Annotated in this window: 46 protein-coding genes and 1 pseudogene; 14 read left to right on the top strand and 33 right to left on the bottom strand. The window is 70.9% G+C overall.

What is annotated here, in order from left to right; translation table 11 throughout:
• Positions 1-1,460: 1,460 nt before the first annotated feature.
• Together fliK and LW587_RS16520 are read left to right on the top strand one after the other, a co-directional pair.
• Positions 1,461-2,096, top strand: a complete 636-nt coding sequence (gene fliK, locus LW587_RS16525; RefSeq protein ID WP_232630690.1) for a flagellar hook-length control protein FliK — start codon at positions 1,461-1,463, stop codon at positions 2,094-2,096.
• Positions 2,050-2,706, top strand: coding sequence for a transglycosylase SLT domain-containing protein (locus tag LW587_RS16520; RefSeq protein ID WP_232630689.1), 657 nt, complete (start codon positions 2,050-2,052; stop codon positions 2,704-2,706). The genes fliK and LW587_RS16520 overlap by 47 nt, the downstream gene beginning before the upstream one ends.
• A gap of 12 nt (positions 2,707-2,718) precedes the next feature.
• Here the strand turns inward: LW587_RS16520 and LW587_RS16515 are convergent, their stop codons facing one another.
• From LW587_RS16515 to motA, 8 genes are all read right to left on the bottom strand, one after another.
• Positions 2,719-3,411 carry a response regulator transcription factor gene (locus tag LW587_RS16515; protein ID WP_232630688.1) on the bottom strand — a complete coding sequence of 231 codons (693 nt, stop codon included), beginning with the start codon at positions 3,409-3,411 and terminating at the stop codon, positions 2,719-2,721.
• A 264-nt stretch (positions 3,412-3,675) separates the two neighbouring features.
• Positions 3,676-4,122 carry a hypothetical protein gene (locus LW587_RS16510; RefSeq protein WP_232630687.1) on the bottom strand — a complete coding sequence of 149 codons (447 nt, stop codon included), beginning with the start codon at positions 4,120-4,122 and terminating at the stop codon, positions 3,676-3,678.
• A complete protein-coding gene (gene flhB, locus LW587_RS16505) occupies positions 4,119-5,183 on the bottom strand; it encodes a flagellar biosynthesis protein FlhB (protein WP_232630686.1) in 1,065 nt (354 codons plus the stop codon). Before flhB ends, LW587_RS16510 begins: the two co-directional genes overlap by 4 nt.
• A 94-nt stretch (positions 5,184-5,277) precedes the next feature.
• Entirely contained in the window at positions 5,278-6,351 is a 1,074-nt protein-coding gene (locus LW587_RS16500) for a flagellar motor switch protein FliG (RefSeq protein WP_232630685.1), read from the bottom strand.
• Positions 6,352-6,462: 111 nt separating this feature from the next.
• Positions 6,463-6,786, bottom strand: a complete 324-nt coding sequence (gene fliN / locus LW587_RS16495; protein ID WP_232630684.1) for a flagellar motor switch protein FliN — start codon at positions 6,784-6,786, stop codon at positions 6,463-6,465.
• 638 nt (positions 6,787-7,424) lie between these two features.
• Positions 7,425-7,721 (bottom strand): hypothetical protein, encoded by a 297-nt coding sequence (locus LW587_RS16490; RefSeq protein WP_232630683.1) that lies wholly within the window; start codon positions 7,719-7,721, stop codon positions 7,425-7,427.
• Positions 7,705-8,685 carry a flagellar motor switch protein FliM gene (locus tag LW587_RS16485; RefSeq protein ID WP_232630682.1) on the bottom strand — a complete coding sequence of 327 codons (981 nt, stop codon included), beginning with the start codon at positions 8,683-8,685 and terminating at the stop codon, positions 7,705-7,707. The genes LW587_RS16490 and LW587_RS16485 overlap by 17 nt, the downstream gene beginning before the upstream one ends.
• Before the next feature lie 13 nt (positions 8,686-8,698).
• Entirely contained in the window at positions 8,699-9,568 is an 870-nt protein-coding gene (gene motA, locus LW587_RS16480; RefSeq protein ID WP_232630681.1) for a flagellar motor stator protein MotA, read from the bottom strand.
• A 182-nt stretch (positions 9,569-9,750) separates the two neighbouring features.
• On the opposite strand from motA, the gene hslV reads away from it, so the two are divergent.
• From hslV to LW587_RS16465, 3 genes are all read left to right on the top strand, one after another.
• A complete protein-coding gene (hslV, locus tag LW587_RS16475) occupies positions 9,751-10,281 on the top strand; it encodes an ATP-dependent protease subunit HslV (RefSeq protein WP_232630691.1) in 531 nt (176 codons plus the stop codon).
• Between the two features lie 242 nt (positions 10,282-10,523).
• Positions 10,524-11,837 carry an ATP-dependent protease ATPase subunit HslU gene (gene hslU / locus LW587_RS16470; RefSeq protein WP_232630680.1) on the top strand — a complete coding sequence of 438 codons (1,314 nt, stop codon included), beginning with the start codon at positions 10,524-10,526 and terminating at the stop codon, positions 11,835-11,837.
• 4 nt (positions 11,838-11,841) lie between these two features.
• Positions 11,842-12,708 carry an EamA family transporter gene (locus LW587_RS16465; RefSeq protein ID WP_232630679.1) on the top strand — a complete coding sequence of 289 codons (867 nt, stop codon included), beginning with the start codon at positions 11,842-11,844 and terminating at the stop codon, positions 12,706-12,708.
• Positions 12,709-12,717: 9 nt separating this feature from the next.
• Here the strand turns inward: LW587_RS16465 and LW587_RS16460 are convergent, their stop codons facing one another.
• Positions 12,718-13,164 (bottom strand): DMT family transporter, encoded by a 447-nt coding sequence (locus tag LW587_RS16460; protein ID WP_232630678.1) that lies wholly within the window; start codon positions 13,162-13,164, stop codon positions 12,718-12,720.
• Positions 13,165-13,324: 160 nt separating this feature from the next.
• Positions 13,325-13,786 (bottom strand): hypothetical protein, encoded by a 462-nt coding sequence (locus LW587_RS16455; protein ID WP_232630677.1) that lies wholly within the window; start codon positions 13,784-13,786, stop codon positions 13,325-13,327.
• A 366-nt stretch (positions 13,787-14,152) separates the two neighbouring features.
• On the opposite strand from LW587_RS16455, the gene LW587_RS16450 reads away from it, so the two are divergent.
• From LW587_RS16450 to LW587_RS16425, 6 genes are all read left to right on the top strand, one after another.
• On the top strand, positions 14,153-14,545 hold the full coding sequence (locus LW587_RS16450; protein ID WP_232630676.1) for a hypothetical protein: 393 nt from the start codon (positions 14,153-14,155) through the stop codon (positions 14,543-14,545).
• 67 nt (positions 14,546-14,612) lie between these two features.
• Positions 14,613-15,473 carry a transglutaminase-like domain-containing protein gene (locus tag LW587_RS16445; protein WP_232630675.1) on the top strand — a complete coding sequence of 287 codons (861 nt, stop codon included), beginning with the start codon at positions 14,613-14,615 and terminating at the stop codon, positions 15,471-15,473.
• Between the two features lie 70 nt (positions 15,474-15,543).
• Positions 15,544-16,926, top strand: coding sequence for an ethanolamine ammonia-lyase subunit EutB (locus tag LW587_RS16440; RefSeq protein ID WP_232630674.1), 1,383 nt, complete (start codon positions 15,544-15,546; stop codon positions 16,924-16,926).
• Positions 16,923-17,708 carry an ethanolamine ammonia-lyase subunit EutC gene (eutC, locus tag LW587_RS16435; RefSeq protein WP_232630673.1) on the top strand — a complete coding sequence of 262 codons (786 nt, stop codon included), beginning with the start codon at positions 16,923-16,925 and terminating at the stop codon, positions 17,706-17,708. The genes LW587_RS16440 and eutC overlap by 4 nt, the downstream gene beginning before the upstream one ends.
• A 271-nt stretch (positions 17,709-17,979) precedes the next feature.
• Positions 17,980-19,710: a dihydroxy-acid dehydratase gene (gene ilvD, locus LW587_RS16430; protein ID WP_232630672.1), complete on the top strand. Its 1,731-nt coding sequence runs from the start codon at positions 17,980-17,982 to the stop codon at positions 19,708-19,710.
• A complete protein-coding gene (locus LW587_RS16425; RefSeq protein ID WP_232630671.1) occupies positions 19,697-20,587 on the top strand; it encodes a tetratricopeptide repeat protein in 891 nt (296 codons plus the stop codon). The genes ilvD (LW587_RS16430) and LW587_RS16425 overlap by 14 nt, the downstream gene beginning before the upstream one ends.
• Before the next feature lie 4 nt (positions 20,588-20,591).
• Here LW587_RS16425 and LW587_RS16420 read toward each other — a convergent pair whose 3' ends face one another.
• The 4 genes from LW587_RS16420 to LW587_RS16405 all read right to left on the bottom strand — a co-directional run bounded on the left by LW587_RS16420 (position 20,592) and on the right by LW587_RS16405 (position 23,178).
• Positions 20,592-21,485 carry a dihydrodipicolinate synthase family protein gene (locus LW587_RS16420; protein WP_232630670.1) on the bottom strand — a complete coding sequence of 298 codons (894 nt, stop codon included), beginning with the start codon at positions 21,483-21,485 and terminating at the stop codon, positions 20,592-20,594.
• Positions 21,486-21,587: 102 nt separating this feature from the next.
• Entirely contained in the window at positions 21,588-22,217 is a 630-nt protein-coding gene (locus tag LW587_RS16415; RefSeq protein WP_232630669.1) for a DsbE family thiol:disulfide interchange protein, read from the bottom strand.
• Positions 22,214-22,366: a heme exporter protein CcmD gene (ccmD, locus tag LW587_RS16410; protein ID WP_232630668.1), complete on the bottom strand. Its 153-nt coding sequence runs from the start codon at positions 22,364-22,366 to the stop codon at positions 22,214-22,216. The genes LW587_RS16415 and ccmD overlap by 4 nt, the downstream gene beginning before the upstream one ends.
• A gap of 11 nt (positions 22,367-22,377) precedes the next feature.
• On the bottom strand, positions 22,378-23,178 hold the full coding sequence (locus LW587_RS16405) for a heme ABC transporter permease (protein WP_232630667.1): 801 nt from the start codon (positions 23,176-23,178) through the stop codon (positions 22,378-22,380).
• Between the two features lie 290 nt (positions 23,179-23,468).
• Between LW587_RS16405 and LW587_RS16400 the strand changes: the two genes are divergently transcribed.
• Complete coding sequence (locus LW587_RS16400) at positions 23,469-24,308, top strand: transglutaminase-like domain-containing protein (protein WP_232630666.1); 840 nt, start codon at positions 23,469-23,471, stop codon at positions 24,306-24,308.
• A gap of 84 nt (positions 24,309-24,392) precedes the next feature.
• On the opposite strand, the gene ilvD (LW587_RS16395) is transcribed toward LW587_RS16400, so the two are convergent.
• Positions 24,393-26,228: a dihydroxy-acid dehydratase gene (gene ilvD, locus LW587_RS16395; RefSeq protein WP_232630665.1), complete on the bottom strand. Its 1,836-nt coding sequence runs from the start codon at positions 26,226-26,228 to the stop codon at positions 24,393-24,395.
• 183 nt (positions 26,229-26,411) lie between these two features.
• Positions 26,412-27,962 carry a 2-isopropylmalate synthase gene (locus LW587_RS16390; protein WP_232630664.1) on the bottom strand — a complete coding sequence of 517 codons (1,551 nt, stop codon included), beginning with the start codon at positions 27,960-27,962 and terminating at the stop codon, positions 26,412-26,414.
• Positions 27,963-28,686: 724 nt separating this feature from the next.
• Here LW587_RS16390 and LW587_RS16385 point away from each other — a divergent pair.
• Complete coding sequence (locus LW587_RS16385; protein WP_232630663.1) at positions 28,687-28,848, top strand: hypothetical protein; 162 nt, start codon at positions 28,687-28,689, stop codon at positions 28,846-28,848.
• A 27-nt stretch (positions 28,849-28,875) separates the two neighbouring features.
• On the opposite strand, the gene LW587_RS16380 is transcribed toward LW587_RS16385, so the two are convergent.
• The 6 genes from LW587_RS16380 to flhA all read right to left on the bottom strand — a co-directional run bounded on the left by LW587_RS16380 (position 28,876) and on the right by flhA (position 33,491).
• On the bottom strand, positions 28,876-29,322 hold the full coding sequence (locus tag LW587_RS16380) for a hypothetical protein (protein WP_232630662.1): 447 nt from the start codon (positions 29,320-29,322) through the stop codon (positions 28,876-28,878).
• Positions 29,323-29,328: 6 nt separating this feature from the next.
• On the bottom strand, positions 29,329-29,658 hold the full coding sequence (locus LW587_RS16375) for a flagellar protein FlgN (RefSeq protein WP_232630661.1): 330 nt from the start codon (positions 29,656-29,658) through the stop codon (positions 29,329-29,331).
• A 6-nt stretch (positions 29,659-29,664) separates the two neighbouring features.
• Complete coding sequence (locus tag LW587_RS16370; RefSeq protein ID WP_232630660.1) at positions 29,665-30,141, bottom strand: rod-binding protein; 477 nt, start codon at positions 30,139-30,141, stop codon at positions 29,665-29,667.
• An 86-nt stretch (positions 30,142-30,227) separates the two neighbouring features.
• Complete coding sequence (locus LW587_RS16365) at positions 30,228-30,638, bottom strand: hypothetical protein (protein WP_232630659.1); 411 nt, start codon at positions 30,636-30,638, stop codon at positions 30,228-30,230.
• Positions 30,639-30,642: 4 nt separating this feature from the next.
• Positions 30,643-31,413, bottom strand: a complete 771-nt coding sequence (gene fliR, locus LW587_RS16360) for a flagellar biosynthesis protein FliR (RefSeq protein WP_232630658.1) — start codon at positions 31,411-31,413, stop codon at positions 30,643-30,645.
• Entirely contained in the window at positions 31,410-33,491 is a 2,082-nt protein-coding gene (flhA, locus tag LW587_RS16355) for a flagellar biosynthesis protein FlhA (protein WP_232630657.1), read from the bottom strand. The genes fliR and flhA overlap by 4 nt, the downstream gene beginning before the upstream one ends.
• Positions 33,492-33,917: 426 nt before the next feature.
• On the opposite strand from flhA, the gene LW587_RS16350 reads away from it, so the two are divergent.
• Positions 33,918-34,106 carry a hypothetical protein gene (locus tag LW587_RS16350; protein ID WP_232630656.1) on the top strand — a complete coding sequence of 63 codons (189 nt, stop codon included), beginning with the start codon at positions 33,918-33,920 and terminating at the stop codon, positions 34,104-34,106.
• A 364-nt stretch (positions 34,107-34,470) separates the two neighbouring features.
• Here the strand turns inward: LW587_RS16350 and LW587_RS16345 are convergent, their stop codons facing one another.
• The 11 genes and pseudogenes from LW587_RS16345 to LW587_RS16295 all read right to left on the bottom strand — a co-directional run.
• Positions 34,471-34,737, bottom strand: coding sequence for a flagellar biosynthetic protein FliQ (locus tag LW587_RS16345; RefSeq protein WP_232630655.1), 267 nt, complete (start codon positions 34,735-34,737; stop codon positions 34,471-34,473).
• Between the two features lie 9 nt (positions 34,738-34,746).
• Entirely contained in the window at positions 34,747-35,166 is a 420-nt protein-coding gene (gene flgD / locus LW587_RS16340; RefSeq protein WP_232630654.1) for a flagellar hook assembly protein FlgD, read from the bottom strand.
• Positions 35,163-35,711 (bottom strand): flagellar biosynthesis repressor FlbT, encoded by a 549-nt coding sequence (flbT, locus tag LW587_RS16335; protein WP_232630653.1) that lies wholly within the window; start codon positions 35,709-35,711, stop codon positions 35,163-35,165. Before flbT ends, flgD begins: the two co-directional genes overlap by 4 nt.
• A gap of 10 nt (positions 35,712-35,721) precedes the next feature.
• Complete coding sequence (gene flaF, locus LW587_RS16330) at positions 35,722-36,072, bottom strand: flagellar biosynthesis regulator FlaF (protein ID WP_232630652.1); 351 nt, start codon at positions 36,070-36,072, stop codon at positions 35,722-35,724.
• Between the two features lie 47 nt (positions 36,073-36,119).
• Positions 36,120-37,157 carry a flagellar hook-associated family protein gene (locus tag LW587_RS16325; RefSeq protein ID WP_232630651.1) on the bottom strand — a complete coding sequence of 346 codons (1,038 nt, stop codon included), beginning with the start codon at positions 37,155-37,157 and terminating at the stop codon, positions 36,120-36,122.
• A gap of 11 nt (positions 37,158-37,168) precedes the next feature.
• Positions 37,169-38,638 carry a flagellar hook-associated protein FlgK gene (flgK, locus tag LW587_RS16320; protein ID WP_232630650.1) on the bottom strand — a complete coding sequence of 490 codons (1,470 nt, stop codon included), beginning with the start codon at positions 38,636-38,638 and terminating at the stop codon, positions 37,169-37,171.
• A gap of 180 nt (positions 38,639-38,818) precedes the next feature.
• Positions 38,819-40,042: a flagellar hook protein FlgE gene (locus LW587_RS16315; RefSeq protein ID WP_232630649.1), complete on the bottom strand. Its 1,224-nt coding sequence runs from the start codon at positions 40,040-40,042 to the stop codon at positions 38,819-38,821.
• A gap of 91 nt (positions 40,043-40,133) precedes the next feature.
• Complete coding sequence (gene fliI, locus LW587_RS16310; protein WP_232630648.1) at positions 40,134-41,459, bottom strand: flagellar protein export ATPase FliI; 1,326 nt, start codon at positions 41,457-41,459, stop codon at positions 40,134-40,136.
• Between the two features lie 7 nt (positions 41,460-41,466).
• Positions 41,467-42,192: a flagellar basal-body rod protein FlgF gene (gene flgF, locus LW587_RS16305; protein WP_232630647.1), complete on the bottom strand. Its 726-nt coding sequence runs from the start codon at positions 42,190-42,192 to the stop codon at positions 41,467-41,469.
• A 5-nt stretch (positions 42,193-42,197) separates the two neighbouring features.
• Positions 42,198-43,460 carry a DUF1217 domain-containing protein gene (locus LW587_RS16300; RefSeq protein ID WP_232630646.1) on the bottom strand — a complete coding sequence of 421 codons (1,263 nt, stop codon included), beginning with the start codon at positions 43,458-43,460 and terminating at the stop codon, positions 42,198-42,200.
• A gap of 124 nt (positions 43,461-43,584) precedes the next feature.
• Positions 43,585-43,788 (bottom strand): annotated as a pseudogene (locus tag LW587_RS16295) (hypothetical protein); the annotation flags it as partial.

Raw genomic sequence — 43,788 nt, 5'->3', positions numbered from 1 at the left:
CACCCGCACCGGCCGATCCGGCCGCGGCGCGGGCGCCGGAGGCAGCCACAGCCCGCCTGTCTCCGGACACCGGGACGACGCCCGAGCCCGGATCGCTCCGTGCCGCCCCGTCCGTGCCGTCTCACCTCACCCAGCCGGAGGAGTTGCCCTCGTCCAGGGCCTCCGTGAAGGCTGCGACGCCTCCCGTGACGTCACCCGCACCGGCCGATCCGGCCGCGGCGCGGGCGCCGGAGGCAGCCACAGCCCGCCTGTCTCCGGACACCGGGACGGCGCCCGAGCCCGGATCGATCCGTGCCGCCCCGTCCGTGCCGTCTCACCTCGCCCATCGGGAGGGATCGGCTCCGTCCGGCGCCCCCCCGAAGACTGAGGCGCCCCCCGCGATGTTGCCCGCACTGGCAGAGCCGGCCGCAGCCTGGGCGTCGGCACCGGAGGCGGCTCTGCCTGATGCGGGCCGCGCCGCCGCGTCCGAGCCGCCGCACCTCGCCCGGCCGGAGGGGTCGTCCCCGTCCGACGCCCCGGCGAAGGCCGAGGCGCTTCCCGTGATGTCGCCCGCACCGGCGGAGCCGGCCGCGGCGCGGACGCCAGAGGCGGTTCTGCCCAAGGTGACCGCTGCCCCCACCGCTCCGGAGGCCGGAACCACGCCCGAGCCCGGATCGGACCGTGCATCACCGCCACGGCCAGTGCGCCTCGCCCCGCCGGAGGGATCGGCGCCATCCGGAATCGCCCTGAAGGCTGCGGCGGCGTCGCCCGTCGCGGCGGCAATGCCGGCGCCGACACCGGAAGCGGGACCGGGGCCTGAGCCCGGCGCGGCCGCCATGCCCGCGGTCGGACCGGCGCAGCGCCCCTCCGTCCCGGCTGATGGGTCGATCGACCCGGCCGCGCCCCGTCCCGATTCGCGCCCCGCCGCGCAGGGGCCGGAACCGGTGCGGGCCGAACCGGTGCGGGCGGACCAGGGCCATCCGCTCGATCCGGGCGCACACCGGGTGGTTCTGGGTGCCCAGGAACGGCGTGTCCAAGAGAGAACCGTCCCGGAACGGCCTGTCCAAGAGCAACCTGATCAGATCGACCCCGCTCTCTCCGGACCGGCGCAGCCCGATCCGCGGCTCGCCGGGGCCGGGACGGTCGCGGCTGTGCCAGGCGCAACGCGGGCGGCCCACGGCCGCGTCGGCCTGCCGCCGGTCGCGGCCGATGAGCCGCCAGCGGAGATGGCCGGATCGGCGCCCCTGGCGGAGGGCCAAACGGAGCCGGGACTCACGGAGGGCCCGTCGCCGATCGTCGCGCCGACCGCGTCTCAGGCCGGCTCCCCGCGAGAACCCTTCGCGGAGGCGGCACGGCCGCACCCGACACCGTCCGACGCATCCGTTCGCCGCGCGTCGCCGGGACCGGCCTCGTCGTCCGACGCGCAAGGGCCCGGGATTCCCGCGCCGGGCCGGGCCACGGACGACCGTGCTGGTACCAGCGTGGAGGCGCCGGCCGAGCCACGTCGCGCCGACGGGACGGTGATCGAGGCGCTGGCGCCGACCATTCCGGGGGCGCCGACGCTGGCGGGTCCGCTCTCTCCGGCGCGCCAGATCGCCGATGCCGTCGCCGCGCAGTTTCCGCCCGCCCCGCCGCCCGCCGCCCTCCGCAGCGGGCTGACGACCGAAGCCGGGCCGCTGAAGATCCTGACCCTCCAACTGCATCCGGCCGATCTCGGCTCGGTGCTGGTGCGGATGCGGCTTCAGGACGGGCGGCTGGAGATGAGCCTGCGCACTGCCCGCGAAGACACCGCCGAGCGCCTGCGCCGGGAGGGCGAGGCCCTCACCGGCCTCCTGCGCGAGGCGGGCTATCTGCCGGAGCGCGTCACGATCGAGTCGGGCCCGGCGGCGCAGGGCGGGGCCCAGGGCCAAAGCCAGGGCCAGAGCCCGGGCAACGGGTCCGAGCGCGGCGGGCACCCGCCCTTCGCCGCGGACGCGCAGGACAGGAACCCGGGCGGCGCGACGCCCGACCAATCGGGACGGCGCCCGACCCGCGAGGGGGCCCGGGACGCCCGCGCCGAGGAGCAGGATCATGACACGGCATCTCATGCGCGCGATCGCGGCGGCCTGTATCTCTAGCCTCGTGGCCGGGCCGGTCGCCGCCGCAACCGCGCTGCCGGCGGGCGTCGAATCGGGCCCGGCCGCCCGTCATGCCACCGCCGCGGACGGCACGGCCGGCACGCCGCGGGCGGGCTCGAACGTCTGCGAACAGCAGATGGCGCGGGCCGCCGCCCGCCACGGCGTGCCGCTCGGGATGCTCTATGCGGTCGGCCTCACCGAGAGCGGCAAGCGCGGCTCGCTCCAGCCCTACGCCATGAATATCGGCGGCCGGGCCTATTTCGGCGCCGGCCCCGCCGACGTGATCGCCCGCCTGGGCCAGGCGCAGCGCGAGGGCGTCCGGCTGGTCGATCTCGGCTGCATGCAGATCAACCATCACTACCACCGCGAGAAATTCGCGTCGCTGGAGGCGATGATCGACCCGGCCCAGAACGTCGATTACGCCACCCGCTTCCTCAAGGAATTGCGGGACCGGGAGGGGAGCTGGACGCTCGCGGTGGCGCGCTACCATGCGGGGCCGAACAACAACCCGGCGCAGAAGCTCTATGTCTGCCGCGTCATCACCAACATGGTCGCGAGCGGCTTCGGCAACTGGACGCCGGGGGCGAAGGCGTTCTGTCAGCCGGGCTGACGGCCCGGGGTCTCACCCGACATAGGTGTAGCCCATGTAGCGCTTGGCCTCGATCGGGTCGTGGCCGAGGCGTTCGGCGAGCTTCTTGCGCAGCTTGCTCACGTGGCCCTCAATCACGCTCTCCTCGACGCCGTTGCTGTAGACGCCGTAGACCACGTTGAAGACCTGGGTCTTGGTGAGCCGGCGCCCGCGGTTGCGCACGAGATATTCGAGAATGTGGCGCTCGCGCCGCGGCAGGGACAGGCTCACGCCGTCGATCTCGGGGTCGCGGCCGTCGTGGAACACCTTGAGCCGGTCCGGCGCCGGAGGGGCGGCCTCGCCCGGCGCGGCCCCCGGCATCGTGGCGTTGACACGGCGCCAGATCGCCTCGGAGCGGGCCAGGATCTCGCGGACATGGACGGGCTTGGGCAGCACGTCGTCGATGCCGGCATCGAGGAGCTGCACCGTCTGCTCCAGGGAGCGCAGGTCGGCCAACGCGATGATCGGCGCCCGGGAATGGCGGCGGATGGAGGTGACGCATTTCGGCCGGTCCTCGAAATCGCCGAGGAGGAAGCCCTGCACGGCGTCGAGGTCGCTCGGGGAGGCTGCCTCGATCCAGCTCAGGAACTCGTCCGGCAGGAGGCCGAAGGAGGAGATCCCCTCCCGCTCGAAGCTCGCCTTGTAGCCCGCGTTCACAGCTTCCCGCGGGTCGACCAGGAAATACATCGGCGCTTGTCCCTCCGATCCGGCCGGATTCGGTCCGGTCAGGCCCCGGAGGGTTCGGGCTCGTCCACGACGGCGCCGGCCCACCCGCCCCTCATCGAGACGGCGGTCCGGTCGCGTCCATCGTTCCCGAGGAGCCGGCGCGAACCCTCGATTCGCGGCCACGCCCCATCCATGTCGCGGCGCAGCACGGGAATCAATTGCGCGCGTACGGCATTCATTATTCCAAGCCGGGGCGTGTCATCCGTGCCGAGTTGGTGCGCGGGGTCAGGCGTGGCAGAGGCGCGCCCGGTCGAGGGCGTGGGCGAAGCGGTCGAGGCGAAGCGGTGCGGAATCCTCGGCGACGATGCGCTGGATCGCGACGCCCGCGAACATCTCGTCGAGAACGAGCTTGAAGAACACGGTCAGCGGCTCGGCGGCGAATTCCATGTCGAGCACGACCTGCATCGAGCGGCCGAATTCGAGGCAGACATCGGCCGCGTCCGCGTAGGTCAGGACCGAGTCCTTGAAGAAGAGTTCGGCGGAGGAGGCCACCACGTCGGCGATGTTGCCGTGATGCTGGCTGCGGATCCAGCCGATCAGCACGCCGCCATCGACGAGGCAGAGCTCGGCGATGAACTCGCGCAGGGCCGTGGCGAAGATCTCCTCGGCCGCGGCGAGGCCATCCGGCAGGCCGGGCCGTCCGAGCGAGAGGGGATTGGCCTGAAGGGTCATCGGGCTCTCGCGAACAGGAAAAACAGGATCTGGGCCACGGCGCGGTAAAATTCTGCCGGAATCGTCTGATCGACCTGCACAGCATCGTACAGCGACCTTGCGAGAGGCTTGTCCTCGATCACCGCGATGCCTTTTTCTTCGGCGATGGCGCGGATACGCAGCGCGATGAGGTCCTGCCCCTTGGCGAGGACGAGCGGCGCCGGATTCTCGGTCGGCTCGTAGCGGAGCGCCACGGCGAAGTGGGTCGGATTGGCGATCACCACGGTCGCCCGGTCGACATTGGCGAGCATCCGGTTGCGGGCGCGGTCCTGGGCGAGCGAGCGCAGCCGCGCCTTCACGGAGGGGTCGCCTTCGGTCTGCTTGTGCTCGTCCTTGATGTCCTGGTGCGACATGCGCAGCGAGCGCTGCCAGCGCAGGCGCGCCCAGACGAGGTCGCCCGCCACGATGACGATGATCGCGATGGCGATCGCCGCGACGAGGCGGATCGCGACGGACAGGATCAGTTCGGGCAGCTGGCTCGGATCGACGAACATGGCGTTCACGGCTCTTGTCCGCTCCGAGCGAAGGAGCAGGAGGGCGACGAGACTGACCGATAGGAATTTAACGATGGATTTCAGGAATTCGACTTGACCCTGGATCCCGAAGATCCGCTTGAACCCGGCCATCGGGGAGACCCGCTGCCATTTCGGGGTGATCCGGTCGCCGACGAAGCGCGGCAGATTCTGGAGCAGCGAGGCCGCGAGACTGCAGGCGCAGAGCAACACCAGGATCGGCAGCAGGAAGCGCCCCGTGGCCAGCGCCACCTGATTGAGCAGCAGCGTCGCGTCCCCGCCGGTCTCCAGGCGGAAGCCGCGGGGCTCGTCGAGGAGCGGCGACAGGCTCTGCGCCAGCTGCGCCGCCTGCCCCCGGGCGAAGAAGGCGAGCGCGATCAGGAGGCCGAGGATCGAGGCGAAGACCGGCGCCTCGCGGGAGAACGGGATGTCGCCCTTCTCGATCGCGTCGCGGACCCGCTTCTCGGTGGCGGCTTCCGTCTTGCTTTCCTTGTCGGAATCCTCCGCCACGCCTCAGCCCCGTCGGGCGAAAGGCGGCAGGAGGGAACGCCCCGGACGGGGGCCCGCCCGACACGGAATCGAGGCGCCCCCGACAAAAGCCCGCTCAGCGGATGAGCGCTTCATCCTCGCCTCCCGGATTGATCTCGATCTCGCCGCGCCCGGCCATCTCCATGGCCATGTCGGTGATGGAGCGGCGCGCCTCCATGACGTCGCGCTGCGCCGCCGGCTCGCCGCCGTTGAGTTCGTGCTCGACCATGCGGCGCACCCGGGCCGAGAGCGCGGAGAGCACGGTGCCCCGGAACTCCGCGTCGGTGCCCTTGAGCGCCAGCACCAGCCGGTCGTTGGGCACGGCGTCGAACAGGGTGGTGCGGGCGCGGGGGGCCAGCTTGACGATGTCGTCGAAGGTGAAGAGCAGGCCTTTCAGGATCTCGACCGATTTCGGGCGCGACTCGCCGAGGCTGGAGAGCACGTCGTCCATCTGATGGCGCTCCATCTTGTTGATGATGTCGGCCATCTTGGCGTGGGTGTCGGCGCCGGAATTGCGGGCGCCGTTGATCATGAAGTCCTCGTGGAGCGTCTTCTCGATGTTCTGCAGCACGTCGTCGACGATCGGCTTGAAGCTCAGCATCCGCCGCATCACCGTGTTGCGGACCGGCCCGGGCAGGTGGCCCATCACCTTGGCGGCGGTGGCGGGCTTGACCTTGGACAGGATCAGCGCCGCGGTCTGGGGATGCTCCTTGACGAGGTAGCTCGCCAGCACGCTCTCCTGGACGGTGCCGAGGCGCTCCCAGATCGAGCGGGTGGCGCTGCCGCGCACCTCGGCCAGGATGTCGGCGATCTGGTCGGCGGGCAGGAGCCCCGTGAGCAGCTTCTCGACCTCGTTGGCCGTGCCGACGAGGCTGTTGCCGGCCTTGAACTCGGTGGAGAACGATTCGACCACCGCGTCGAGCTGGTCGGAACTGACCGCGCCGAGCTGCGAGGCCGAGCGGGTGATGCGCTTCAGCTCGTCCGGCTCAAAATACTTGATGAGCCGCCCGGCCGCCGGCTTGCCCATGGCGAGCAGGAGCGCGGCGACCTGATCGGTCGGGTCGAGCCGGCGGCCGGCCAGGCGGGGTGGCGCGGGAACGGAGGCTTGCGCGGGAACGGAGGCTTGCGCCGGGACGGGGCTTGCGGACATCGCGGACCTTGCGCGCTAGCGTTCGCGGCGAAGCCGGCCGCGGACAGGCCCGGCCGTCCGGGGCAGTTCCTGGTCGCGTGCGCGCGCCGGCATCGGTCTCACCTGTCCGGGCTAGCTGTTGGCGTCGTCGGCGGAGGGGCCGACCACTTCGGTCAGCGAGACGCCGAAGCGGGAATTGTCCTCCTCGACGATCACGATCTCGCCCCGGGCGATGACGCGACCGTTGACCATCACGTCGACGGGCTCGCCGACCCGGTGGTCGAGGGGGACGACGGCGCCGCGGCCGAGCTTCATCAGGTTGGCGACCGGCATCGTGGCCGAGCCGAGCACCACCTGCATCAGGACCGGGATGCGCAGGATCGAATCGAGATTGCGGGCATCGCCGATGCGGGCGTCGGCACCGAGATCGGCTTCGGGGAAGGGGCTGCTGCTCATCGCTCGGGCTCGTGGTGTCGGCCGCGTGGGGTCCGGCTTGGCCGTGCGAGAGGTCTAGCCGGTCTGGCTGACGCGAGGCTGTCGAAGCTGAAAGTTGGCTTCCTGCCGGTTGAACTCCTCTCCGGCCTTGGAGTGCATTCCTAGCGATCAATCATCGCGGCAGGGCAATCTACGCTCTTTGACTTTTCAACCCTTTGCTATATCTTGGGTTGCAACGATCGCAGGGCGCAATCAAATCCAGATAAAACCAGGCGATCATTGCATTTCCTCAGAGCAGAAACCTATGAACAGCCATCACAATTCAGATATAACTGAATTCGATCCAAGCAATACCGACAAAAATAAAATACTCAACTCACAAGCTTGGGTCCCCTGCCGCATCTGCCGCGATATGTTTGGTCGCATACGATTTACAGTTCGTTTCTGCGGGAGTTGCGAGCGGGCATTTTGTGAGAGCGACCACGGCAGTTTTGTGGGCCGCGGCGTAGGGGTTTGCGTACGCTGCTACAATAGAAATAATATGGAACTTCAAGGCACAAAACCGAAATGACCTTTTAAAAGCAAATCGCCGATGTCAGAAAATCGCACACAAGCAACTGAGAATCGAGCCTGATTCTCGATCCGGAAATTTGGTAGTTTTACAATTTCTGATTCCGTTCAGCGATCAAGGTTGTGTGCGAAGCCTCCAGCGCCGCCAAGGTCGCCCGCGCCTCCTCGATCTTGAGGCTCAGGGCGTCCAGCACCTCGCGGCCCTCGTCCTTGAAGGCGCGCACGGCCTCGCCGGCCTGGGTCAGGGCGAGGCCCGAGGCCGCGACCGCGGCGCCGTACTCGGCCTGGGCCCGGTCGAGGCGCTTGAGCTTGAGATACATCGGCACCACGCAGGCGCTCGTGGCCACGAGGGCGAGGAGCAGGATACCGTCAACCAAGGAGCCCATCGCCGCCCTCCTTCTCCGGATTGATCGCCTCCTCCACCCGCAGGACATAGGCCCCCTGCGACTGGCCGGCCCGGCACCAGAACAGCGGCCGGTCGTTGCCCTCGAGCTTGATCCGCGTCGCGGGGGTGGCGTCGAGTTCGATCACTTGGCCCACCTTCAGCCCGGCGATCTCGCCGAGCGTCAGGTGGCGCTCCTCCAGCACGGCCCGCAGCTTCACCGCGGTCTTCTGCGCCTCGGCGGCGATCTGCTGGGCCCAGCGGGGATCGCGGGCGGCGGATTCGCCGGTCAGCACCTTGCCGAGCGCCGGGCGCAGGGGGTTCAGCACCGTCTGCGGGATGATGAGAAACATCTCGCCGCCGCGGTTCAGGGCCTGGAGCAGGAACTTGGCCTGGACCGACTTGTTGGAGCGCCGGCCGATGACGGCGAACTCCATGCGGGTCTCCATCCGCTCCAGGCGGAACGGCGTCTGCGACACGAGCCCGAAGGAGGATTCGAGCGCCTTGCCGACCTGCTCGAACACCATCTGGGCGATCCGCAGCTCGATCGCCGAGAAGCTGCGCTCCTCCTCCACCGGCGGCTCGGAGCCGTCGGCGCCGAACAGCACCTCGACCATCGTGTAGAGGAAGTCGCGGTCGAGCCCGACCAGGATGTGGCCGTCCCATTCCGGCGCGTGGAAGATGCCGACCACGGCGTTGGCGTCGTAGGCGTCGAGGAACTCGCCGAAGCGCCCGCTCTCGACCCCGCTCAGGGAGTAGAAGGTCGAGGAGGAGGCCAGATGCTTGGCCGCGTCGCTGCACGCCGTGGCGAGGCGGTCGAACACGACGTGGAGCATCGGCAGCCGGTCGAGCGACAGGCCCCCGGCCTCCAGGATGCGGGTGCGGAGGTCGGCCGCGGGTTTCGGCGCGGCGGCCGGGGTCGGCAGCGGCGCGAAGGCCGGCGCTTCGGGCGTCTGGATCTCGTCCATGGTCAGGTCCCGCTCACGCCGCCTGGGCCTGGGCGCCCGGCACGGTGGCGCTCTCGACCTCGTCGATGGTGGGGCGGTCGGCGCCCGCGATGCCCTTGCGGCCATGCTCGATCGCGACCTGGGGCAGCGCGCCGTTCATGTAGGCGATCAGGCTCTGCTTCACGATGGTGTAGACGCTGCACTGCTTCTCGCGCACGCCCTTCACCTTGATGGCGAGCGGGGCGAGCATCCCGTAGGAGGCGAACACGCCGATGAAGGTGCCGACCAGCGCCGCGCCGATGAGGCCGCCGAGAATCTGCGGCGACTGGTCGAGGGCGCCCATCGCCTTCACGATGCCGAGCACCGCCGCGACGATGCCGAGCGCGGGCAGCGCCTCCGCCACGGTGTTGATCGCGGCATAGGGCTTGAGCCGGTACTTCTTGTGCGTGCCGATCTCCTCCTCCATCAGCGCCTCGATCTCGTGCGAGCGGGCGTTGCCGATGAGGATCAGGCGGCAATAGTCGCAGATGAACAGCACCAGGTCCTGGTCCTTGGTGACGTCGGGATAGTTCTTGAAGATCTCGGAATTGGCCGGATCGTCGAAATGGGTCTCGACCTCGTTGCGCGGCTTGGTCTTCAGCTCGCGCATCAGGGCGTGGAGCAGGCCGAGCAGGGACAGGAAGTCCTTGCGCTTGGGGCCCTTGTCGGTGATCGCCTCCATGGTGGCCTTGCCGGAATCGATCACGGTCTTCATCGGGTTGGCGATCACGAAGGTGCCGCCCGCCATCCCGAAAATGATCACGAACTCCCAGGGCTGCCAGATCACGATCAGGTGCCCGCCCATGGCGACGAAGCCGCCGAGCATGCTCCCGATCGCGATGATCAGGCCGATGAAGATCCCCATGACACCGCTCCGCGCACCCGTGAGGGCCCTTGTCCGGTGCGAATAGGCGGGCAGGCTTGCGCGGGGCTTTGTCGGGCCGTCCCGCCGCCTGGCTTGGAGGCCGGGCCTCGAGGACCTAACTGAGGCCTCGACACGCGAACGCCGGAGCGCACGCCTTGCCCCACGACGACGGCCCCGCCCAGATGCATGCCACGACGATCCTGATGGTCCGGAAGGGCGGCCGGGTGGTGATCGGCGGCGACGGGCAGGTCAGCCTCGGCCAGACCATCGTCAAGGGCAATGCCCGCAAGGTCCGCCGGCTCGCGAAGGGCAGCGTGATCGGGGGCTTCGCCGGCGCGACGGCCGACGCCTTCACCCTGTTCGAGCGACTCGAGGGCAAGCTGGAGCAGTATCCCGGTCAGCTCACCCGCGCCTGCGTCGAACTCACCAAGGACTGGCGCACCGACCGCTATCTCCGCCGCCTCGAGGCCATGATGCTGGTCGCCGACCGGGAGATCAGCCTGCTGCTGTCCGGCTCCGGCGACGTGCTGGAGCCCGAGAGCGGGGTGATGGCGATCGGCTCGGGCGGCAATTACGCCCTGTCCGCCGCCCGCGCCCTGGAAGACGGCGACCTCGACGCCGAGGCGATCGTGCGCAAGGCGATGAAGATCGCGGCCGAGATCTGCGTCTACACCAACGGCAACCTCGTCATCGAGGCGCTCGACGCAGGTTGATTGTAGATTTTCACCCACCGTCATTCCGGGGCCGCGCAGCGGAACCCGGAATCCACGACGGGCCTCGACGCCATGTCCCCTCGTCGCATCACGGGTGGATTCCGGGTTCGCTTCGCGCCCCGGAATGACGGTGGCGTTTCAGGCTTTCTTGAAGCGCGCAAAAGCCCCGCGACTGGAAAGCTCCTCCCGGCGCGCATAGATCGAAACCCTCGGCGCCCATCCCGCCGCAGACGTGGAGTCCGATGACCACCTTCTCTCCCCGCGAGATCGTCTCCGAGCTCGACCGCTTCATCGTCGGCCAGGGGGACGCCAAGCGCGCCGTCGCGATCGCGCTGCGCAACCGCTGGCGCCGTCAGCAGCTGAAGGGGCCGCTGCGCGAGGAGGTGGCCCCGAAGAACATCCTGATGATCGGGCCGACCGGCTGCGGCAAGACCGAGATCGCGCGGCGCCTCGCGCGGCTCGCCAACGCGCCCTTCCTCAAAATCGAGGCGACGAAGTTCACCGAGGTCGGCTATGTCGGCCGCGACGTGGAGCAGATCGTGCGCGATCTCGTCGAGGTCGGCATCGGCCTGACCCGGGAGGAGCGCCGCAAGGCGGTGAAGGCCAAGGCGGAGGCCGCGGCCGAGGCGCGCATCCTCGACGCCCTGGTGGGCCCGACCGCGAGCCCGGCGACCCGCGAGAGCTTTCGCAAGAAGCTGCGGGCCGGCGATCTCGACGACAAGGAAGTGGAGCTCGAACTCGCCCCGAGCGGGTCGCAGGGCCTGCCGATGTTCGAGATTCCCGGCGTGCCGGGCGCCTCCATGGGCGCGATCAACCTCTCCGACATGCTCGGCAAGGCGCTGGGCGGCCAGCGGGGCAAGCCGCGCCGGATCACGGTGGCGGAGGCCCACGCGCCGCTGATCGCCGAGGAGAGCGACAAGCTCGTCGACGACGACGCGCTGACCCGCGACGCGGTCCGCGAGGTCGAGGACAACGGCATCGTCTTCCTCGACGAGATCGACAAGATCTGCGCCCGCGAGGGGCGCTCGGGCGCCGACGTGTCCCGCGAGGGCGTGCAGCGCGATCTGCTGCCGCTCATCGAGGGCACCACCGTCGCGACCAAGCACGGCCCGGTGAAGACCGACCACATCCTGTTCATCGCCTCCGGCGCCTTCCACGTCTCGAAGCCGTCGGACCTGCTGCCCGAATTGCAGGGGCGCCTTCCGATCCGGGTCGAGTTGCAGCCGCTGACCGTGGAGGATTTCAAGCAGATCCTGACCGCGACGGAAGCGAGCCTCCTGAAGCAGACCGTCGCCCTGATGGAGACCGAGGGCGTCACCCTCGACTTCACGGAGGACGCCGTCGATGCGCTCGCCCGCGTGGCGGTCGAAGTGAACGGCTCGGTGGAGAATATCGGCGCCCGCCGCCTCCAGACCGTCCTGGAGCGGGTGATCGACGAGATCTCCTTCACCGCCACCGATCGCTCCGGCGAGACGGTGCGGATCGACGCCGCCTATGTGCGCGACCGCGTCGAGGATCTCGCCGCCAATGCCGACCTGAGCCGGTTCATCCTCTGAGCCCATGCCGGCGCGTCCCGGCCCGGACGGCGGGACGCTGTGGCCCGTGGCGGCGGTCCTCGCCGCGATGGTCTCGATCCAGACCGGCGCCGCCTTCGCCAAGGGGCTGTTTCCGGCGATCGGGGCGGCGGGCGTATCCACCCTGCGGGTCGGCTTCGCCGCGCTGATCCTGCTGGCCCTCTGGCGGCCCTGGCGGCGCCGCCTGACCGGGCGCGCGATCGGCGCGGTCGCCCTCTACGGGGCGGCTCTGGGGCTGATGAACCTGCTGTTTTACCTGTCGCTGCGCACGCTGCCCCTCGGGATCGCGGTGGCGATCGAGTTCACCGGGCCGCTGGCCGTCGCCTTGTGGGGCTCGCGCCGCCCGGCCGACCTCGCCTGGATCGGGCTCGCCGTCGCCGGCCTCGCCCTGCTGCTGCCTTTGGGCGATGCCGCCTCGGTCGACCCCGCCGGCGCCGCGCTGGCGCTCGCCGCCGGGGGATGCTGGGCCCTCTACATCGTGTTCGGGCCGGCGGCGGGCCGGGCCGGCGGAGCGGGCGCCGTGGCGCTCGGCATGGCGGTGGCGGCCCTCGTCGTCGCGCCCTTCGGTATCGCCTCGGCCGGCGCCGACCTCCTCGTGCCCGCGACCCTGCTCGCGGGCCTCGCGGTCGCGCTCCTGTCGAGCGCCCTGCCCTACTCGCTGGAGATGTTCGCGCTCACCCGCATGGACCGGGCGGCCTTCGGCGTGCTGATGAGCCTGGAGCCGGCCCTCGCGGCGCTCGCCGCCGTGCCGCTGCTCGGCGAGGTGCCGAGCCCGCTCCAGGGCTTCGCGATCATCTGCGTCAGCGCCGCCTCGGTCGGCATGTCGGCGCGGCGGGCGAAGCGCACCCGGTGAGGCCGGGCGCTACCGGCGGATCAGCACCACGCCCGCGACGAGCAGCGTCACGCCCAGCAGCCGCGCCGGATCGGCGGAGCGCTGGGCGAGGCCGAGCAGGCCGAAATGGTCGAAGGTGATCGAGGCCAGCATCTGGCCCGCCACCACGAGGGCGATGAAGGTCGCCGCACCGATCTGCGGCACGAGCAGGATCGCGAGTCCGATGAAGATCGCCCCGAACAGGCCCCCGCTCCAGGCCCACCACGGAACCCGCAGGGCGAGGCCCGCCGCGGGCGGAGGATCGCGCAGCAGAAGCGCCAGCAGCGCCATGCAGGCGAGGCCGACGAGATAGCTCGCGAAGCCCGACCAGACGGCGGAGGCGAGGGCGCCGCGCAGGTTCGCGTTGAGGATCTGCTGCACCACGAGGCTGATGCCGGCGAGCACCGCGAGAACGGACGGGACGAGGAGGGCGAGCATCGGCGGACCTCTTGTTTCCGCGCGACGCCGGACCCGGGCGCCGTGCCGGCCCTGACAACCAGCGCGGCCCCCCGCCGTCAAATGGTCGGGCCGGACGGGCCGGGTCGATCCGGCCTGTCGCGATCGCGTCCGGGCGCTGATCCGCCACGGGGCCTGCCCGTCATGGCGCGACGCGCTTCGGCCCACGCACCGTCGGGCGCGGCGAGAGCGTGCCCGGACCGTTGAGGACCGTGACGAGCCGCCAGTGGATCGACCAGCCGTCCTGCACCTGGGCCTTCGTGTAGGGCAGCGCAGCCTGCGGCGGCTGACGCACGCTGTTCTCATCGGACAGACAGTATTCCCAGATTATGTAAGAGTTCGCCATGGGCCCGGTGAAGGTCTGCGACAGCTCGTAGAAGCCCGCCGGATACTGGATCCCGGCTCGCCCCGTGAACGGGCGTCGCTGCCATGCCCCGAACATGCTGATGATCGGCTGGCCATCGGCGTCGATCGCCAATCGATGGAAGTCCGGATCGACCCGGTGCAGATATTCGACGATGTCGCCGACTGTATTTCCGCCGACCTGGCTCAGTTCGACGGTGGTCTCATAGAACACACCGGCCACTTGAAACGCGACGGCCATCTCGTTCCCTTCGCGGCGACCACGGCCCGTTCGATGGTGTGATCGTGGGAGCGATCGGCACGACGCCGCGTTCCGGGCGGAGGGCTCGGAACGACAGCAACTCAAAGATGCAGTTCCATCCGGAGCACCGCAACTCGAAAGCGCTGCCGTGTCGTTCAAGTGGGCGTGATCGCGACGTCTCGGTGTTCCGGGACAACGGGCCGCGGCGCCGGGCTCTTCCTCGGTATACCCGCCGCCCCGGACCGCCCTACCCTCGTTGCAGCGGCACGGTCATCGAACCGTCGATCACCTGGCCGTCCTGCCCGGACGCCTTCGGGGTCGCCGAACAGGATCGCGCCGCCGCGCCGCCGAACCGGGAGGATACCGATGCCACGAAGGGCCTGTTTCGCCGCCGCTCTGGGCCTGCTTCTGGCGGGGCAAGGCCCTGCCTTCGCCCAGTCCCCCGAGCCGCCGCGGGCCGAGCAGGTCCTGGCGCAGGTCATGAAGGCGCGCGGCGACCTCAACGCCAATTGCAAGATCGACATCCTGCGCGAGAGCCCGCTCGGCGACCTCCCCTGCCGCACCGGCACCCGCACCGCCGTCGAGGCCTGGGACGAGGCCCTGACCGGGGCCGGCCTGCCGGGCGCGGAGCGCGACGGGATCGCCGACCGGCTCGGCCTCACCCCCGGCCCGGAGGACGACAAGGCGGGCATCTGGCGGGCCGATCCGCGCGACGTCGCCCGCCTGATCGCCACTCTGCGCCTCAAGGCGGGCGGCTGAGGCGGAGGCAGGCCTGATCCTTGCTGGTCCCACCGCGATCCACCCCCGGACACGGAGTCCCGAACGCATGCGCTTCACGCTCGGCTGCAGCCTTGCCTACGAGGTCGAGGCGCCCACGACCTTCATCTTCAACGTCGAGGTCGCCCGGCTGAAGAGCCACCGCATCATCGGCGAGACCCTGACGCTCGCGCCCGAACTTGCCCACCGGGTCTATGTCACCCCCGATCTGCGGAACCGCTACCTCGGCGTGAACGTCGCGCCCGGACCGTTCTCGCTCGAATACAACGCCGAGGTCGATCTCACGGTCGTGCGGGCCGATCCCGATACCATCCACGAGACGCCGGTCGCCGCACTGCCGCTCGACATCCTGCCGTTCCTGCTGCCGAGCCGCTTCGTCTCCTCCGATCGGCTCACGCCCTTCGCCCAGGCCGAGTTCGGGCATCTGCCCAAGGGCCACCAGCGCGTGAACGCGATCTGCAACTGGATCCACGACAACATCGCCTACCAGCGCGGCGCCAGCGACGGCGAGACGACGGCCGACGAGAGCCTCCTGAAGCGGGCGGGCGTGTGCCGGGATTTCGCCCATATCGGCACCGCGTTCTGCCGCGCGCTCGGCATCCCGGCCCGCTTCGTGAGCTGCTACGCCTACGGCCTCGTGCCGGGCGACTTCCACGCCGTGTTCGAGGCCTATCTCGACGGGCGCTGGTGGCTGTTCGACGCGACGCGACAGGCCCATCTCGACGGGCTGGTGCGCATCGGTATCGGGCGCGACGCGGCCGAGATCGCCTTCTCCACGCCCTACGGCGCGATGAAGCCGACCGGCATGGAGATCCGCATCGACCGCGCCGACGGCGGCCCGGAGCCGGCCGAGCGCACGGTCGATGCGATCTCGACCGAGGAGCCGGCCCCCCATGCGGGCGCCGCTTGAGGTCCGCGGGCCGGCACCTCGACAGGGACGATGATCCTGTCATCCTGTGATCCGAGGCAGGAGCAACCCGATGCCCTATCGCCACACCGTCGGCCCGCGCACCCACGTCTTCGGCGACCTCGCGACGTTGATGGCCAAGGCGACGCCGATCCGCTCCGGCGACTGCCTCGCGGGCATCGCCGCCGGCTCGGCCGAGGAGACCATGGCGGCTCGCTGGTGCCTCGCCGAGGTGCCGCTCAAGGAGATCCTGGCCCGGCCGCTGATCGCCTACGAGGACGACGACGTCACCCGGCTGATCCTCGACGACCACGACGACGCGGCCTTTGCCGAGATCGCCCACCTGACCGTCGGCGATTTCCGCGAGTTCCTGCTCACCGCCTCCTCGGCGACGCTCGCCCGCATCGCCCCGGGCGTCACCCCGGAGATCGCGGCGGCCGTCTGCAAGATCATGCGCAACCAGGACCTGATCCTGGTCGCCCGCAAGTGCCGGGTGGTGACCCGGTTTCGCAACACGATCGGCCTGCCCGGGACCCTCGCGGTCCGGCTCCAGCCCAACCACCCCACCGACGACCCGGCCGGCGTCACCGCCTCGATCCTCGACGGGCTGAGCTTCGGCTGCGGCGACGCGGTGATCGGCATCAACCCGGTCTCGGATTCGCTCCAGACCATGGCGGGCCTGCTGCGCCTGTTCGACGGCATCATCGCGCGCCTCGCGATCCCGACCCAGGCCTGCGTGCTCACCCACGTCACCACGACGCTCGACGCGATGAACCGGGGGCTGCCGGTCGATCTCGTGTTCCAGTCGATCGCGGGCACGCAGCGGGCCAATGCGAGCTTCGGCGTCACGCTGCCGATCCTCAAGGAGGCGCAGGAGGCGGCTTTGGCGCTGAAACGCGGGACGCTCGGCGACAACGTGATGTATTTCGAGACCGGCCAGGGCTCGGCGCTCTCGGCGGACGCCCATCACGGCATCGACCAGCAGACGCTGGAGGCGCGCGCCTACGCGGTCGCCCGCCGCTACCGGCCGTTGCTGGTCAACACGGTGGTGGGCTTCATCGGACCCGAATACCTCTACGACGGCAAGGAGATCATCCGGGCCGGCCTGGAGGACCATTTCTGCGGTAAGCTGATGGGCGTGCCGCTCGGCGTCGACGTCTGCTACACCAACCACGCCGAGGCCGATCAGGACGACATGGACACCCTGCTCACGCTCCTCGGCGCGGCCGGCTGCACCTACGTGATGGGCATCCCCGGTGCCGACGACGTGATGCTGAACTACCAGTCCACCTCGTTCCACGACCAACTCTACATCCGCGAGGTCCTGGGCCTGAAGCGGGCGCCGGAATTCGCGGAATGGCTCGCCCGCATCGGGCTCACCGACGCCGCCGGCACGCTGCTGCCCGGCGGCGCGGCCGCCCGCCTCCTCACCGCCGCGCCGGATCTCGCCGCGTGAGTGGGCCGGACGACGACCTGTGGCGCCGGCTCGCGGCCCTGACGCCGGCCCGGATCGGGCTGGGCCGGGCGGGCGCCGGCCTGCCGACCCGCGAGGTGCTGAAGTTCGGCCTCGCCCACGCCCAGGCCCGCGACGCCGTGCACACGCCGATGGATGCGGCGGCCGTCGCCGCGGCGATCGAGGAACTCGGCCTGTCCACCGTCGCGGTGACCTCGGCGGCGGAGGATCGCGCGACCTATCTGCGCCGCCCCGATCGCGGGCGCCGCCTCTCGCCCGAGAGCCGGAAGGCCCTCGACGCAGCGGCGGAGGCGCCCGTGGACCTCGCCCTCGTCGTCGCCGACGGCTTGTCCGCCCGGGCGGTCCACGAGGGCGCGGCGGCGATGCTCGCCGCGTTCAAGCCCCACGCGGACAAGGCCGGCTGGCGCCTCGCGCCCGTGGTGGTCGCGACGCAGGCGCGCGTGGCGCTCGGCGACGAGGCCGGGCAAGCCCTGAAGGCCCGCGCCGTGGCGGTCCTGATCGGCGAGCGGCCGGGCCTGTCCTCCCCCGACAGCCTCGGCCTCTACGTCACCTTCGACCCACGGCCCGGGCGCTCGGATGCGGAGCGAAACTGCATCTCGAACGTGCGTCCCGCCGGCCTCTCGCACGATCTGGCGGCGTTCAAGCTCGGCTGGCTCCTGACCCAGGCCTTCGCGCGCGGGCTGACCGGGGTCGGCCTCAAGGACGAGAGCGACCAGCTGATCGAGGCGGCGGAAACGCCCGAATCCCTGGCGCCGCCCGTCTGACCGCTTCGCCGGGGCGGGCTTCGGCCGCCGCGCAAGCGTGGCTGTTGCGGACCCGACACACCGCGAAAGCAACCTGACTTTGCCTTGAGCTGTGCCTCCGAGCGCCGCAATCCCACCATAAACCGGGACGACTTCCGGGGTCGCGGTAAATGCTGTCGCTCCAACGCTTTACCGCGGAGTTTCGAGGGTGTCGAAGGACGCTTTCCGGTGAGGCCGCGCCCCCGCGGCCGCGCGGGCTCGGATGCGTAAGGGAACGGGGCCGAGATCAGCGATGGACGCGCGTCAGACCGACAAGTCGAAGCTGCCGAGCCGGCACGTGACGGAGGGGCCCGAACGGGCGCCGCACCGTTCGTATCTCTACGCCATGGGCCTGACCACCGAGCAGATCCACCAGCCGCTCGTCGGCGTGGCCTCCTGCTGGAACGAGGCCGCGCCCTGCAACATCTCGCTGATGCGCCAGGCCCAGGCCGTGAAGAAGGGCGTCGCCGCCGCCAGGGGCACGCCGCGCGAGTTCTGCACCATCACGGTCACCGACGGCATCGCCATGGGCCACGGCGGCATGCGCGCCTCGCTGCCCTCCCGCGAGGTCATCGCCGACTCGGTCGAGCTGACGATCCGCGGCCATTCCTACGACGCGCTCGTGGGGCTCGCCGGCTGCGACAAGTCGCTTCCCGGCATGATGATGGCCATGGTGCGCCTCAACGTGCCGTCGATCTTCATCTATGGCGGCTCGATCCTGCCCGGCTCCTTCCGCGGCCGGCCGGTCACCGTGCAGGACCTGTTCGAGGCGGTCGGCAAGGTCGCCGTCGGCGACATGAGCCTCGACGATCTCGACGAGCTGGAGCGGGTCGCCTGCCCCTCGGCCGGCGCCTGCGGCGCGCAGTTCACCGCCAACACCATGGCGACCGTCTCGGAAGCCATCGGCCTCGCTTTGCCCTACTCCGCCGGCGCGCCCGCCCCTTACGAGATCCGCGACCAGTTCTGCGCCGCGGCCGGCGAGAAGGTGATGGAGCTGATCGCCAAGAACATCCGCCCGCGCGACATCGTCACCCGCAAGGCGCTCGAGAACGCCGCCGCGACGGTGGCGGCGTCCGGCGGCTCGACCAACGCGGCGCTCCACCTGCCGGCGATCGCGCATGAATGCGGCATCGAATTCACGCTGTTCGACGTGGCCGAGATCTTCCGCAAGACGCCCTACATCGCCGATCTGAAGCCCGGCGGGCGCTACGTCGCCAAGGACATGTTCGAGGTCGGCGGCATCCCGCTCCTGATGAAGACGCTGCTCGACCACGGCCACCTGCACGGCGATTGCCTCACCGTGACCGGCCGCACGATCGCCGAGAACCTCGCCAAGGTGGCCTGGAACCCCGATCAGGACGTGGTGCGCCCGGCCGACAACCCGATCACCGTCACCGGCGGCGTGGTCGGCCTCAGGGGCAACCTCGCCCCCGAGGGCGCCATCGTGAAGGTCGCCGGCATCCCGGCCGAGAAGCAGGTCTTCACCGGCCCGGCCCGTGTCTTCGACGGCGAGGAAGCCTGTTTCGAGGCCGTGCAGAACCGCACTTACAAGCCGGGTGAGGTTCTGGTCATCCGCTACGAGGGCCCGAAGGGGGGCCCCGGCATGCGCGAGATGCTCTCGACCACGGCCGCCCTCTACGGCCAGGGCATGGGCGACAAGGTCGCCCTGATCACCGACGGGCGCTTCTCCGGCGCGACCCGCGGCTTCTGCGTCGGCCATGTCGGCCCCGAGGCCGCGATCGGCGGGCCGATCGGCCTCCTGCGCGACGGCGACCTGATCACCCTCGACGCCATCAAGGGCACCCTCGACGTGGCGCTCTCGGACGCGGAGCTGGCGCAGCGCCGGGCCGAATGGACGCCGCGGAGCCACGCCGCGACCTCCGGCTACCTCTGGAAATATGCGCAGACCGTCGGGCCTGCGGTGAACGGCGCCGTCACCCATCCGGGCGGCGCGGCGGAGACGCAGACCTATGCCGACATCTAGGACTGTCCCCCTCCGGCCCGTGAGGCCGGCGGCCGGGGCCGATCCGGGTCGGTTCCGCGCGGGTCTCCTCGCCGGATTCCTCGGCTTCGCGCTCATGCTCGCGGCCAACGAGCCGACGACGGCGCTCGACGCGACCGCCCGCACGCCGGTGCCGGACAAGGCGTTCCGCTCGGGCCGCGACGCGCTCCGCTCGGGTGTGCGCGACTACAATGCGGGCGACAAGCAGGGCGCCGTGCGGGCGCTGGAATACGCTGCCAACCAGGGACAGACCCTGGCGCTGTGGAAGCTCGGCCGCATGTACGCCGCCGGCGACGGGGTGCCTCAGGACGATCTCAAGGCGTTCGAGTATTTCTCGCGGATCGCCGACGACAACACCGACGACGCCTCCGACACGCCGAATTCCGGCGTGGTGGCGAGCGCCTTCAACGCGCTCGGCGCCTATTTCCTCGACGGGATCAAGGGCACCTACGTGCGCTCGAACCCCGAGCGCGCCTACGACATGTTCAACTACGCGGCGTCCTATTTCGGCGACCCCAACGCGCAGTACAACCTCGCCCGGCTCTACCTCGACGGCACCGGCGTCGAGCAGGATCCGCGCAAGGCCGCGCGCTGGTTCAACCTCGCCGCCGAGAAGGGCCACCGCCCGGCCCAGGCGCTGCTCGGCGACCTGCTCGTCAACGGCACCGGCATGCCGCGCCAGACCGTGAAGGGCCTCACATGGCTGGCGCTCGCCCGGGCGGGCGCCCAGGGCGGACCGGACGCCTGGATCGTCGATCTCTACGAGAAGGCCTGGTCCTCGGCGAGCGAGGCCGACCGGACCGACGCGATGGCGCAGGCGCAGTCGCTCTCGACGGGCTCGACCCGGCGCCGGCGCTGAAGGGTCAGGCGGGTTCGAGCGCCGCCAGCACCGCGGCGACCTCCCGCCGGACCGGCTCCGCCAGGGGCTGGATCGGCAGCGGCAGCGCAGGGCGGCAAACGCCCAGGATCTCGGCCGCCGCGTACATCACCCGCAGGCTCGAATGGGCGCGGAACAGAGCCCAGAGCGGTTCGAGCCGGGCGTTCAGGGCACGGGCCGTGGCGGCGTCACCCGCCTGCGCCGCCCGGGCGAGGGCGAGGCAGGGCTGCGGAAACAGGCCCGCGGCGACGCCGTACCACGCCGTGCCCCCGGCCAGCAGCGCCTCGGCGGCGTGCCAATCCCCGCTATAGCCGATCGAGAACCCCTCCGGCACCGCGGCCCGCAGGCCTGCGTGATGGGCAGCGACCGCCCCCGCCGCGGGGGCCGGGCTCTTCAGCGCCACGAGGCCGGGCACCCGAGCGAGGCGCCCGACCAGCGCCGGCGTGACGCGGAAATGGGTGGTGGCCGGGTTGTCGTAGAAGCAGAGCGGCAGGCCGCTCTCCCGCGCGACCGTGGCGACATGCGCGAACACCTCGTCCTCGGTGAGCGGCGTGTACGAGACCGGCGCGAGCAGGCCCGCCGCCGCGCCCGCATCGCGCGCGTCACGGGCCAAAGCCACCGCCGCGTCGGTGCGTAACGCCCCGACGCCGACGAGGAGCGGCACGCGGCCCCCGACCGCGTCGAGGGCGGCATCGAGCGCCCGGCGGCGCTCCCCCTTCGTCAGGTAGGCATAGGTCCCGGTGCTGCCCAGGAGCCCGACCGAGTCGACGCCCGCGGCGGCGAGCGGCGCCACCAGCCGCCGCAGCGCCCCGGTATCGACGACGCCCTCGGGCGAGGCGGGGGTGATCGGGAAGGCGGAGAGGCCGGAAAACAGGGTCATCGCCGCGCCAGGATGGGCGGGGCCGCAGGCGCGGTCAATCGCCCCCTCGGAACCGGCCGATCTCCGGCGCCCAAGGCGAGACGGGTCCCTTCGTCCGACCGGTCAGTTCGTGGCGGGCGCGGCCCGGCCCACGGCGCGGATGCGCTCCAGCACGCTGGCGTAGTTCTCGGGGGTGACGATGCCGACGAGCTTGTCGCGGATGGTGCCGTCGGGGCCGATGATGAAGGTCTCGGGCACGCCGTAGACCCCGAGGTCGATCCCGGTGCGGCCCGACGGGTCGGCGCCGACCGCCGCGAAGGGCAGCCCGTGGCGCTCCAGCCAGCGCCGCCCGGCATCGCCCGGGTCCTTGTAGTCGATGCCCACCAGCCGGATGCCGGGCTCCTGGGCCAGCCGCATCAGCATCGGGTGCTCGATCTGGCAGGGGGCGCACCACGAGGCGAAGATGTTGAGGACCGTCACCTGCCCCTTCAGGTCGGCGCTGGACAGGCCCGGCACCGGCCGGCCCTGGGCCTGGAGACCCGGCACGGGCCCCAGGGCGAAGGCCGGCACCGGCTTGCCGATCAGGGCGGACGGAAGCGCCTGCGGATCGGCACCCGAGCGCAGGCGCACGAGGAAGACGAGCGCCAGCACCGCGAAGACGACGACCGGCAGCAGGACGAGGAGCGAGCGCCGGGGCCGCTCGGGGGGCGGCTCGGGGATCGTCTTCGCTTCAACCGTCTTGGGCGCGCTCACGACCTGTCTCCCCCCTCGCCCTGGAGTTCGGCGAGGGCCCTCGCCTGGGCCCGTCCGTCCCGCCAGCCGTTGAGGATCAGGGCCCCGAGCACGAGGGCGGCGAAGCCGTAGGAGCCCGCGATGAAGGCGGTGTAGGGTCCAAATTCCATGGTCATCCCGCTCAGATCGCCTGCCCCATGGGCAGCGGCGCCGCCGCCCGGGCGACGGGGCCCTGCGCCCCCGCATCCAGCCGCTCGGCCTGCCGGATCAGCAGGGCCCGCACCCGGCGTCGGCGAATCTCGGTCCGCATCGCCTGGAGGTGGAGGGTCACGCCGAGCAGCGTCATCGCCAGGATCATCTCGAGGAGCGGGTAGAGCATGGAGGAATGCAGCGACGGCCCGCCCATGCGCAGGATCGAGGCCGGCTGATGCAGGGTCGACCACCAGTTCACCGAGAACTTGATGATCGGCAGGTTCACGGCGCCGACCAGCGTCAGGATGCTGACGGCCCGCGCCGCCCGGCTCGGATCCTCGATGGTGCGCCACAGGGCGATGATGCCGCAATAGATCAGGAACAGCACCAGCATCGAGGTCAGCCGCGCATCCCAGACCCAGTAGGTGCCCCACATCGGCTTGCCCCAGAGCGAGCCGGTGACGAGGCAGATCAGGGTGAAGGCGGCGCCGATCGGCGCGGCGGCGCGCTGCGACACGTCGGCGAGCGGATGGCGCCAGACCAGCGAGCCGATCGCCGACAGGGTCATCGCGGCGTAGAAGCCCATGCCGAGCACGGCCGCCGGCACGTGCACGTACATGATCCGCACGGTGTCGCCCTGCTGGTAGTCGGGCGGGACCACGAAGAAGGTCAGATACAGCCCGAGCGCCAGAAGCGCGGCCGAGAGGCCGGCGAGCCATGGCAGCGCCGCGCCCGACCAGCGCAGGAAATGGCCCGGTTGGGCGAGGCGGTTCCAGAGGGCGGTCCACATGGGCTCATCCTTACCGCTTGCTGCGCCGCACCAGCAATGCGCCTCTCGCGCGCGGCTGTTCGAGCGACGGTTGGACGCTCCGGATCGGGCGTTGGAGGGTAAGCGGCTGGACGGCTGGGCCAGGCCGAGCGTCATCATGCGCAACATTTGTGCAGTGCCGAGCGGGAACGTCTCGAAGTCAGGACGCTTACTGGCTGAATTCCTCGCGGGACCGGATCCCCGGCCCGCCGGCACACCCTCGGCCGCCTGCGCGACCGACATTCTTGCCGCGACCATTGCAAGGCACGGACATGCTCATCCGCACGGGTTACGACATCACCTTCGAGACCGTCGCCCCGACCCCGATGTCCCTGCTCCTGAGCGTCCACCCGTCCCGGCAGCGGGATCTGCGCAGCCCGGAGAGCCTCGCGACCGACCCGCAGGTGTCCCAGCGCCAGTCCCTGGATGCCTTCGGCAACGTCTGCACCCGCATCCTGGCGCCCGCCGGCCGCATCACCCTGTCGGCGGACTTCCTCGTGGAGGATTCCGGCCTGCCCGATCCCGTGGCGCCGGACGCCCGCCAGATGCCGGTGCACGAACTGCCGGACGCGGTGATGCCGTTCCTCCTGGCGAGCCGCTACTGCGACACCGACCGGCTCGGCGACACGGCCTGGCAGTTGTTCGGCCAGACGCCGGAGGGCTGGGCGCGGGTACAGGCGATCGTCGACTTCGTCCACGCCCGCATCCGCTTCGACTACCAGAAGGCCGATGCCACCCGCACGGCCCATGACGGCTACACCCAGCAGGTCGGGGTGTGCCGCGACTTCGCCCACCTTGCCATCGCGTTCTGCCGCTGCATGAACATCCCGGCGCGCTACTGCACGGGCTATCTCGGCGATATCGGCGTGCCCGCCGTGCCCGACCCGATGGATTTCTCGGCGTGGTTCGAGGTCTATCTCGACGGGCGCTGGTACACCTTCGACGCGCGCCACAACACGCCCCGCATCGGCCGCATCGTCATGGCCCGGGGCCGCGACGCCACCGATTGTGCCCTCTCGACGAGTTTCGGCGCGGCGCGGCTCGTCCGGTTCGAGGTGCACACCGATGCGGTGACGGAGGCGGATACCGCGCGGCTCGGCCGGGCGGCGTAGAACGCCGCGCGGTCGATCCGCGAGGCGGATGCGCATCCCCTCGCCCCGTCGGCGGGGAGAGGGGAAGGGTCTGCCCCCAGCGGCTTACTCGTCCAGCCGCCGCACGGCTCCCTTGGCCGCGGAGGTCGCCAGCATCGCGTAGGCGCGCAGCGCCGTGCTGACCTTGCGCTTGCGCGGGCTCGCCGGGCGCCAGCCCTCGGCATCGCGGGTGGCCCGGCGCTCGGCCAGGACCGCGTCGTCCACGGCCAGATGAATGCGGCGGTTCGGGATGTCGATCTCGATGGGATCGCCCTGTTCCACGAGGCCGATCAGCCCACCCTCGGCGGCCTCCGGCGAGACGTGGCCGATCGACAGGCCCGAGGAGCCGCCGGAGAAGCGCCCGTCGGTGACCAGCGCGCAGGCTTTGCCGAGGCCCTTCGATTTCAGATAGCTCGTCGGATAGAGCATCTCCTGCATGCCGGGGCCGCCGCGGGGGCCCTCGTAGCGGATCAGCACCACCTCCCCGGCCTTGACCCGCCCGTTGAGGATGCCGTCGACCGCCGCGTCCTGGCTCTCGAACACGTGGGCGGTTCCGGTGAAGGTGAGGATCGAGGCATCGACCCCGGCGGTCTTCACGATGCAGCCCTCCTCCGCGAGGTTGCCGTAGAGCACGGCGAGGCCCCCATCCCGGGAATAGGCGTGCGCGGCGTCGCGGATGACGCCGCCCGCGCGGTCGAGGTCGAGTTCGTCCCATCGCGAACTCTGGCTGAAGGCGACCTGGGTCGGCACGCCGCCCGGCGCGGCGCGGAAGAACGTCTGCACGGTCTCGCTGCGCGTCCGCATCACATCCCAGCGGTCGAGGGCCGCCCCGAGCGTCCCGGCCTCGACATGGCCGACGCCGCGGTCGATCAGCCCGGCCCGGTCGAGCTCGCCGAGGATCGCCATGATCCCGCCGGCCCGGTGCACGTCCTCCATGTGGACGTCGGCGACCGCCGGGGCGACCTTGCACAGCACCGGCACCCGGCGCGAGAGCCGGTCGATATCGGCCATGGTGAAGGGCACCTCGCCCTCATGCGCGGCGGCGAGGAGATGCAGCACCGTGTTGGTCGAGCCGCCCATGGCGATGTCGAGGGTCATCGCGTTCTCGAACGCGGCGAAGGACGCGATCGCGCGCGGCAGCACGCTCGCGTCGTCCTGCTCGTAGTGGCGGCGCGCCAGATCGACGATCAGGTGGCCGGCCTCGACGAAGAGGCGCTTGCGGTCGGCATGGGTCGCGAGCGTCGAGCCGTTGCCGGGCAGCGAGAGCCCGAGTGCCTCGGTGAGGCAGTTCATGGAATTGGCCGTGAACATGCCCGAGCACGAGCCGCAGGTCGGGCAGGCCGCGCGCTCGATGACGGCGACGTCCTCGTCCGAGACCCGGTCGTCGGCGGCGGCCACCATGGCGTCGACGAGGTCGAACGTGCGGGTGACGCCGTTCATCACGACCTTGCCGGCCTCCATCGGCCCGCCGGAGACGAACACCGCCGGGATGTTGAGGCGGAGCGCCGCCATCAGCATGCCGGGGGTGATCTTGTCGCAATTCGAGATGCAGACCATGGCGTCGGCGCAATGCGCGTTGACCATGTACTCGACGGAATCGGCGATCAGTTCGCGGGACGGCAGCGAGTAGAGCATTCCGTCATGGCCCATGGCGATGCCGTCATCGACCGCGATGGTGTTGAATTCCTTCGCCACACCGCCGGCCTGCTCGATCTCGCGGGCGACGAGCTGGCCGAGATCCTTGAGATGGACGTGGCCGGGCACGAACTGCGTGAACGAGTTCACCACCGCGATGATCGGCTTGCCGAAATCCGAATCCTTCATGCCGGTGGCGCGCCACAGGCCGCGGGCGCCGGCCATGTTGCGGCCGTGGGTGGTGGTGCGGGAACGGTAAGCGGGCATGGGTGGGGGACTTCTCGTGTCGTCAGGTCGTGAGGCGCGTCGGGGGCGCCGCGCCCGTCACCGCGCGGCGGAGCCGATGCGATCCGAAGGGTGATCCAAGGGCTGGTCCAAGGGCTCCGCACGGTCCGGCGCGGTCGTGACGCGGGAGAGCGTCCCGGCCGCGCGCGGTGACAGGGCGGGCGATCACACCACCGCGGCGTGCTGGGCGTGCAGCCGCACCGAGGCGGCGGAGAGCTTGTTGAGCGCCGAGAGATAGGCCTTGGCCGAGGCCACCAGCGTGTCCGGATCGGCGCCGCGGGCCGTCATGGAGCGCTCGCCGGCCTTGAGCCGGACCGAGACCTCTGCCTGGGCGTCGGTGCCCTCGGTCACGGCATGGACCTGATAGAGCTCCAGCACCGCGTCGTGGGGCACCATGGCGTGAATCGCGTTGAAGACCGCGTCCACCGGGCCGTTGCCGTCGGCCTCTTCCGTGAAGGTGCGCCCGTCCATCTCGATCTTCATCGTGGCGCGCTGCGGCCCCCGCGTGCCCGCGATCACCGACAGCGAGACCAGCTTGATGCGATCATGGGCGGTGGCGAGGTTCTGATCGACCAGCGCCTCGATATCCTCGTCGTAGACGTGCTTCTTGCGGTCGGCCAGATCCTTGAAACGCTCGAACACGTCCTGGAACTGGTTGTCCGACAGGGTGATGCCCAGCTCGCCGAGCTTCGACTTGAAGGCCGCCCGGCCGGAATGCTTGCCCATCACCAGGGAGGTGCGGGACAGGCCGACGGAGGCCGGGGTCATGATTTCGTAGGTCTCGGAATGCTTGAGCATGCCGTCCTGGTGGATGCCGCTCTCGTGGGCGAAGGCGTTCCGGCCGACGATGGCCTTGTTGTACTGGACCGGGAAGTTCGCCGCGTGGCTGACGAGCTTCGAGGCGCGGGTCAGCATGGTCGAGTCGATGCCGGTCTCGTAGGGCATCACGTCGGCCCGGGTCCGGATCGCCATGACGATCTCCTCCAGCGCCGCATTGCCGGCCCGCTCGCCGATGCCGTTGATGGTGCACTCGATCTGGCGGGCGCCGCCCTCCAGGCCCGCCAGCGAATTGGCCACCGCCAGCCCGAGATCGTCGTGGCAATGGACGGAGAAGATCGCCTTGTCGGCGTTCGGCACGCGCTCGCGGACCTGACGGAACATGGCGCCGTATTCCTGCGGCGTGGCGTAGCCGACGGTGTCGGGCAGGTTGATGGTGGTCGCGCCGGCGCGGATCGCGGTCTCGACGCAGCGGCAGAGATACTCGATGTCGGTCCGCGTCGCGTCCATGGCCGACCATTCCACGTCCTCGACGAGGTCGCGGGCCTGGGCCACGGTGCGCAGGATGATCTCGATCACCTCATCCTGCGTCTTGCGCATCTGATGGGCGAGGTGGATCGCCGAGGTCGAGACGAAGGTGTGGATGCGGCCGCGCTGGGCATGCCGCACGGCCTCGCCCGCGCGGGCGATGTCGGCGGGGATGGCGCGGGCGAGGCCGGCGACCGTGGCGCGCCGGGCGCGCCGGGCGATCTCGGAAACGGCCTCGAAGTCACCGTTGGAGGCGATGGGGAAGCCGGCCTCGATGATGTCGACGCCCATCCCGTCGAGCAGCTCGGCCACCGCCAGCTTCTCGTCCAGCGTCATGGTGGCGCCGGGGCATTGCTCGCCGTCGCGCAGCGTCGTGTCGAAGATGACGACGCGGTCCTTGGGGTCGGTCATGGTGGTTCTGCCTTCTCGTCGGCGCGCACGGGGCCCTGTAGGAGGGGCCGGCGCCTGAAACCCGGTTTCGATGCGTCTTCGGACATCGCTCCCCTGAGAGCCCAGGCCCACGCCCGGACGGCCCTCAGGGGCGGGTAAGGAGAAGACCGGCGATCAGGAGGGCGCGCGACCGCGCGACCGCGTCGGCGGCCGGGCTCGTCGTTGGCGCGGAGCCGGCACAGGCCACGGCTCGTCTCTCCTCACGAAGTCGGCGCGCGGGAGCACGGGGCTCCGCGTCGGCCGAGATGCGGGTATGTATCGGTGCGGGCGACCGCTGACAAGCGGCCGATCGGGCTCGTTGCGTCCGATGCCGAAGGGTCGCGCTCGTACAGCACGGCGAGGCGCACAGAAGCCTTGCGGGCCCCTTCATCCTTGAGCCGTCCTTACAGGAGCGCCGGCCGACGCGCCCGGAGCGATCCTGCGGCGAGCTCGGAGTCGAGCGAAAGTTGTGGCGCCCGCAGCCGATCCCGGGCTCCGGGGGGCGACCGATCCGCCGCGCCGCGCTCCCGCGCGGCCGTGATTCGGAGGCCCCGGGCCGGAACGGGGCGCCAAGCCCCGAGGGCCCGTTCCGCGCTTTGCACGGCCGAGGGGGTCGTTTCCGGAGCGCGGCACCCCATATCAACTCTGTCCTCCGCGCAATTCCGTGCCTTGGGCGACGATCCTTGGCAGCGAAGCGGGCCCTCTGATGAACCAGACCAACAGCAACGGTGCGGCGCAGACCGTCACGACGGAAGATTTCAATCAGCGCGTGAAGCGGATGCTGGTCGGCAAGCTCGATCCGCAGCCGAAGGCCAAGCCGGCCCCGCGGCGTTTCAACAAGTCCCTCCCGGCGCCCGCCGCCAGCTGAGGCCTTGGTCCGGCGCTCCTGACGGCGTCAGGAGCGCACCTCGCGCTTGGCGACGAAATTCAGCTCGTCCACCAGCACGTCCTTGACCACGTCGGAGCCCAGACGCTCGTTGACCTTGGCCCGGATTTGGGCGAGCCGACCGTTGATGTCGTAGCGGGCGAGCTTTCGGAAATCGATCGTAGCGTCGCCGTAGATCTGTCGGAACGCCTCGTCCACCACGAAGGCATTCGGAGCGACCGGCAACGTGTGCATCAGCTTCGCGTCCGCTGTGAAGACCAGCACCGCGATCACGTAGCCCTGCACCTTGCCCTCCGCCACCATCGGAATGTTGATGGGGGCGAGCTTTTGGTACTGAAGGCCCTCCAGATAGGGCTCGGTCTTCTTGGCAAAAAACCCGTCGCCGAAGGTCACCGCCGCGTAGCACGAGGCGATGGTGACGGCGCAGATCCACAGGCCGGTGACGAGGACGCGCATGGGATCCTACCGCCCGAGGCGCGCCGAGTAAGTCCCGTCGGATTCCGCGGCCTGAAGGGTCGCCGCGAGGGTGTCGCCGATCTCCTCCACCGCCCGCAGATGCTGGGCGACTGCGTGCTGATTGCGCAGGAGCTTGTCGTGCAGGCGGGCGAGCACGATGCCGGTGCCGGCATCGATCTGCTCGGGCCGCACGCCGCGGGCGAGCCGCGTCAGTTCGAGCAGGCTCTGGCTCTTGGCGCGGTTGACCGACTCGATGTCGATCTCGGCATTGGCGAGGAGCGCCTCGGTCTCGGCCTCGATGGTGGCCTCCAACCGCTTGAGGGATTCGAGCAGCATCGCGGATCAGACCTTTCCGGCCACGCCCGTCGCCGCGGGGGCGAGCGTCGGCGCCTTGTTCGGACGGGCGGCCTCCAGCATCCGGGCGATGCCGATGCCGCCGGATTTGGCGATCTGCTGGCCGAGCTGCTCGGCCAGCATCGACTTCCAGATGCCGCCGGCATTGCCCTTGCCGTAGACCGTCTCGGACTTGTCGGGCAGCATCGCCTCGACGAATTGCTGCAACACCTGCCCCTCGAACTTGCGATAGGGGTCGGAGGCGCCCTTGAGCGCGGTGTCGTTCTTCAGGCCGGTCAACGCCCCGCGGGCGTCGAGGGGCATATGGAGGCTGATCCCGACCTCGCGGGCGGCCTCGGCGGCGACGCCGGCGAAGGCGGCCGGATCACCCGGCTGCGACAGCTTGGACGCCGCTTCCTGGTAGCGGGCCGGATCGGCGGCGCGGGCGACATCCATCACGATGTCGGAGGGGGGGCGGATGCTCATCGCGCGACTTCGTCCGTCAGGGGCGATCGGGGAGGCGGCGATCGCGGTTCGCCGCCCCTTGCCTCCGAGGCTGTAGCCCCCCTGGCTTACGGGAGGCTTGCGTCGCGGGGCTGGGCGAGCCCGTCGAGCCGCTCGATCCCCTCGACCCGCTCGCGCTCGCGCCGGAGCAGGTCGCCGACCCGCTCGGCGCCGAGTTCCGCCCGCTTCTGCGCCAGCCCCTGCTCCCGCACGGCCTCGGCCTCGCGGGCCGCGACCTGTTCCAGCTCCGTCGCCCGGGCCGCGATGGCGCGCAGGCGCCGGTTGGCGGCCTCCAGGAAGAGGTGGCCGTGGCTCGACCCGCCCAGGGCCGCGAGCAGGGCCGCCCGGTCGGCCTCGACGGCCTCGGCGTCGCGCCGGGTCTGGGCGAGCTGCCACTCGGCGGCGCGGCGCATCTGCTCCTGCACCGCCGTGAGCCGCTCGGCGCGCTTGAGGCGCTTGGCGAGGTCGCCTGCGGACATCGCCTCAGCCCCGACGCAGCCAGGCGAGGTAGCCGGCGAGGAACTGCGCCAGGAACTCGCTCGACAGGGAATAGAGCAGGATCAGCGCGCCGAACATGACGAACGGCGTGGCGACGAAATAGACCGGGATCGTCGGCGTGAGCTTGTTCACGAAGCCCGCCGCGAGGTTGACCGCGACCGCGTAGATCACGAACGGCGCGGCGATGCGCAGGCACAGGGTGAAGGCCTCGCCGATCTGGTCGGTGATGCGCACCAGCGCCGTCTGCGTGCCGAGGCCCTCGCCCGGCGGGATGCGGGTGTAGGAATCGATCAGCCCGCGAAACAGCTCCCAGTGCAGGTCGGCGGCGAACATCAGGGCGATCGCGCTGAAGACGACGAGCGATTCGACCGCGGGGATCGCCTCGGTGCCCTCCACCGGCGTGCCCGGCATGCTGCCGAAGCCGACCATGGTCGAGACGGCGTTCATCACGGTTTCCAGCACGAAGACGAAGATGCGTCCGAGCAGGCCGATGGTGAGCCCGGTCACGGTCTCGCTGGCGATCCAGGCCAGGGTATCGGTGGGCGCCTGCCCCGGCAGCCGGCCCTGGAACAGCGGCAGCAGCAGCGGGGTGACCGCGAGCGACACGCCCCCCGCGATGAGGAGGCGCACCTGCACCGGCACGCGCGGGCTCGACAGGCCCGGCACGATGAGGAGGCAGCCGCCGATGCGGCAGAAGATCAGGAAGGTCGCCAGAAGGGCATCGCCGCCGAGCAGGCTGCCGAACCCTAAGATCACGAGATGGTGCCCAGCGACTTGATCTCGACGCCGCGGGCGATCTCCAGATGCGAGAGCACGGGCAGCGTCGGATAGATGCGCTCGATGATCATGCGCACATAGGGCCGCGCATCCGGCGCGGTGACGAGGGCGAAGGCGTGGACCTGCCGCATCCGCTCCCGGATCGCCGCGCCGGCCTCGGCGCCGAACTGCTCGACGAGGCGCGGATCGATGTCGAACTCGATCACCTCGCCCTTGGCGTCGCGCTTGAGGCTCTGGTGGAAGGTCAGGTCCCAGTTGGTGCCGAGCCGGAGCACGTGGAGCGTGCCGTCCTCGGCCAGATCCCCGCAGATCTGCTGGGCGACGCGCATCCGCACGTGCTCGGCGATCTGCTCGGCGCGACGGGCATGCGGGGTGATCTCGGCCACCGCCTCCAGGATCAGATGGAGGTTGCGGATCGAGACCCGCTCGGAGAGCAGGAGCTTCAGCACCGCCTGAAGGCCGGATTGCGAGATCTGCGACGGGCTGATCTCGTCGAGCAGGCGCTTGTATTCGGGGTCGAGCCGGTCGAGCAGCGCGCGCATGTCCTTGTAGGACAGGAACTGGGGCAGGTTGTTGCGGATCACCTCCGAGAGGTGGGTCAGCAGGACGGAGGCGCCGTCGATCGCCTCGAAGCCGGAGCGGCGCACCTCGCCGGCATAGGCGTCGACCACCCAGAGCGCCTTCATGCCGAAGGCGGGCTCGCGCACCTCCTCGCCGGGCACGTCGGGCTGCGGCCCGTCGCCGACGACGACCAGGAGCTCGCCCGGCCGCATCTCCTGCGTCGCCGCCACCGTGCCGTGGATGCGGATCTGGTAGCTCTTCGGCGGCAGGGTCAGGCTGTCGCTGAGCCGGATGTCGGGCACGACGAAGCCGTACTGGCGCGCGAACTTGCGGCGCATCTTGGCGACGCGGTGCTGCAGCTCGGCATGGCTCGTCTGGATCTGCGCCGAGACCTGCCGGCCGAGGCAGAGTTCGATCTCCGGGGTCTTGAGCTGCTCCTTGACCGAATCCTTGACCTCGGCCTGCTTGGCCTCCTCGGTGTGCCGGACCTTGGCGGCGGCGAGGGCGACCGCCGCGGCGCGGCGCCGGGGGATCGTGATCGCCATGAAGCCCATCAGGCCCGACAGCGCCATGAAGGGCAGGAAGGGCAGGCCCGGCACCAGGGCGAACAGCAGCATCAGGACGGCGGAGACGAGCAGGGCCCGGGGATAGGCGCCGAGCTGGCCCATCACCGCCTCTTCCGCGGTGCCGCGGGTGCCACCCTTCGAGACGAGGAGGCCCGCGGCGAGCGAGACGATGAGCGCCGGGATCTGCGAGACGAGGCCGTCGCCGACCGACAGTTTTACGAAGACATCGGCCGCCTGACCGAGCGGCATGCCGTGGCGGGTCGTGCCGATGATGATGCCGCCGAAGACGTTGACCGCGATGACGATGAGCGAGGCCACCGCCTCGCCGCGCACGAATTTCGAGGCACCGTCCATCGAGCCGAAGAAGGCGCTCTCCTCCTCCAGTTCGCGGCGGCGGCGCTGGGCCTCCTTGTCGTCGATCAGCCCGGCATTCAGGTCGGCGTCGATCGCCATCTGCTTGCCGGGGATGGCGTCGAGGGTGAAGCGGGCGCCCACTTCCGCGATGCGGGTCGCGCCCTTGGTGATGACGAGGAAGTTGACGGTGATCAGGATCATGAAGACGACGATTCCGATCACGAAATCGCCGCTCATCACGAATTGCGAGAAGCCCTGGATGACGTGGCCGGCCGCGTCCACGCCCTTCTGGCCGTTCGCTAGGATCAGGCGCGTCGTGGCGATGCCGAGGGCGAGCCGCAGGAGCGTCGCGATCAGCAGGACGGTGGGGAAGGCGGAGAATTCGAGCGGCTTCTGAATCCAGAGCGCCACCATCAGGATCAGCACCGACAGCGCGATCGAGAAGGCCAGGCCGATATCGATCAGGATGGCCGGGACCGGCAGGAACAGCACCGCCAGGATCGCGACGATGCCGGCCGCGAAGCCGAAATCCCGCCGCGACTTCTTCTCCAGGACGAGCGCCTCGCTCACCGCCATGTCGACACCGCTGCCCGCCTCATGGCGCGGTCTTGGCGCAGCAAGCTTGCGCGGGGATGGGCGGGCCCCCGGCCCGACGCCCCCGCGCGGGCCATGGGGGCGGCCAACGGCACGGTCAACGGCACGGTGATGTGCGCGGGGTGATGTGCGCGGGCATACAGCCCGGGACCGGCCTTCCGTGGAACCCGCTCGCCTCGGCGGCGCGGCGCATCGCGCGCGACCGGTCTCCGCCCCTTTCCCTTCGCAGGTCCAGCCGCCGTGGTGGCCCGCCTCGCGCCGGCCGATCCCCGGCGCGGGTCGTCGGCGCCCCGGAGAGAGGCTCGGCTGAGACAGACACGGCCCGCGCGGCTGATCAGCAAGAACGCGCGCAACGATCGGATCCGTTACCGGGCGACGTTCCCGAACACGCCCGCGGCCTCGCTGGTCATGCTCGGGTTCTTCCTGCCCGGCATGAAGCTCTACGATCACGACGATCGCCTCAGCCGGGCCGAGTCCCTCGAGGTGACCTGGCACGACTTCCAGACCGAACCCGGGCTGGTCGGCCTGAGCGCGCTCCTCCTCGGCTTCCTGTACCCTCTCGCCGCCCTGCGGCACCTGAACAGGCTCGAGGATTGAGCCGGCTCAGGGCCCCGGCCGTCCGGGCCAGTCGGGGCCCTGGGGAATCAGACGTCCGGGCGCGGGAGGTGGGAACCTCTCGGGGTCGAAACCATTGAAAACGGTGCACGATGCGTCCGGCGCGGGACGAACACGCCGTTTCGGCCCTCCCGGATTGTCGCGAACATGTGATATTGTGGCGACGTCGAAGCTTTTTCCTTCCCAAGGTGAAGGCTCCGCCAGGGACCGGGTGGTCAAGTCTCGACAGCTTTCCCCACCCGGTCCCGCCCCTTCGCATCCGGCTTAGAGTGGCTCGCAAAGCTCCCGTTCGCCGCCGGTTTCCCCTGCAGGCGCGATGCCGCAGCGGGAGTTTTGTGAGGGACACTCAGAACCCCGTCGCGATCCGCCCGTAGGTCATCTCGGCGAAGGCGTTGATTTGCGCGCCGACGAAGGTGCCGGTCACGAGCAGCACCAGCAGGATCGCGACGATCTTCGGCACGAAGGTGAGCGTCACCTCCTGGATCTGCGTGAGCGCCTGGACCAGGGCGACGACGATGCCGATCACCATCGCGGCCCCGACCGAGGGGCCGGCACCGACCAGCACGGTCCAGATCGCCGAGCGGACCAGTTCGAGGGCGTCGACCTCGTTCATCGTGGGGGATTAGCTGATCGAGATGCCGGAGGCGAGGAGCATCTCGCGGCCGTCCTTGAGCTTGGCCACCGCGCCGTCGCTCGTCACCCGCACCGATTCGACGATGCCGGAGACCGTGCCGTCGTCCGAGGTGATGGTGCGGCCGATGATGGCGTCCGCCTGATCGAGGAAGCTCGCCGAGAGCAGCGAATCGAGCTTCTGGTTGGTCTTGGTGGCCTGCTCCACCTGGGAGAAGGTCGCGAGTTGGCCGACATACTCCGTCGAGTCCATCGGCTTCGTCGGGTCCTGGTTCTGCAGCTGGGCCATGAGCAGCGTCAGGAAGGTGTCCGCGTTCATCTTCGAGGCGACCGAAGTCGCCGCCTTGGCGGCGGCGCCCGTCGTCGTTGTCGCGGAAGTGGCGGCGCTGCCGCTCGGAATGGTGACGCTCATGGGATCGGGCGGGCCTTGTCGAGGGAGGGGGCGGCGCGAAGCGGCCGGTTCGCGGGCTGGCGGCGGGGGGTGAGCCGGACGGCGGGGACCGGCGCCTCCGCGGGAGCCGGCGCGGGGACGGCTCCGTCGATGAGGGCGGCCTCGACGGGGAAGAGCCCCCGGATGATCTTGAGGGCCTCGAACGGGCGGCCCGCCGCGACCAGGGCCTGGGCGGCCCGCAGCCCGGCCAGGATCGCCGGCTCGGTGGTGACCGCCAGGATGCCCTCCTCGAGCCCGCCGTAGAGGGCGCGGGCGGGGCCGGCCTGGGCCGGCTCGATCAGCATGGTCTGGGCCGCGAAGTAGAGCTGGCGGAGCGGCGTCGTCGCCTCCTCCACCTGCAGGACGTGGCCCTCTAGCAGGAAGGTCGCGTCGTTCATCAATTCGAGCGAGACCTTGCGGTCGGCCCGCACCACGGCGCCGTTGATGTAGACGCGCTCGCCGGCCCGCAGGTTCAAGTGCATGGTCCGGCCCGCGGGCTTCTCCGCCGTCCTGCTCTCCCGGGTCATGCCGGGGCGCTCAGCGCAGGCCGTCGCGGATCGAGGCGTTGACCTCGATCAGCGCCGAGAGGCTGCGTTCGGGCGCGCTCAGCACCTCGCCGGCCTCGCGCATCGTCCAGATGCCGATGGAGACGAGATCGGCGCGCAGGCCCTCGGGCAGGCCGTTCTCGGGATCGAGCAGATCGGAGATCAGCACGTTCCAGAGGTCCTGCACGTAGCCCACCGCCTCGGCGCGGGCCGGGCCGGCATGGTTCCCCCTTGCCTCGGCCGTGCGCAGCAGGCCGATGGCCCGGTCGAAGGCCTCGCGCTCGCGCTCGCGGCCAAGATCGGGCGCATCGTCCAGGATCTCGGAATAGGACAGGCGGTACATCGGGGCCGATACTCCATGGATTCGGTCGGGATGCGGAAGCGGGCGGGTTACGAGACGTAGTTGATCAGGCTGAGGCTGCGCAGCTGCGCGGTCAGCCCGTAGGACATCTGGATCTGGGTCGAGAGGGCATCGACCCGCGACTTGGCCTCCGCCGGATCGACCGCTTCCAGGGTGTTGATCCGCCCGTTCAGCAGGGCGGTCTGCGTCGTGATGCGGGTGTTCGCCTCGGTGATGCGGGCCTGGGTCCGGCCGAGATCGGACTGCAACGTCACGAGGCCGCGGCTGGCGCTGCCGAGGAGATCCATCATCCGGCCGGTCGCGACGCTCTGCGCCTCCGCGGGAAAGGCCGACAGGTCGAGACCGGAGCCGATGACGTAGGCCATGGCGAGGTCGCGCAGCGGCGGCGCATTGGCGCTCGCCGAGGTCGCGACGGTCTCGGTCAGCGAGATGCGGGTGGTGAGGGGGCGGCTCGACGCCCCCGACCAATTCGTCGTCCAGCTGGCCTCGGTGAACTGGGCGGCGAGCGGGCCGTCGAGGAAGGCGGTCATCTGCGCCGCGGTGGCGTTGCCCGGGCCCGTCGGGAAGGCGGTCGCGAGGGCGGCCTGCACCGCCGTCTGGGCGGTCGAGGTCGGGCTGCTCTCATAGGGGCTCAGCGGCGCCGCGCCCGCATCGGTCCCGCCGAACACGTATTGGCCGCCCGCGCCGGTGTTGAGGGCGGAGGTCAGGGCCGCGAGCCGCTCCTTGGCGGAGGCCGCGACCGCCGCCGCGCGCTGGTCGGCGGGCAGGCCGACGAGCTCCTTGAGGGTCGCGTCGGCCCCGGCCTGGATGTCCTTGAGCGCCGCCTGGCTCGTCTCCAGCCGGAGCGCGGCGGCGGCGTTGCCCTGGGTGAGCGCGGCGAGGACGGCGCCCTGCCGGCGCAGGCTGAAGGCCTGCGACACGCCGCTGCCGAGCGTCGCGCCGACATCGGCGTGGCGTCCCGTGGCGATCTCGCGGGTCGCCTCGGCGAGTTCCGCCTGGAGCCGGGAGGCGCCGGTGCGCGGGGCGTTCCAGAGGTTGAGGCTGGAGATGAAGCCGGTGGTCATCATGGCGTGAGCACTCACCGCACCGCGTCGAGGAGGGTCTTGAGGAGGTCGTTGACGACCGAGATGAGCTTGGCCGAGGCGGTGTAGGAGCGCTCCAGCTGGAGCGTCAGGGCGGTCTCCTCGTCGCCGTTCACGCCGGCGACGTTGGAGAGCGCTTCGTTCGCCCGCGCCAGCAGGGTCGTCTGGTAGGAGGCCGCCTCCGTGGCGTCCTTGCGCCGGCCCTCGAGCCAGCCGGCGGAGGCCTCGGCGAAGTCGCCCAGCGTCAGGGAGGTGCCGAGGCCGAGCGACCCGTCGAAGGTGCGCGCCTGCCCGAGCGCCGTGGCGAGGCCGCGCAGGCGTCCGGAATAGGCGACGTCGGTCCCCGCGGCCGGATCCCGGTAGTCGCTGCCGTTCATGCCGCCGGTGCGCAGGAGCGCGACGTTGCCGCTCCGGGCCGGATCGACCGCCGCGTTGATCGTGATCCGGCTGGCGAGGCCGAGGCGCCCGGCCGCGGTGCTGGCGGGCACCGCCGCGCTCGCACCGTTCGTGAACAGGCCGGCGCGCCGGCCGCTGTCGACCCCGACCGCGTCGGTCTCGATGAAGGCCGTGATCAGGCCGGAGGCCATGGCGTCGAGCTGCGCCTCGTAGGCGGGCGCCGCCCGGTCGCGCAGCTCGGCGAGCCCGGCGAGGCGGCCGGAGGCGAGCGGCATCGGCGAGGTGGCGCCGGTCACCGGAACGCCGTCGATCACCACGGCGCCGCCGGACGTGCCCGCCGCGAAGGTTGAGGTCGGCGTGAAGGTGACGGTGCGGGGCCCCCGCTCGTAGAGGGGCACGCCACCATCGGTGTAGAGGGCCACGTCGCCGCCCTCGCGGGCCACCGCCGTGACGCCGATCTCCTGCGAGAGCGCGGTGAGGATGCGGTCGCGGTCGTCCAGGGCATCGGTGGCGTCGATGCCGAGCGCCAGCCCGCGCTGGACGGCGCCGTTGGCCCGGTCGAACTGGCCGAGCAGATCGTTGAGGCGCGCCACCGCGTCGGCGATGGCCCCGTCGGCCTCCGCCCGCACGGCGTGGACCGCGTTCGCCGCCTCGTTGAGGCTGCCGGCGAGGGCGCGGGCGGCCTCGACCGCATTCCGGGCGAGATCGGGGCTGTCGGGCTGGTTGGCGGCGGCCTGGAGCGCGGCCTCGAAGGTCGCGAGCCGTGCGGCGGGGGCCGTCCGGTCGGTCGTGTCGCCGACGGTCTGGGCGAGCCGCGCGAGGCCGTCCTGCAAGGCCTCGCCGCGGGCCGCGCCCGATTGGGCCGCGAGCGTGCGGGCGTAGAGCGCGGCGTCGGTGGCCCGCGTCACGCTCACCGCCGCACCGCCGTACCCGGTGGTGACGAGGGCGGCGATCTTGCGCGAATAGCCGGGATCGGTCGCGCCCGCGACGTTGCGGGCGGACACGGCGATCTGGTTCGACGTGGCCGCGAGGGAGGCGCGCGCCGTGTTGAGCGCGAGGGAGAGACCCATCGGTCGGTTCCTGGACATCGGATCCCCGTCGACGACGCGTCGTCGTCGAGGGTCCCCGGGCAAGCGGGGCGGTGGTCACCCGCCGGGGCCGCGCGAACCGGACCGTCGGTCCTCGGTTCGCGCGCCCCGCGGTCGGACGCGGCGGGCGCGCCCGGTGGCGCGGCCGGCGGGATGGGCGCGTCAGCGCTTGAGGTTCATCAGGGTCTCGAGCATCTCGTTGCCGGTCATGAACACCTTGGAATTGGCGGTGTAGACCGTCTGCGACTCGATCATCGTGGTCAGCTCGGTGCTGACATCGACGTTCGACTGCTCGAGGGCGCGGGACTTGATGGCGCCGCGACCGTTCTCTCCGGCAAAGCCGACCTGGATGTCGCCGGAATCGACGCTGGTGGTGAAGATGTTGCCGGCCCGCGGGCTCAGGTTGTCCGGGCTCGCGACATCGGCGAGAGGCACCTTGAAGGCGGCCTTGCGGGTGCCGTCGGCGTAGAGCGCGTAGACCGTGCCGTCGTTGCCGAAGGCGGTGCCGGTCACGGCGGTCGGGGCCGAACCGTCGGCGGTGCCCGACAGGGCGTAGTCGCCGGAGAGCTGGGTGACCGCCGACAGGTCGATCGACATGGTGCGCCCGTTCGGAACCGCGACCGTGGTCGAGCCGCCGGTCGCCACCTTGCCGTTGGCGTCGAAGGTCAGGGTGGTCGTGCGCAGGGGCGTGGCCGGGAAGGTCGCGGGAGCGGCCTGGTCGTAGAAGCTCACCGACCACGTGTTGGCGCCGGTCTTCGTCATGGTGACGTCGAGGATCTTGGCCTGCCCGACATTGTCGAAGACCTTGAGCGAGCTCTTCTTGGAGAAGGTCGCCACCGCCGGCGGGGCGCTGGCCGAGACCGGCGTCTCGTAGGAGAGGTTGCCGTTGATGGTGCCGGCGAGCGACGGGCGCGCTTCCTGGCCCATGCGGGAGACGTTGATCGGCTCGAGGTCGGCGATGCCGTTGAGCACCGGGTTCGGCTCGCCGTTGGCGAGGCTGTAGCCCATCAGGGTGAAGCCGCCGGCATTGACGAGGTTGCCGGTCGGACCATCGACCACGAAGTTGCCGGCCCGGGTCAGGAACGGCGCGCCGGCATTGTCCTTCACCACGAAGAAGCCGTTGCCGCTGATGGCGAGGTCGCTGTCGGAGGTGGTGGAGGAGATCGGGCCGCCCTCGCCGACGGAACGGCGGATCGTCGTCTCGACGGCGCCCGAGTTGTAGTTGCCGTAATCGGCCGACTCGAGCAGCAGCGACGAGAATTCCGTCGAAGTGCGCTTGTAGCCGGTGGTGCCGGCGTTCTGGATGTTCTCAGCCACCGTCGAGATACGGTTCGACTGGGCGTTCATCCCGGAAACACCGGTGCGGAGCACGCCGATGAGACTCATGCGGACACCTCGTTCTTCTGAAATCTTGGGCGCAATGGACACCGTGTCGCTTGCGCGGGGCTGAGGGAGGGGTGATCGGGGGGCACGTCGCTCATCCCCGCAGGGATTGGGCGAGTTCGAGAAAGGCGTCGCGGCTCGGCGCTTGGCCGGGCTCCTGCCGCATCGCCTCGTAGATGCGCGGCACCAGGGTGACCGCCTGATCGAGGTCGGGGTCGCTGCCGGCGCGGTAGCCACCCATGAGGCGCAGGTCCCGCGTCTCCTCGAAGCGGGCCATCATGGCCTTGAGCTTGCGCACCAGTTCGCGCTGGTCGCCGGTCCAGACCTCGCCGGCGAGCCGCGAGATCGAGCCCAGAAGGTCGATCGCCGGGTAGCGCCCCTGCTCGGCGATGGCGCGGTCGAGCACGACGTGGCCGTCGAGCGTCCCGCGGATCGAGTCGGCGACCGGGTCGTTGTGGTCGTCGCCATCGACGAGCACCGAGAAGATCCCGGTGATGGTGCCGGCCCCGTCCACGCCGGGTCCGGCGCGCTCGAGGAGGCGCGGCAGGTCCGAGAAGACGCTCGGCGGGTAGCCGCGGGCGACCGCCGGCTCGCCGGCCGCCAGGGCCACGTCGCGGGCGGCATGGGCGTAGCGGGTCACCGAATCGACGATGAGCAGCACCGACTCGCCGCGGTCGCGCAGGGCCTCGGCCACCGCGAGCGCCACCTTCGGCGCCTGGCGGCGCATCATCGGGCTCTCGTCGCCGGTGGAGACGACGATGACGGCGCGGTCGCGGGCGGCGGCGATCGGGCCTTCGAGGAATTCGCGCACCTCGCGCCCGCGCTCGCCCACCAGCGCCACGACGACGCTGTCGAACCCTTGCGCGCCGGCCAGCATGGCGAGCAGCGTCGACTTGCCGACGCCGGATCCCGCGAAGATGCCGATGCGCTGGCCGGCGCAGAGCGGCGTGAACAGGTCGACCGCCCGCACCCCCGTGGACAGGGGTCGGCGCACCCGGGCGCGGGTCATGGCGGCGGGCGGGTCGGCGTCGAGGGGTACGTCGGCCGCGCCCTCGGGCAGGGGCCCGAGCCCGTCGGCGGGCCGCCCGAGGGCGTCGATGACGCGGCCCTTCCAGGCCGGCGAGGGCCGCAGCCGTGCCGGGCCGATCCGGTGGGCGAGGCTGCCGATCCCGGCCTCGATGCGGCTCTCGAAGGGTTTCACGGTCGCGCCCGCGGCGTCGATGCGCACGACCTCGCCGATCTGGGTGCGGCCCTCCGCCGAGAAGCCCATGCGGTCGCCGAGCCGCACGAAGGCGGAGACGCCCGCGACCCGGGCGGCGCTCGCGGTGACCTCGCGCACGGGCCCGGCGATCCGCACCGGGGCGAGGTCGCGGCGGCCTTCCTCCATCGCCCGTTCCAGGCGCTCGATGGCGTTCGTCATGGCGCGGCTATCCCTGCGGTCCCAGGGTCTTGACCGCGCCCGTGAGCGTGTTGTCGGCCTCCGAGGTCATGGAGGCCGCGCTCTCGAAGGCGCGCTGGATGGCGATGAGCTTGGTCATCTCCAGGATCGGGTTGACGTTGGCGCCCTCGACGTAGCCCTGGATCATGCCGACCCGGGTGAAATCCTGCACCGCCCGGCCCGGGATCGAGGCGGAGACGGTGTTGTCGGGCCCCCGCGCGAGAGCGGCCTTGCGATCGATCGTGAACAGGCCGATGGCGCCGACCTGGTTGCGGTTCTGGTAGAGGCTGCCGTCGCGCCCGATCGTCGGCGGGCCCGCCTGCGGGTCGAGCTGGACCGGGCCGCCGCCGGGATCGACCACGGGCAGGCCCGTGAGGGTGCGGATCTGGCCGGTGGCGTCCATCGTGAAGCGCCCGTCGCGGGTGTAGAGCGTGCCCTTCGGCCCGGAGACGGCGAGCCAGACGTCGCCCTGCACGGCGACGTCGAGGGGCGCCTCGGTCTTCGTCGTGGGGCCGGCGGCGCGGGAGATCGTGTTGGTGCCCGGGCCGACGAAGGCGACCTCGCCGCGGTTCGAGCGGCCGAGAAGCTCGGCGAACTTGATCTCCTCCGCGCGGAAGCCCGCGGTCGCCATGTTGGCGACGTTGTTGGCGGTGGTGGTCAGGCGCTTCTCGAGGGCGATCTGGCTCGAGAGCGCGACGTAGAGGCTGCTCTGCATGGCGCCTACCTCGTGCCCCGCGTGGTCTGGACGCTGGCCAGGAGTTCGGCATCGATCCCGCCCGCCGAGAACAGGGCGAGGATGGGGGCGGTCTGCGTGTTGTTCTGCGCGTCCCAGATCGCCGCGAAGCGCCGCACGAAGGCGTCGAGCTTGACCGGGTCCTTGAGGCTCGCGATGTCGACCTTCGACGCGATCAGCGCCGCGCGGCGGGTCAGCGCCTCGCTGGTGGCGGCCCCGCTGGTGGCCGGCAGGCCGGACACCGTGTTGGCGACCTGGCTCAGGGCCGCGTCGCCCAGGATGTCGTAGGCACTCAGGAGGGTCGGCGCCTTGCGGGCGAAGTAGAGGGCGAGGCGCACCCCCGTATCCTCCGCCCCCGCATCGCTCTCCAGCGCCTGCTGCAGATAGGCCTCGGTGACGCTGCGGGCCATGCCGTCCGGCCCGAGCCCGGTGCCGAAGCCGAGATCGACCGCGGTCCCGAGGGGATCGGCGAGCGCGACGTTGCGGATCGAGAGGGTGCGCCCGGCCCCGCCCGCGGCGACCGTCCGGTCGGCATTCGCCCCGATGCCGCCGACGGCCTCGTCGACGCCGAGGTCGGAGACGGCGGTGGTCTCGAAGAACAGGGCCTTGTCGACGCCGACGCCGACCTGGACCGTGCCCGCGAGGCCCTCCGCGCCCGAGGCCACGATCTGGGCGTTGATCGCGGCGGCGATCTGCTCGCGGCTCACCTGGGTCAGGTCGTCGACGCGGCCCGCGAGGGTCTTGGCGTCGAGGGTGATCGTGACCGAGCGGGTCGTTCCGGCCTCGAGACGCGACTCGACGAGGAAGCGGGCCGCGCGCGGGCCGCTGAAATCGGTGGTCTCGGGCAGGGCCTGGCTCGCGCTCAGGGTCGCCGCGGTGGCGGCGAGGCCGAAGGTCGCCGGGTCCCGGCCCGCGGCGGAGGCGGTCCCGCCGAAGCGGAAGGCCTGGGCGAAGGCGACGTAGCGGTCGTCCGCCAGGCGGCTGGCGAAGCTCGCGCGGCCATCGACGCCCTCGCTCACGACCTTGCGCATGAAGGCCTTGGCGTAGGTCATCTCCTCCAGGCCGTGGGCCTTCATGGCGTAGGCGTAGAGGCGCGGGTCGGCGAAGAGATCGTCGATCGATTTCACCTTGCCGATATGGGCCTCGTAATACGCGGTCTCCCGGGCGATCACGGGATCGGCGGCCTTCCGCTTCAGGGCGGTCGGCAGGTCCCGGGCGATCAGCCGGTAGCTCGTGAGGGTGTCGGTCACGGACGGGCCCTCCGGGCGGGGTCGGCGGCGCCGGCGGGAACGCGCGGGCCGGGATGCCCCTCAGCCTCTAGGCGGCCTCGCTTGTCCCAGGCTTGCCCGCGCCGACGCGGTGCGGCGGCGTCGATCACAGGGAGGCGGGCCCGATGATGGTCTCGGTGGTGATGACCATCCAGCCCGCGCCCGTGCGGCGGATCGAGAGGACGCGGCCAGCGCCGGGCAGGACGCTGCCGAGCCGGGCCCTGCGCGGGCCGTCGGGCCCGTCCAGGGTGGCGACCCCGTCGGCGACGCCGCGCAGGGCATAGGCCCCCGCGGTCGCCGGGAGCGGTCG

The sequence above is a fragment of the Methylobacterium sp. Leaf118 genome, assembly GCF_920984675.1.
GTDB lineage: Bacteria > Pseudomonadota > Alphaproteobacteria > Rhizobiales > Beijerinckiaceae > Methylobacterium.
Note: the sequence above shows the minus strand (reverse complement) of the source record. Positions and strands in the feature narration are given on the sequence as shown.

Coding starts and splice junctions, on each gene's coding strand:
- LW587_RS16520 (WP_232630689.1), top strand. CDS start 2,050: ATGACACGGCATCTCATGCGCGCGATCGCGGCGGCCTGTATCTCTAGC.
- LW587_RS16515 (WP_232630688.1), bottom strand. CDS start 3,411: ATGTATTTCCTGGTCGACCCGCGGGAAGCTGTGAACGCGGGCTACAAG.
- LW587_RS16510 (WP_232630687.1), bottom strand. CDS start 4,122: ATGACCCTTCAGGCCAATCCCCTCTCGCTCGGACGGCCCGGCCTGCCG.
- LW587_RS16500 (WP_232630685.1), bottom strand. CDS start 6,351: ATGTCCGCAAGCCCCGTCCCGGCGCAAGCCTCCGTTCCCGCGCAAGCC.
- fliN (WP_232630684.1), bottom strand. CDS start 6,786: ATGAGCAGCAGCCCCTTCCCCGAAGCCGATCTCGGTGCCGACGCCCGC.
- LW587_RS16490 (WP_232630683.1), bottom strand. CDS start 7,721: ATGGGCTCCTTGGTTGACGGTATCCTGCTCCTCGCCCTCGTGGCCACG.
- LW587_RS16485 (WP_232630682.1), bottom strand. CDS start 8,685: ATGGACGAGATCCAGACGCCCGAAGCGCCGGCCTTCGCGCCGCTGCCG.
- motA (WP_232630681.1), bottom strand. CDS start 9,568: ATGGGGATCTTCATCGGCCTGATCATCGCGATCGGGAGCATGCTCGGC.
- hslV (WP_232630691.1), top strand. CDS start 9,751: ATGCATGCCACGACGATCCTGATGGTCCGGAAGGGCGGCCGGGTGGTG.
- hslU (WP_232630680.1), top strand. CDS start 10,524: ATGACCACCTTCTCTCCCCGCGAGATCGTCTCCGAGCTCGACCGCTTC.
- LW587_RS16465 (WP_232630679.1), top strand. CDS start 11,842: ATGCCGGCGCGTCCCGGCCCGGACGGCGGGACGCTGTGGCCCGTGGCG.
- LW587_RS16460 (WP_232630678.1), bottom strand. CDS start 13,164: ATGCTCGCCCTCCTCGTCCCGTCCGTTCTCGCGGTGCTCGCCGGCATC.
- LW587_RS16455 (WP_232630677.1), bottom strand. CDS start 13,786: ATGGCCGTCGCGTTTCAAGTGGCCGGTGTGTTCTATGAGACCACCGTC.
- LW587_RS16450 (WP_232630676.1), top strand. CDS start 14,153: ATGCCACGAAGGGCCTGTTTCGCCGCCGCTCTGGGCCTGCTTCTGGCG.
- LW587_RS16445 (WP_232630675.1), top strand. CDS start 14,613: ATGCGCTTCACGCTCGGCTGCAGCCTTGCCTACGAGGTCGAGGCGCCC.
- LW587_RS16440 (WP_232630674.1), top strand. CDS start 15,544: ATGCCCTATCGCCACACCGTCGGCCCGCGCACCCACGTCTTCGGCGAC.
- ilvD (WP_232630672.1), top strand. CDS start 17,980: ATGGACGCGCGTCAGACCGACAAGTCGAAGCTGCCGAGCCGGCACGTG.
- LW587_RS16425 (WP_232630671.1), top strand. CDS start 19,697: ATGCCGACATCTAGGACTGTCCCCCTCCGGCCCGTGAGGCCGGCGGCC.
- LW587_RS16420 (WP_232630670.1), bottom strand. CDS start 21,485: ATGACCCTGTTTTCCGGCCTCTCCGCCTTCCCGATCACCCCCGCCTCG.
- ccmD (WP_232630668.1), bottom strand. CDS start 22,366: ATGGAATTTGGACCCTACACCGCCTTCATCGCGGGCTCCTACGGCTTC.
- LW587_RS16405 (WP_232630667.1), bottom strand. CDS start 23,178: ATGTGGACCGCCCTCTGGAACCGCCTCGCCCAACCGGGCCATTTCCTG.
- LW587_RS16400 (WP_232630666.1), top strand. CDS start 23,469: ATGCTCATCCGCACGGGTTACGACATCACCTTCGAGACCGTCGCCCCG.
- ilvD (WP_232630665.1), bottom strand. CDS start 26,228: ATGCCCGCTTACCGTTCCCGCACCACCACCCACGGCCGCAACATGGCC.
- LW587_RS16390 (WP_232630664.1), bottom strand. CDS start 27,962: ATGACCGACCCCAAGGACCGCGTCGTCATCTTCGACACGACGCTGCGC.
- LW587_RS16385 (WP_232630663.1), top strand. CDS start 28,687: ATGAACCAGACCAACAGCAACGGTGCGGCGCAGACCGTCACGACGGAA.
- LW587_RS16380 (WP_232630662.1), bottom strand. CDS start 29,322: ATGCGCGTCCTCGTCACCGGCCTGTGGATCTGCGCCGTCACCATCGCC.
- LW587_RS16375 (WP_232630661.1), bottom strand. CDS start 29,658: ATGCTGCTCGAATCCCTCAAGCGGTTGGAGGCCACCATCGAGGCCGAG.
- LW587_RS16370 (WP_232630660.1), bottom strand. CDS start 30,141: ATGAGCATCCGCCCCCCCTCCGACATCGTGATGGATGTCGCCCGCGCC.
- LW587_RS16365 (WP_232630659.1), bottom strand. CDS start 30,638: ATGTCCGCAGGCGACCTCGCCAAGCGCCTCAAGCGCGCCGAGCGGCTC.
- flhA (WP_232630657.1), bottom strand. CDS start 33,491: ATGGCGGTGAGCGAGGCGCTCGTCCTGGAGAAGAAGTCGCGGCGGGAT.
- LW587_RS16350 (WP_232630656.1), top strand. CDS start 33,918: ATGCTCGGGTTCTTCCTGCCCGGCATGAAGCTCTACGATCACGACGAT.
- LW587_RS16345 (WP_232630655.1), bottom strand. CDS start 34,737: ATGAACGAGGTCGACGCCCTCGAACTGGTCCGCTCGGCGATCTGGACC.
- flgD (WP_232630654.1), bottom strand. CDS start 35,166: ATGAGCGTCACCATTCCGAGCGGCAGCGCCGCCACTTCCGCGACAACG.
- flbT (WP_232630653.1), bottom strand. CDS start 35,711: ATGACCCGGGAGAGCAGGACGGCGGAGAAGCCCGCGGGCCGGACCATG.
- flaF (WP_232630652.1), bottom strand. CDS start 36,072: ATGTACCGCCTGTCCTATTCCGAGATCCTGGACGATGCGCCCGATCTT.
- LW587_RS16325 (WP_232630651.1), bottom strand. CDS start 37,157: ATGATGACCACCGGCTTCATCTCCAGCCTCAACCTCTGGAACGCCCCG.
- flgK (WP_232630650.1), bottom strand. CDS start 38,638: ATGGGTCTCTCCCTCGCGCTCAACACGGCGCGCGCCTCCCTCGCGGCC.
- LW587_RS16315 (WP_232630649.1), bottom strand. CDS start 40,042: ATGAGTCTCATCGGCGTGCTCCGCACCGGTGTTTCCGGGATGAACGCC.
- fliI (WP_232630648.1), bottom strand. CDS start 41,459: ATGACGAACGCCATCGAGCGCCTGGAACGGGCGATGGAGGAAGGCCGC.
- flgF (WP_232630647.1), bottom strand. CDS start 42,192: ATGCAGAGCAGCCTCTACGTCGCGCTCTCGAGCCAGATCGCCCTCGAG.